This is a genomic window from Lutibacter sp. (assembly GCF_041562875.1).
Taxonomy (GTDB): domain Bacteria; phylum Bacteroidota; class Bacteroidia; order Flavobacteriales; family Flavobacteriaceae; genus Lutibacter.
The window spans coordinates 1-57671 of sequence record NZ_JBFFOE010000007.1; the positions used below are offsets into that span (position 1 = coordinate 1).

39 protein-coding genes (1 of these 39 running past the window's edge) are annotated in these 57671 nt (G+C 30.8%); 19 read left to right on the forward strand and 20 right to left on the reverse strand.

All coding sequences use genetic code 11. The annotated features are described in order from the left end of the window. From ABY863_RS02045 to ABY863_RS02070, 6 genes are all read right to left on the reverse strand, one after another. Positions 1-6819 (reverse strand): beta strand repeat-containing protein (locus ABY863_RS02045; protein ID WP_372792594.1); only part of this gene is annotated, 6819 nt, incomplete at its 3' end. Positions 6820-6873: 54 nt separating this feature from the next. After that, the gene (locus ABY863_RS02050) at positions 6874-7386 is read right to left on the reverse strand and encodes a phage tail protein (protein ID WP_372792595.1); all 513 of its coding nucleotides are present in this window, start codon (positions 7384-7386) and stop codon (positions 6874-6876) included. Positions 7387-7403: 17 nt separating this feature from the next. Then, on the reverse strand, positions 7404-7916 hold the full coding sequence (locus ABY863_RS02055; RefSeq protein ID WP_372792596.1) for a phage tail protein: 513 nt from the start codon (positions 7914-7916) through the stop codon (positions 7404-7406). A 29-nt stretch (positions 7917-7945) separates the two neighbouring features. Then, positions 7946-8500 (reverse strand): hypothetical protein, encoded by a 555-nt coding sequence (locus ABY863_RS02060; RefSeq protein ID WP_372792597.1) that lies wholly within the window; start codon positions 8498-8500, stop codon positions 7946-7948. A gap of 206 nt (positions 8501-8706) precedes the next feature. Continuing rightward, on the reverse strand, positions 8707-10011 hold the full coding sequence (locus ABY863_RS02065) for a carboxypeptidase-like regulatory domain-containing protein (RefSeq protein WP_372792598.1): 1305 nt from the start codon (positions 10009-10011) through the stop codon (positions 8707-8709). 114 nt (positions 10012-10125) lie between these two features. Further along, on the reverse strand, positions 10126-12282 hold the full coding sequence (locus tag ABY863_RS02070; RefSeq protein WP_372792599.1) for a M3 family metallopeptidase: 2157 nt from the start codon (positions 12280-12282) through the stop codon (positions 10126-10128). Between the two features lie 226 nt (positions 12283-12508). On the opposite strand from ABY863_RS02070, the gene ABY863_RS02075 reads away from it, so the two are divergent. Next, positions 12509-13813: a M18 family aminopeptidase gene (locus tag ABY863_RS02075; protein WP_372792600.1), complete on the forward strand. Its 1305-nt coding sequence runs from the start codon at positions 12509-12511 to the stop codon at positions 13811-13813. A gap of 94 nt (positions 13814-13907) precedes the next feature. On the opposite strand, the gene ABY863_RS02080 is transcribed toward ABY863_RS02075, so the two are convergent. The 4 genes from ABY863_RS02080 to ABY863_RS02095 all read right to left on the reverse strand — a co-directional run bounded on the left by ABY863_RS02080 (position 13908) and on the right by ABY863_RS02095 (position 20443). After that, the gene (locus ABY863_RS02080; RefSeq protein WP_372792601.1) at positions 13908-15293 is read right to left on the reverse strand and encodes an MFS transporter; all 1386 of its coding nucleotides are present in this window, start codon (positions 15291-15293) and stop codon (positions 13908-13910) included. A gap of 232 nt (positions 15294-15525) precedes the next feature. Next, positions 15526-17706 carry an acylase gene (locus ABY863_RS02085; RefSeq protein WP_372792602.1) on the reverse strand — a complete coding sequence of 727 codons (2181 nt, stop codon included), beginning with the start codon at positions 17704-17706 and terminating at the stop codon, positions 15526-15528. Positions 17707-17985: 279 nt separating this feature from the next. Continuing rightward, on the reverse strand, positions 17986-19686 hold the full coding sequence (lysS, locus tag ABY863_RS02090) for a lysine--tRNA ligase (RefSeq protein ID WP_372792603.1): 1701 nt from the start codon (positions 19684-19686) through the stop codon (positions 17986-17988). 244 nt (positions 19687-19930) lie between these two features. After that, a complete protein-coding gene (locus tag ABY863_RS02095) occupies positions 19931-20443 on the reverse strand; it encodes a DUF456 domain-containing protein (protein ID WP_372792604.1) in 513 nt (170 codons plus the stop codon). 132 nt (positions 20444-20575) lie between these two features. Here ABY863_RS02095 and ABY863_RS02100 point away from each other — a divergent pair, with 132 nt between their 5' ends. The 4 genes from ABY863_RS02100 (at position 20576) to ABY863_RS02115 (ending at position 24244) form a co-directional block, all read left to right on the forward strand. Then, entirely contained in the window at positions 20576-20947 is a 372-nt protein-coding gene (locus ABY863_RS02100) for a BlaI/MecI/CopY family transcriptional regulator (RefSeq protein ID WP_372792605.1), read from the forward strand. Next, a complete protein-coding gene (locus ABY863_RS02105; protein ID WP_372792606.1) occupies positions 20944-22461 on the forward strand; it encodes a M56 family metallopeptidase in 1518 nt (505 codons plus the stop codon). Before ABY863_RS02100 ends, ABY863_RS02105 begins: the two co-directional genes overlap by 4 nt. A 13-nt stretch (positions 22462-22474) precedes the next feature. Next, positions 22475-23731, forward strand: coding sequence for a tetratricopeptide repeat protein (locus tag ABY863_RS02110; RefSeq protein WP_372792607.1), 1257 nt, complete (start codon positions 22475-22477; stop codon positions 23729-23731). Positions 23732-23854: 123 nt separating this feature from the next. After that, complete coding sequence (locus tag ABY863_RS02115; RefSeq protein ID WP_372792608.1) at positions 23855-24244, forward strand: hypothetical protein; 390 nt, start codon at positions 23855-23857, stop codon at positions 24242-24244. Positions 24245-24352: 108 nt separating this feature from the next. On the opposite strand, the gene obgE is transcribed toward ABY863_RS02115, so the two are convergent. The 3 genes from obgE to secDF form a co-directional block, all read right to left on the reverse strand. Continuing rightward, the gene (gene obgE / locus ABY863_RS02120) at positions 24353-25345 is read right to left on the reverse strand and encodes a GTPase ObgE (RefSeq protein ID WP_372792609.1); all 993 of its coding nucleotides are present in this window, start codon (positions 25343-25345) and stop codon (positions 24353-24355) included. An 81-nt stretch (positions 25346-25426) separates the two neighbouring features. Further along, positions 25427-26542: an adenylate kinase gene (locus ABY863_RS02125; protein WP_372792610.1), complete on the reverse strand. Its 1116-nt coding sequence runs from the start codon at positions 26540-26542 to the stop codon at positions 25427-25429. Between the two features lie 134 nt (positions 26543-26676). Next, complete coding sequence (gene secDF / locus ABY863_RS02130; protein WP_372792611.1) at positions 26677-29667, reverse strand: protein translocase subunit SecDF; 2991 nt, start codon at positions 29665-29667, stop codon at positions 26677-26679. 170 nt (positions 29668-29837) lie between these two features. On the opposite strand from secDF, the gene ABY863_RS02135 reads away from it, so the two are divergent. Together ABY863_RS02135 and ABY863_RS02140 are read left to right on the forward strand one after the other, a co-directional pair. Further along, the gene (locus ABY863_RS02135; protein ID WP_372792612.1) at positions 29838-31514 is read left to right on the forward strand and encodes a formate--tetrahydrofolate ligase; all 1677 of its coding nucleotides are present in this window, start codon (positions 29838-29840) and stop codon (positions 31512-31514) included. A gap of 178 nt (positions 31515-31692) precedes the next feature. Continuing rightward, a complete protein-coding gene (locus ABY863_RS02140; protein WP_372792613.1) occupies positions 31693-31863 on the forward strand; it encodes a hypothetical protein in 171 nt (56 codons plus the stop codon). 161 nt (positions 31864-32024) lie between these two features. Here the strand turns inward: ABY863_RS02140 and ABY863_RS02145 are convergent, their stop codons facing one another. Together ABY863_RS02145 and gyrB are read right to left on the reverse strand one after the other, a co-directional pair. After that, positions 32025-32945 (reverse strand): malate dehydrogenase, encoded by a 921-nt coding sequence (locus ABY863_RS02145; protein WP_372792614.1) that lies wholly within the window; start codon positions 32943-32945, stop codon positions 32025-32027. A gap of 461 nt (positions 32946-33406) precedes the next feature. Continuing rightward, a complete protein-coding gene (gene gyrB, locus ABY863_RS02150) occupies positions 33407-35347 on the reverse strand; it encodes a DNA topoisomerase (ATP-hydrolyzing) subunit B (RefSeq protein WP_372792615.1) in 1941 nt (646 codons plus the stop codon). Between the two features lie 391 nt (positions 35348-35738). Here gyrB and guaA point away from each other — a divergent pair, with 391 nt between their 5' ends. Continuing rightward, positions 35739-37271, forward strand: a complete 1533-nt coding sequence (gene guaA, locus ABY863_RS02155) for a glutamine-hydrolyzing GMP synthase (protein WP_372792616.1) — start codon at positions 35739-35741, stop codon at positions 37269-37271. A gap of 30 nt (positions 37272-37301) precedes the next feature. After that, a complete protein-coding gene (locus tag ABY863_RS02160; protein WP_372792617.1) occupies positions 37302-39011 on the forward strand; it encodes a LysM peptidoglycan-binding domain-containing protein in 1710 nt (569 codons plus the stop codon). Between the two features lie 56 nt (positions 39012-39067). On the opposite strand, the gene ABY863_RS02165 is transcribed toward ABY863_RS02160, so the two are convergent. Next, positions 39068-39583 (reverse strand): DUF2892 domain-containing protein, encoded by a 516-nt coding sequence (locus ABY863_RS02165; RefSeq protein WP_372792618.1) that lies wholly within the window; start codon positions 39581-39583, stop codon positions 39068-39070. Between the two features lie 52 nt (positions 39584-39635). Then, positions 39636-42755 carry a cytochrome c biogenesis protein CcsA gene (ccsA, locus tag ABY863_RS02170; protein WP_372792619.1) on the reverse strand — a complete coding sequence of 1040 codons (3120 nt, stop codon included), beginning with the start codon at positions 42753-42755 and terminating at the stop codon, positions 39636-39638. A gap of 331 nt (positions 42756-43086) precedes the next feature. On the opposite strand from ccsA, the gene ABY863_RS02175 reads away from it, so the two are divergent. The 10 genes from ABY863_RS02175 (at position 43087) to ABY863_RS02220 (ending at position 52244) form a co-directional block, all read left to right on the forward strand. Beyond that, on the forward strand, positions 43087-44463 hold the full coding sequence (locus ABY863_RS02175; RefSeq protein WP_372792620.1) for a tryptophanase: 1377 nt from the start codon (positions 43087-43089) through the stop codon (positions 44461-44463). 56 nt (positions 44464-44519) lie between these two features. Further along, a complete protein-coding gene (locus ABY863_RS02180) occupies positions 44520-44969 on the forward strand; it encodes an Rrf2 family transcriptional regulator (RefSeq protein WP_372792621.1) in 450 nt (149 codons plus the stop codon). Positions 44970-45097: 128 nt separating this feature from the next. Then, a complete protein-coding gene (locus tag ABY863_RS02185; protein WP_372792622.1) occupies positions 45098-45577 on the forward strand; it encodes a cytochrome c in 480 nt (159 codons plus the stop codon). Between the two features lie 11 nt (positions 45578-45588). Next, positions 45589-46926, forward strand: a complete 1338-nt coding sequence (locus tag ABY863_RS02190) for a cbb3-type cytochrome c oxidase subunit I (RefSeq protein WP_372792623.1) — start codon at positions 45589-45591, stop codon at positions 46924-46926. Between the two features lie 113 nt (positions 46927-47039). Next, the gene (locus ABY863_RS02195; RefSeq protein ID WP_372792624.1) at positions 47040-47819 is read left to right on the forward strand and encodes a CbbQ/NirQ/NorQ/GpvN family protein; all 780 of its coding nucleotides are present in this window, start codon (positions 47040-47042) and stop codon (positions 47817-47819) included. Between the two features lie 91 nt (positions 47820-47910). Beyond that, positions 47911-49680, forward strand: a complete 1770-nt coding sequence (locus ABY863_RS02200) for a nitric oxide reductase activation protein NorD (protein ID WP_372792625.1) — start codon at positions 47911-47913, stop codon at positions 49678-49680. A gap of 10 nt (positions 49681-49690) precedes the next feature. After that, a complete protein-coding gene (locus ABY863_RS02205) occupies positions 49691-50401 on the forward strand; it encodes a DUF542 domain-containing protein (RefSeq protein WP_372792626.1) in 711 nt (236 codons plus the stop codon). Positions 50402-50432: 31 nt separating this feature from the next. Then, on the forward strand, positions 50433-51410 hold the full coding sequence (locus ABY863_RS02210; RefSeq protein WP_372792627.1) for a DUF438 domain-containing protein: 978 nt from the start codon (positions 50433-50435) through the stop codon (positions 51408-51410). A gap of 10 nt (positions 51411-51420) precedes the next feature. Continuing rightward, positions 51421-52002, forward strand: coding sequence for a cytochrome c oxidase subunit 3 (locus tag ABY863_RS02215; protein WP_372792628.1), 582 nt, complete (start codon positions 51421-51423; stop codon positions 52000-52002). A 2-nt stretch (positions 52003-52004) separates the two neighbouring features. Next, complete coding sequence (locus tag ABY863_RS02220; RefSeq protein WP_372792629.1) at positions 52005-52244, forward strand: cytochrome C oxidase subunit IV family protein; 240 nt, start codon at positions 52005-52007, stop codon at positions 52242-52244. A gap of 14 nt (positions 52245-52258) precedes the next feature. On the opposite strand, the gene ABY863_RS02225 is transcribed toward ABY863_RS02220, so the two are convergent. From ABY863_RS02225 to gatB/aspS, 3 genes are all read right to left on the reverse strand, one after another. Next, positions 52259-54175: a CocE/NonD family hydrolase gene (locus ABY863_RS02225; protein WP_372792630.1), complete on the reverse strand. Its 1917-nt coding sequence runs from the start codon at positions 54173-54175 to the stop codon at positions 52259-52261. 61 nt (positions 54176-54236) lie between these two features. After that, the gene (locus ABY863_RS02230) at positions 54237-54623 is read right to left on the reverse strand and encodes a DUF423 domain-containing protein (protein ID WP_372792631.1); all 387 of its coding nucleotides are present in this window, start codon (positions 54621-54623) and stop codon (positions 54237-54239) included. A gap of 192 nt (positions 54624-54815) precedes the next feature. Next, positions 54816-57671, reverse strand: the 3' portion of a protein-coding gene (gene gatB/aspS / locus ABY863_RS02235) for a bifunctional amidotransferase subunit GatB/aspartate--tRNA ligase AspS (RefSeq protein ID WP_372792632.1). Its footprint extends 477 nt past the window's final position; 2856 of the gene's 3333 nt are visible here — the last part of the coding sequence; its start codon lies beyond the right edge, outside the window — the gene reads right to left on this strand; the stop codon is at positions 54816-54818.

Genomic DNA, 57671 nt, shown 5'->3' on the forward strand with positions numbered 1-57671 from the left:
AACCGTAACTAATGCTGTTGAAGAATCACTATTTCCATAAATATCAGTTACTGTTAAGGTAACGGTGTTTTCTCCTGCATTGCTACAATCAAATGCTGTAATATCTAACCCATAACTTTCAATAGTACAGTTATCTGTTGATTCATTATCAATTTGCGCTGGTGTAATTGTTGCCAATCCATTTGCATCTAATTGAACTGTGATGTCTTGTGTATTTACTATTGGAGCTACATTGTCTTCAACAGTTACAATAGCCGTAGCTGAATCACTGTTTCCATTCACATCAATTACTGTTAAGGTAACTGTTAAAGGACTGTTAACATCTTCACAATCAAAATCTGAAATATCTAAGCTATAGCTTTCTATGCTGCAATTATCAGTTGATAAATTGTCTATTTGTGAAGTTGTAATACTTGCAACTCCGTTTTCATTTAACTGAACTGTGATGTTTTGAGTGTTCACTGTTGGTTTCACAGTATCTTCAACTGTTACTATAGCTGTAGCTGTATTGCTGTTGCCATTAACATCAGTAACCGTTAAAATAACTTCGTTTTCGCCTACATTACTACAAGAAAATTCAGTAATATCTAATACATACGTATCAATCTCACAATTATCTGTTGATACATTGTCAATTTGTGCTGGAGTAATTGTTGCCAATCCATCGGCATTTAATTGTACTGTGATGTCCTGAGTATTTACTATTGGTTTTATAGTATCTTCAACGGTTACTATTGCGGTTGCAGTATTGCTATTTCCATGAATATCTGTTACAGTTAAGGATACAGTGTTGTCTCCTACATTTTCACAAGTATAAGAAACGCTTTCTGATGGAATACTTGCGCCTTCAATATTTCTACCTACAGCAATTCCTCTAATACCTCCAAAGTCACCCGAATAAACTAATTCAGGCATACCTGAACCATCAGCCGGAGCCATAAGTACGTAATCCATTAATGCTCCATTGTTGAAAACTGTCCAATATAACATTCCTGTAGTTGCATCATAATCTATTCCATAAGGAATACCATTTGCGCCATCATCATATAATTCATATGGAGTTTCACTTCCATCAGCCAATGCTGTATAAATTTTACCTAAGTTTTTTTCTGTCCAAAATAATCTTCCTGCAACTTCATTAACTGTAATTCCTCTTGGGCTATCAGTTTCTAAAAGATTTACATTCTCATTAGTTCCATCAGCATTAATAACACCTATATTCCAACTACTATGATTTACATAATAGATTTTACCGTTGCTTCTATTGTAGGTTAATGCTATAATAGAAGTATTGGTAAGATTTGTAGCTGTTCCTGTACCATCTGCATTAGCTACAAAACCCCCTTGCTCATCACCTGTATAAAAAACTCTATTGTTGGTCCAATCAAATTCGAAATCATGACGTTCATAACCTGAATTTGTATTTGGAACAGCATCAATAGTGCCATTGCCATCTAAAGAAGCTACAAAAATATTTGAAGTATTACCTCCTCCAAAATAAAGGTTCCCATTGTTTAGATTTACTTCAATACCTACTGGACCTTGGGTATTTATACCATCACTTGTATCATATAATACTATTGGTGAACCTGTACCATCTCTGTTAGCAGACCAAACCTTTCCATTTCTTGTTCCTGTAAAGTAAATAGTTGATGAAGTTAAGCCATTATTATTAGCTATCTGCATTCTATCAATCTCACAATTATCTGTAGAACCGTTATCAACCATTTCAGGTGTAATTGTAACTTCACCATTTATATCTAATTGGGCTGTAATATTTTGTGAGTTTACTATTGGAGCTTCTGTATCTGTTACGGTAATAGTTGATGAACATGTTGCTATATTTCCAGCAGTATCTGTTGCTGTCCAAGTAACCGTTGTTTCTCCAACAGGGAAATTAGCTCCGTCTAAAGTTGAAGTTTCAGTCCAATCATTTTCAAGTGTAGCAATACCACAATTATCTGTAGCATTTGCAATAGTTTCAATGGAAGTGGCATATAATCTTATACCATTACCTCCAGCATTAGTGCTTGCTAAATCATCCCAGTCACTAAAATTAGAGGTGGCTCCAAAGAAATATATTCTAAAAGTTATATTTTCTGTTATCGCTGGTAAGCTTGTAAGATTGAATATTAATTCCTCAGTTTGTGGATAAACAATTGATGAATTTACAGAAATCAAAGAAATATCAGAAGTAAAACCATCAAGGCTTGATCTAATACTTGCCAATGAAGAAGCGGTACCATAATAAGATCTTCTTGAATATTGCATTCTATCTAATGATAGACTGCTTGTTGAAGGTGTTACATCAAACTCAAGATAACTGTCTAATTGTGCAATAGGGCTAGAAGTTATTTGACCTACAGGTAAAACGTCTGTATTGCAACAAGTTAGTAAAGGTCCTGATAAATCACTAGCAACAAATCCTGATTGTATATAAGAAGGAGTAAGGGGAGAACCCTCATGATAACCCGTAGGATCGTATTGTAAAATTAAATCTGAAATTAAATATATAGTTGCTCCACAAACTCCAGCGTCATTAGATACTATAATATCTGCAGGGCAAGTAATTGTAGGAGGAGTAGCATCTGCTAATGTCACATCAAAAGAAGTACTGTCAGAATTCCCATTGCCATCATTTACTGTTAACGTAATTGTTTGCACAGTTCCATGTCCACTAATTACAGTTCCTAAAATTGGAGATTGAGAAACACTCACCATCCCACAATTATCAGCAGCAGTTGTTAAGCTTGTGTAATCAGGAATTGTAAAACTACACATAGCATCTAAATTTTCAGTTCTATTTGATACTGTAGTTAATGTTGGTAAAATACCATCTATCAATGTTATATCAAAAGAAGTGCTATCAGAATTTCCATTTCCATCATTAGCTGTTAAGGTTATTGTTTGAACAGTTCCATGACCATTTATTACAAATCCTGCTAATGGAGATTGTGTTACAGTTGCTGTTCCACAATTATCAGTAGCGGTTGTTAAGCTTGTATAATCTGGAATTGTAAAATTACAACTAGCATCTAAATCTTCATTTCTATCTATAACTGAAGTTAATGAAGGAATTGTTGTATCAACTAAAGTAATATCAAAAGTAGTGCTGTTTGTGTTTCCATTTCCGTCATTGGCAGTTAGTGTAATTGTTTGTATAGTTCCGTGTCCACTAATAACAGTTCCAACCATTGGAGATTGAGATACACTCACCATTCCGCAACTATCAGCAGCAGTTGTTAAGCTTGTATAATTTGGAATTGTAAAATTACAACTAGCATCTAAATCTTCATTTCTATTTGATACTATTGTTAATGAAGGTAAAGTTACGTCTACAATTGTGATATCAAATGTAGTAGTATTTGTATTTCCATGACCATCATCTGCTGTTAACGTAATTGTTTGTACAGTTCCGTGACCGCTAATTATAGTTGTTGCAATTGGAGATTGTGATATACTCGTCATTCCACAATTATCAGCAGCTGTAGTCAACCCTGTATAATCTGGAATTGTAAAATCACAATTTGCATCTAAAATTTCAGTTCTATTTGTTACAGCAGTTAATGTAGGTAAAATTCCATCTATCAATGTTATATCAAAAGAAGTGCTATCAGAATTTCCATTTCCATCATTAGCTGTTAAGGTTATTGTTTGAACAGTTCCATGACCATTTATTACAACTCCTGCTAATGGAGATTGTGTTACAGTTGCTGTTCCACAATTATCAGCAGCGGTTGTTAAACTTGTATAATCTGGAATTGTAAAATTACAATCTGTATCTAAATCTTCATTTCGATCTATAACTGAAGTTAATGTTGGTAAAATACCATCTAATAACGTTACATCAAACGTAGTGCTATCAGAATTTCCATTGCCATCATTAGCTGTTAAAGTTATTGTTTGAACAGTTCCATGACCATTTATTACAACTCCTGCTAATGGAGATTGTGTTACAGTTGTAGTTCCACAATTATCAGCAGCGGTTGTTAAGCTTGTATAATCTGGAATTGTAAAATTACAATCTACATCTAAATCTTCATTTTGATTTGATACGGCCGTTAATGTTGGAGCAATGCTGTCTTCAACAGTTATTACAGCTATACAAGTATCTGAATTTCCTGTAGCATCAGTTACGGTTAACGTTACATTATTTGGTCCAATATCTGAGCAAGTGAATGTTGTTTTGTCAATGCTATAAGAAACAATACCAATATTATCTGTTGAAATATTATTTACATCAGCAGCAATAATACTTACGGTTCCCGAAGCATTAAGTTGCACTGTGATAGACTTGCAAATTGCTACTGGTGGAATCAGATCTAGAAAAACATTATAGATGCAGCCTGTTTTTGAAGCTGGATTATATTCATTACTATCATTATTTATCCAATAGTTTCTATTGTTAATTAAAGAAGCTAATTGTAAAGGTGTTCCATCAAGTGTAGTTCCAAGAGGAAGTAGTGAGCAATCAAATTGCCAGTTGTCTACTTCTGTTTCTGGCGGACCTGTAGCGTATAATCTAATTGCATTTACACCATTCGTTAATTGGTCTGGTAAAGCTGAAGTATCTCCTGAAATATTAGATCCATCCCAATCTGCATCACTAGTGCTAGGTACAACAGAGTTGTGAATTCCAGCAATAAATGTAGGTGTGGTAGCATCTCCTTGATAAGCAAAAAGCTGGTCGCCAATAGCTCCTAGAGAACCAATAAAAGTAGCATCAAGAGTAATTATATCTCCCGCTAACATATCAGTAGGAGCGAACCAAGTGTGGGTTTCATCATTAACTCCATTGCAAGCAATGGTATTAGGGTTATTAACACCACAATCTGTAAAGTTTATCATTGTGCCAGCCAGAATATTTTGTAATAAAACAAATGCAAATGAATCGGTTCCATCAGTATTTATTCCAACAAAGGCAATATCACCAGCTAATAATGTAGTAGCTACAATATTAACTACAGTAACATTAATACTACAAGTAGCTATATTTCCAGCTTCATCAGAAACAAAAAGAGTTACAGGAGTTATACCTGCTGTGATTGTTGATCCTGCTACTGGTGATTGAACTATCGTAAGGTTTCCAACTAAAGTAATATCATCGGTTGCAATAACATCACCTGTAAAATCTGGTACTGTTGCATTTCCTAAAACATCAGCTGTAATATCTGAAGGTGTAGAGCCACAGTTTGTAATTACTGGAGGTGTTGCATCTGAAGAAACCACAACACTAAAATTACATCCAGCATTGGCTGTAGGAATGTATTCGGAAGTATCACTACTAGTCCAATAATCTTTATTGTTTATAATTGCAGCAACATTTGCAGGGGTACCTGTAATGGGTGAGCCACCTAGAACAAGTGAACAATTAAATTGCCAATTGTCCATTTCAACTTCAGGAGGACCAACTGAATAAAGTCGAATTGCGTTGGTTCCATTTATTAATTGATTTGGCAAAGCAGAATTGGCATTTGAATCATTTATACCATCCCAATCTGAATCGTTTGTTCCTGCTTCAACATTTGAATGTATGGCAGCAATAAAAACAGGAGAAGCAGTTGTTCCCTGATAGGCAAATATTTGATCACCAATAGAGGCAAGTACACTTCCGGTTATAAAACTCCCTTGTAAAGTAACAATATCCCCAGCGCTCATAGATGAAGGTGCATACCAAGTTGCACTTCCCTCTCCTCCTGAACCAGCGCAAGTAATTGTATTTGGATTGGATACGCCACAATCAGTAAGTTTAATATTGGTTCCTGCTATAATATCTTTTAAAAGTACAAAGGCGAATGAGTCATTTCCATCAAGATTAAATCCAACAAAGGCAATATCACCCGCAGATAGTGTTGTTGTAGGAGGTTCATTTATAGTTACATTAATTGAGCAAGTAGCAGTATTTCCAGCCTCGTCAGTTGCGGTTAGTACTACAGAATGTATACCTACATTTGCCATAGTTCCTGCAGATGGAGATTGTGTAATTGTAATATTAGTTGGTATTGAAACATCATCTGTAGCAGAAGTTCCAGTTGTTAAATCAGGAATAGGAGCCATCCCGTTAATTCCTGCTAAAATAGCAGTAGGAGTAGGACCACAAGTTATTACTGGTGGAGTGCTGTCTCCAGCAACAGCAATTGTAAATGAACAACCTGCTTCTAAAGTCGGGTTATAAATTGTAGAGTTATTGCCATTCCAATAAGTGCGGTTATTAATAATTGCTCGTATTGCTGCAGGAGTACCTGTAATAGGTGAACCACCTGGAACTAGTAAACAACTAAACTGCCAATTGTCTTGTTCACCATTAATTACATCAATAAGTCGTATAGCATTCACACCATTGATTAGCGCATTTGGTAAAGCTGATGTAGAATTTGATGTTGCTGCTCCGTCCCAATTGGCATCATCGCCTGGTGCATCATTAAATTGTAATCCTGCAATAAATATAGGTGATGCAATAGAACCTTGAATAGCAAAAAGCTGATCGCCTATAGATGAATATGCAGCAGGAAAAAGAGGAGTCATATTTAAGGTTACAACTTCTCCTGCAGTTCTAGGAATACCTGATGTCCAAGTAAATTCACCATCACCAGAAGTAGTGAAAAAGCCACCCGAATCATTCCATCCTCTGTCAGTAAAAATAATTGTTGTTAATGCATCAATGTCTTTTAGTAGCACAAAAGCAAAAGTATCTTCGTTATTTGTAGCTCCATCAGTATTACTGCCCACAAAGGCAATATCTCCTGCGGTAAGAACAGTTTGTGCAGTTCCATAAAAAAATAGAAATAGCGCAACAATCAGTAAAGTAATTTTTTTCATAATATTTTATTTTAATAGAATGGAGTATCGTAATTTTTTAAGGCAGCTTATTTTCTAGCTTCTTGATGGATATATACCGAAAAGTGCAATAATGTAATTTACACATTGAAATGGTTGTATATTATTTACTGCTTGGTTATTACCAGTATTATTTACAGCTCCAGTTGCTAAAGTATTACCCGAATCTGAAGTAGTTCCAAATGAATTTGAACCATCACCAGCTATAAATGTTCCATTTGGATTGTCTGAATTTCCTTCCTCTTTAATATTTATTGTATGATTGTGAGAAGGTAAATTATTAGTTGTTAATGTATTTGTTTCTGTGCCCCCTTGCTGCCCAAGACGATACGTTGATAGTCCATTGCCTGTACCTGGGTGTATTGGCACTCTACCTCTTAAGTCTGGTAATGCAAAAGTTGTTCTTCCATCGCCACCATAGGTAGTTCCTAAAATTGAAAATAATGCTGTGTTTTCAGCAATTGAAAGTAATTGACCGTCACATAATGCCCAGCTTCGTGGTGCAAAGTTTCCGCCAAACATTATAATTTGTCCTATAAATGGATCCATAATTTAGTTTTTTAATGTTAGTTTCTAGAAGGGAATATACCTGTTAGTGCAATGATAAAATTTACACATTCAAAGGGTTGAATATTATTTACTGCTTGGCTACCACCACTTGGATTTACTGCACTAGCGGCTAAAGTATTAGAAGCATCTGAAGTAGTTCCAAATGAATTTGAACCATCACCAGCTATAAATGTTCCATTTGGATTGTCTGAATTTCCTTCCTCTTTAATATTTATTGTATGGCTGTGAGAAGGTAAATTATTAGTTGTTAATGTATTTGTTTGTGTGCCCCCTTTTTGCCCAAGACGATAGGTTGAAAGTCCATTACCTGTACCTGGGTGTATTGGCACTCTACCTCTTAAATCAGGTAAAGCAAAAGTTGTTCTTCCATCACCACCGTAGGTAGTTCCTAAAATTGAAAATAAAGCTTGATTTGAACTAATTGGAAGTAATTGACCGTCGCAAAATGCCCAGCCTCTTGGTGCAAAGTTTCCACCAAACATTATAATTTCTGCAAGAAATGGATCCATAATAATATTTTTTTTAATTAATAATTAGTTTAAATAGAGATGTTAAATGTTATTGTTGAAGAATTTTTAGAACCTTCTTTTATTGGAAATAAGTTTTCGCCCAATTGGTTGTTTTCTTCCCAATGTTTTCCTGTGAAATGAGCATCAAAATCATTAAGTAATAATTCTGTAAAATAAGTAGTTTCGTTTGTTGAAACTTTAAAATATACTCTAGACGCTTTTCCCTCTTCTTTGTTTGGGAAATCTGTTATAAAATGATATTCACCAGTTTCATTTGTTTTCATTTTTCCTTGATGCCTGTATTTTGAAGAGCCAGGAGATAAATGCCAGACTTCTACAGTTGTATTAGGCATAGAAAACAGTCCCGTTTTATCATAAATTTTTCCTTGAACTGTGATGTGTTTTCCGCTAAAAGAAGAAGTTCTTAAATCTGTTTTTTCTTCAGCATAAGCATTGTAACCCATAAAAGGACTCTCATGTAAAGAAAAAGCATTTAGAATTGAATTTGAAGATAACATAGCAATACCTGTGGTTGCAAATGCGGTTTTTCGCAAAAACAGCCTTCGGGAAGGGTGAATTTTCATTATAATGGTTTGTTGGTTAATGATGTAAATATAAATAAAATATGATATTTATCATTTTTTATTTTAGTAAGGTTGCTAATTTGTAAATAAACGGTATGTTTTTAATAATGAATAGTGTAATTTAATTTTTTTAATTTAAAATTTAAGTTAAAAAAATCCGTTTTAATTAAAAAACGGATTTAAATGATTTGATACTAATTAAATTGTTAGTTATTGTTGAGGTTTTGCAATTGCTTTTTAATTTTATGAATAGCACTTTCAATAGGTTTTTCAGGCTCAATAACATTGTATTCTCCCCAAAATTCTGGGTCAGAAAATCCAGAAGCTTCATCACTTATAATAACGGAAGATCTTAGTCTATCTTTTGATTTAATTAATTGATTCTCTCCATTTTTCTCCCAATCAGTAACAGCCATTTCAATGGTTGTATAGTAAATGGTATTAAATAATTTTTTATCCCAATTAATTTTAAAACCTAGTTGGATTCTACTATACCCATAATACCATTTTCCGTTCTTTTCACGATAATCAACTTGATAAGTGGCTTCAATAGGGAGTACTTTAGCGCCTCTAGGTTTTTTTACAATAAAATATTTACTTGCCTTTTCTTGATCTTCAAGGTTTAAACTAAATTTTGCATTTGTTAAAGCTAAAGATTGTGCATCAATATATAATTTTCCATAAAAAAAAGGATCTTTCTCTTGTGCTTTTTGCTTAAAATTCACCACATAAATAGGTCTATTATCAATTTTTGTTGACTTGTCTAGCGTAAAATCATAAATTTCAAACATATCTTCAGTAAAAAGTAATGTTGGATTTTTCATCAGATCTATTAGTAATGAGTTAAAAGGCCCACCTCTAAGTTTAAATGCAACAGTATCTAATTTAGAATAATCTGTATTTTTGCGTGACTTGTAAAGTTGTAAAATATCATTTTTAGAATTTGTGTAAGATTGTTTATTAATTTCAACCACGGCTTCTGAAAGTGAAACATAACTTCTTCTTTTTTTAATGGTTTCTCTGTAAAAAGCAGTCATTGTAATAAGCTCATCAGAATAATTTTCACCTTTCCTTTTAAAAACTTCTGAAATAAGAGATTTTGCATCTTTCACTGAAATATTAACTTCAGTAAGTTCCTCAATGTAAGTTTCTAGTTTTATTGGGTTTTTAGTATTTAAATCAGATTGATTAAGTACTTTACTGGTAAATCCTAAAAATGAAATAGTAACTTTTTTATCAATATATTTTTTAGGAATTTTTATTAAAAATTCACCTTGCGTATTTGTAATGGTACTAATATTGGTTCCGTTAACCGTTATTGAAGCAAAAATCAACTCTTTTTTAGTTTTACTATCTATAACTTTACCTTTGTACTTATGAAAGCCAGTAGTATCAATTGGAATAGGATTATTTGCAGCGTAGCTGAAAGAATGAAAACCAACAATAAAAAAGAAAGTGATAATGAATGCTGTGAAATTTTTTTTATTTTGAAATGTTCTATTTTTTACCATAGCGCAGAAGATTAATTGTGATAAAAATAAATTGACGATACAAGTTAACAAATTTTCATCAAAAAAGGAACTACAATGAAGTAATTCCTTTTTTATTATTTAACGTTTAATGTTTTAACTTTTTGGAACTGGAAAACCACGATCGCGCATTAAGGCGTCAATTTTAGCATCTCGCCCTCTAAATAATTTATAAGCTTCAGCTGGATCCATAGCATTTCTAGGTGCAAATAGATATTTTACCATTTTTGCTGACAAATCTTTGTCATAAAAACCATCGGGTGTTTTTGCAAAAGCTTCTGCGGCATCAGCAGTTAAAACATCTGCCCACATATAGCCATAATATGCAGTTGCATAGCCTTCACCAGAAAAAACATGACCAAAATGAGGTGTGCGATGACGCATAACTAGTTCTTTTGGCATATTTAGAGCCGTTAAAGTTTCTCTTTCAAAAGCATCAACATCCATATTCGTAGGGTCAGCTATGTGAAATTTCATATCCATAATAGCAGATGCTAAATATTCAGTAGTTGAAAAACCTTGGTTAAAAGTGGAAGTTTTTTTAATTTTAGCAATCAATGCTGCCGGCATTGGTTCGCCCGTTTTATGATGTACTAAAAATTGATTAATTACTTTATCTGTTGATAACCAATGCTCTAATACTTGCGATTGAAACTCGGTGTAATCTCTAACTCCATTATTAAGTGTTGGGTATTTTACGTTTGCAGAAAAGAAATGCAGTGCGTGTCCAAATTCGTGTAAAAAAGTGGTTGCATCATCCCAAGAAACTAATAAAGGTTCTCCTGCAGCAGGTTTTACAAAGTTTGAATTATTTGAAGCTAAAACTGTTTTTTCACCATCAAAATTAGAATAGCTTCTGTACATTGTAGCCCAGGCTCCAGATCGTTTCCCTTTTCTTGCAAAAGGGTCTAAATACCACAAACCAATATGTTTCCCAGTATCAATATTAGTTACTTCCCAAACTTTTATATCTTCCTGAAAAACAGGAACTGTACCTTCAGCAACAGGTGTAAATTTGTAATTAAATACTTCTTTAGCAACAAAGAATAAAGCTTCTGTTAGTTTGTCTAATTGTAAATATTGTTTTACTTCGTCAGAATCTAAGTCATATTTTTGTTTTCTAACCTTTTCAGCGTAATAGCTATAATCCCAAGGTTCTATAGTAATATTCTCACTATTTGCTACAGCTTGCATATCTGCAACTTCTTCATTAACCCTTGCAGTAGACGCTTCCCAAACTTGGTTTAGTAATTTCATTACATTTTCTGGGTTTTTTGCCATTCTGTTTTGCAATCTCCAGTCTGCAAAATTATCATACCCTAAAAGTCCTACTCGCTCTTTTCTTAGCTTTAAAATTTTAGCTACATTTTCATTATTATCAAATTCATCGGCATTATCACAACGAGAATAATAGTTTTCCCAAACTTTTTTTCTTAATTCTCTTTCATTTGAATACGTCAAGAATGGAGACATATATGAACGTGTATTTGGAATTGCATATTTACCTTCTTGCCCTTTTTCAGAAGCAATTTTAGCCATAGATTTAATCAGTGATTCTGATAAACCACCTAATTGGTTTTCACTTAAAAAAACGACATAGTTTTCTTCATCTGCCAAAATATTATTAGAGAAATTAGTGTAAAGTGTAGAAAGTTCTTTGTTAATTTCAGCATAACGAATCTTTTTTACAGCATCTAGTTCAGCTCCATCCATAGCGAAACCTTCATAAATAAGTTTTACAACACGTTGCTGATCATCTTCAAGGGGTGTTGTTAAAGAATTGTCATACACTGTTTTAATACGATCAAATAATTTTTTATTTTGAGAAATTTTAGAACTGAACTCAGATAATTTAGGAGCCATTTCGTTTTGAATTTCCCTAAATTCAGGAGATGATAAATTGCTGCTTATAAGTCCATAATATTTTTGAACTCTGTCAAGTGTTTCTCCAGCTTTTTCCATGGCTACAATAGTATTTTCAAAAGTTGGCGCATCAGAATTTGCTGTTATTGCGTCTATTTCTTCAAGATTTTCTTGCATTCCAACTTCAAGAGCATTTTTAACATCATTAATGTTCATTTTATCAAATGCAGGCACTCCTCCATAAGGCCCGGTCCATTCTTGTAATAATATATTGTTAGTTTGCATAGTTTGATCTTTTTCTTTATTTTGATTACAGCTTGTGAAAGCAATAATAAGGCTAAAAATCATGATAGATTTAGGCGTATTTAGTTTAAAGTATTGGTTCATCATTAGATAAATTTTATAAAACGAGTTTAAAATTATTAGTTATTTTTTGATTTGCTCAAAATTAACCATTTACATTTGAATAGAACCTTAATAAATACAGGTTAAGCCTTAATTATTGTTAATGATTTGTTAATTTTTTAAATTATTTTAAACTGCTAACAAGATGAATCAATACTTAATAAAATGATATATTTGTTTTTATTATTTTAGTTAATTTAAAGAAATTTATATGAGTTTAAATCAAAAGAAAGCACAAGATTTAATTGATTTTATTTATGATAGCCCAAGTCCGTTTCATGTAATTCATAATGTTAAAAAAAGGCTCACAGAAAATAATTTTTCAGAGTTACATTTAACAGAAAAATGGACAATTAATAAGGGAGGAAAATATTTTGTTTGTCAAAATAACACTTCGTTATTTGCATTTATTGTAGGTAATGCTGAAATTGAAGAAAAAGGGTTTAAAATTATCGCAGCCCATTCTGATTCTCCAACTTTTAAGATAAAGCCATCACCAGAAATTTCAGTAGAAAAAAGCTATTTAAAATTTAATACAGAAACTTATGGCGGACCCATTTTAAGCACTTGGTTTGACAGACCATTGTCTGTTGCAGGAAGGGTAAGTGTTAAGGGAAATGATATGCTAAATCCAAAAACTTATTTAGTGAATATTCCGAAGCCAATTCTTATTATCCCAAATTTACCAATTCATTTTAACAGAACTGTAAATGATGGGGTTGCAATAAATAAACAAGTTGATATGCTACCAGTTGCAGCAATCATTAATGAAGAAATTAATAGTGAATTGTTATTGGCTACCAAAATTTCAGAGGAAATTAATGTTCCAGTAGAAGATATTTTAGAAGTAGATTTAAATTTGTATGATTTTACCAAAGGAAGTATTGTTGGATTAAATAATGAGTTTATTTCATCGGGTAAATTAGATGATTTGGCAATGGTTCACGCTGGTTTAGAGGCAATTATTGAAGCTCCTATTTGCAATTCAACTAATGTTTTAGCAATATATGATAATGAAGAAGTAGGAAGCCGTTCTAAACAAGGAGCTGGTTCGCCAATTCTTAAAGATATTTTATACAGAATAACCATGCTACTGGGTAAAAATGAAGAAGGTTCTCAGCGTGCTATTTATAATTCTTTTATGGTAAGTGCAGACATGGCACATGCGTTGCACCCTAATCATCCTGATAAACATGACCCAGTTTTAAGGCCAAAAATTAATGGGGGTCCGGTTATAAAAATTGAAGCAAATCAGAAATATACAACCGATAGTAATTCATGTGCAGTATTTGAAATGATTTGTAATGAAGCAGGAATTCCTTACCAAAAATTTGTAAACCGTTCAGATATGGTTGGTGGAAGTACTTTAGGAAATATTTCTACAAGTCAATTAGCAATTAGATCAGTTGATGTTGGAAATCCAATGTGGGCAATGCATTCAATTAGAGAAACAAGTGGAGTAGATGATCATACCTACATGATTAAAGCATTTAATAGTTTTTATAAATTGAATTAGGTTGATATTATAATATTAAAGTAAAAAATAAAAAAAGGATTTACAATTAAGTAAATCCTTTTTTTAATAATGTACTGTTTTTAACAATTTAGAATTAGCCTTTAGCTGCCTTTGCATCTAATCTTTGAATTACTTTTCCATAAATAATTAAAGAAAAAGCAGAAAATAAAGCGATTGCAGCAAAATAATACCAAATGTAATGTGCATTTACTGCGGCAGCCTCCCACGCTTCATGAGTTTCAAATAATTTAGGTTCTGGGCAATATTTTGATAGTAAATAACCCGATAAACCAAAACCTAAAATTGAAGAAATGAAAGAATGTAAATGACTAAACCCAAGATACAAGCCTTCTTCACCTTTAGGAGCTTGTAAAGAGAAAAATTGTAAGAACCTTGGTGAAATAAAAGATTCAGCCAAACCTTGCAATACAATTCCAGCAATCATCATAAGAGCAATAGGGTGCATACTTATAAAACCTAGGTCAATTTCACCTCCACTAAACCAATTTCCTGAAGCCATTGCAATAGCAGAAAATGGCATAATAAACATACCAACTGTCATAGAAAATAAGGGTGTTTTACTCGCCATTATTCTTGTTATAAAAGTAACTGTAAGTACTACTGTAAGCGGGTTAACATTGGCATACCAAGAAGGTGATGCTGCTTCACCTGCCATTCTAAGAACATATTTTGGCATGGTGGCATAAAGTTGGTGCTGTACCATCCAAAATCCTGTAATTATTAAAATTAGGGATATTAACCTACCATTTGTTAATACTTTAATTAAAGCATGCCAAATTTCACTAAAAGTTTTTCCTTCACCTTGATGTTTTACACTTTTGTAAAAGAAAACAATCATTATTAAAGCTATTAATGTCATGGCAGCTGAAAAATAATTTAAATAAATTAATCCCATATCTCCCATAGCAACTCGCAATGGTTTTACAATTGTTTTCCCTGAAAAAGCTCCAATATTTACCATCATATAAAAAATGGAGAAACCTTGAGCTCTATTCAATTCTGTGGTTTCTTTTGCAACAGTACCAGTAATCACTGATTTTATAAAAGAACCACCAATCATGATAACCAGCATTATTGGAGCAATTGCCCATCTTGCATTGGATTCTAATATTCCTGTAAATTTAATATCACCAGAATAATCAACTAAACCAATAGACTCAAGTGCTGTTGGTAATATTCCTAAACCAAAATAGCCTATAGTTAATAATGAGAAAGCAATTAATAATGAAGATTTAAATCCAATTTTGTCGGCTAAAGCTCCTGTAAATGTTGGTAGTAAATACAAACCTCCGGAAAATACACCAGATATTAATGCAGCTTCTATATCAGAAAAACCTAAAATTCGGGATAGATAAAGCGTTATAACAATAAACACACCATAATAAGCACCTCTTTCTAATAATTCAACAATATTGGCTGTCCAGAATGCACGTGAAAATCCTTTTAATTTTTGAAACATATTTATTTTAATTTTATTTAAACTGTTGCCGAAGATAAGTAATTATGAATAAATAGTATTCAGTATTTTCAGTTTAGAATGATTTTAAAAGAGGAAAATGTAGTACTAAATTATCTGAAAGGAATTACTTCAATGAAATTCCTTTCAGATAATTTAAATGACACTAATTATTCATAGAAAATTAAAAGAACTTTTCTATTAGATGCGGAATAACAAAATAACTATTTAAAATTTACTTTTCTTCTCCTGGGTGATAGATTGCTTCAGCTCTTTTTTCCACATCTTTTCTATAATATACTACATCTTTAAATTTAACATCAGCATAGCGTTGAGACTGGTCTGCGAAATGTGGAGATGTTGGGTCACCACTTTGTCCACCTGCAAGTATTGTTTTAGCCTTCACAGTATCGCCAAATTCAACAACTGCTACAAAACTATTTCCTGAAGTTCCATAAATACGTTTTGTATGGTATGATTTTGCACCAAAGGAAGCCAAAGCACCCCATTTGCTTGAAGCCATATCAATAGGGATACTTGGTAAACTATCATTAAATGGTTGATGAATAGCTCCATTTATGCGTTGATACCGATTAATTTCTCCCCAAGGAATATTCCAAGTTCCAAAGTCTGCAGTTAATTTGTCAATCGACTGTTTAAAAATATCTAGACGTTCTTTTAGAGGTGATGTTGTTCCAAAATATTGAACAAGCTCTAAATTATTTAATCCTTCAGGTTTTACGCCGTTTTTTAAATATTGTAACATATAAAAATGAGCCATAGACATGGCTACAGATTCTTTATTTGTTGCAAAATCCCATTTTCTTAACACCTTAATTGCTTCTTTTAACGATTTGTCTGATTGGGGAGTTTTATCATACGCTTCAATTAAACCTGGTATTACTGCTTCAAAAGCTGGTAAATAAAGATCATAAGCAAGTTCTATTAATTTATCGATTGTTAAATCTTTTGATTTTTCTAGTAAACGTACCGCATGAATACCACGAAAGTTTTCTTCATTTCTAGACATATATCTTGGATAATCTTCCATCTTTGGACTATTAACTCCTGCACTTGTAAAAGGTGTAGAATTACAATTTTGAATCCAGCCATTTTCAGGATTTGTTAAAGTTATCATTTCATCTACAGTATGAAGTCTTTGCCAATCCGTTGCAGGATTACTTCCATCTACAGGTTTGCTAAAATCAAATGTTTCATCTCTTTTTGGGATGAAATCTCCATGATAATAAGCTATAGTTCCATCAGCATCAGCATAAACAGTATTGTTTGAAGAATTTGTTCTCATACTCATCATTTCTCTAAACTCTTTATGATTTTTTAGCTTCGTTCTGGTAAAAGATTGTATCAATGCATTTATGGGATCCCACATCATTGCTGTAGCTACCCATTTACCATTAATTGATTGTGTAATGGGACCGTGATGGGTTTTGTAAGCTGTAAATTTCTTATCTCTTAATTCTCCTTCATTTAAATATTTGAGTGAAACTTCAAAAGATTTAACAGGTCTTTGCTCATTCCCATAAGTATAACTATAACCTTTATCTGTTTTGGAAATGGTTTCAACATAATCATCCATAAAATCTATATCTGTTGAAGTATGCATCCATCCAGTTTTTTCATTAAAACCTTGGTAGACGAAAAATTGCCCCCAAGTTACGGCACCATAAGCATTTAATCCTTCTTCACTAACTACGTGAACTTCTCCTCTGAAAAAGAAGGAAGTATGCGGATTTATAAGTAGCATTGCATTGCCAGATTTTGTTAATTTTCCTGAAATAGCAAATCCATTAGAACCTCTTGGTTCACTATCACTTAAACGTATTAAGCCATCATGAACAACACTTAATTTTTGTGCTGAAGAATCTTCATAAAAATCTTTAATTTTTGTTGTTGATATGTTTTCAATATCTCCTCCAATTGAACCTTCACTAAAATACATGGGCATCCAAGGTTCAAAATGAGTTAATAGTTTTGGTTTCACTTCAGGATGTGTAAATAGGTAATAATTAACTCCATCAGCAAATGCATTACACAGTTTTTTTAACCATTCAGGGCTTTTTTCATAATTAGCAATTGCTTCTTCTTGTGTCATATATAACTGAGCTCTTAGATCGCTATACAATGCTTTTTCACCTTCTACTTCAGCTAATCTTCCTATAGCCCAAATATAGTTTTGTTCAACTCTATTGAAATCATCTTCACATTGGGCATAAAGTAACCCGAAAACTGCATCGGCATCCGTTTTACCATAAATATGAGGTACACCAAAATCATCTCGTATAATTTCAATAGTTGAGGCAGTTGATTCCCAGCGATGTTGATCTTTTTGTAATTGTGTTTGAGGGTTAGAGCAGGAGGTAATAAATAACAGTAAAGCAACATAAAATAGTTTCATAAATAGCTTTAATTTTAATTTTTATTGAAATAAGTAGATTATTTAATTTGTTAAATTTAACAAATTAAATAATCATTTTATGTTTAGATTTAAAATAAAAGAAGCAGTCTGAAAAGTAATATTTTATGTCATATTGAGCTTGTCGAAATATTTTAACGAATTGTTAATTAAAGTAAACTTCGACAGGCTCAGTTTGACAAAACGAATTTTATTCACTTTTCAGACAGCCTTTTAAAATATTATAGACCCTTCAACAAGCTCAGGGTTACAATCCTTCATTTAAACAACCTCAACAAACAAACCATCATCAGTATTATTTACTTTGGCTAAGTTATGTTTTGTTAGGCCTTTTAAGGTTTTATCCCATTTTTTATTGCTTAAACCACTTTGTGATTTTAAGTTTTCTAATAAAATTGGAGAGCTTTTTTCTATTAAACGTAACAATTCTTTTTCATCATCGTTTAACTCAACAGATGGTGCTTTTTTCTCAGGTTTCATTTGAGGAAAGAATAAAACATCTTGTATGGATGCGTTGTTTGTCATAAACATCACCAAACGGTCAATTCCAATTCCAATACCCGAAGTAGGAGGCATGCCATATTCTAAAGCACGAATAAAATCTTGATCTATAAACATAGCTTCATCATCTCCTTTTGCAGATAATTTCATTTGTTCTTCGAAGCGTTCACGTTGATCAATTGGGTCATTTAGTTCTGAATAGGCATTTGCTAATTCTTTTCCATTTACCATTAATTCAAAACGCTCTGTTAAAGCTGGATTATCTCGGTGTTCTTTAGTTAAAGGACTCATTTCTTTTGGATAATCGGTGATAAATGTTGGTTGAATGTATAAGTGTTCACATTTTTCACCAAATAATTCATCAATCATTTTACCAATCCCCATAGTTTCGTCAGCTTCAATACCAACTTTGGTACATACTTCTCTTAATTCAACATCATTCATTCCGGCAACATCAAAACCTGTATGAATTTTTATGGCTTCTAAAATAGGTACTCTAGGATAAGGTGCTTTAAAGCTAACTTGATTTTTACCGATTTGAACTGTAGATGTTCCATTTGTATCTATTGCAATTTTTTCTAACAATTCTTCGGTCATATCCATCATCCAGTTGTAGTCTTTGTATGCTACATACAATTCCATAACCGTAAATTCTGGATTATGAGTTCTGTCCATTCCTTCATTTCTGAAGTCTTTTGCAAATTCATAAACAGCATCAAAACCACCAACAATTAATCGCTTTAAATACAATTCATTGGCAATACGCAAATACAATGGCATATCTAAAGCATTGTGATGTGTCATAAAAGGGCGAGCGGCTGCTCCACCTGGAATTGGTTGTAATATAGGTGTTTCAACTTCTAAATAACCGCGATCATTAAAAAAATTACGCATAGAATTGGTTATTTTGGTACGTTTTATAAATGTTTCTTTAACGTGATCATTCACAATTAAATCTACATATCTTCTTCTGTATCTTTGTTCGTTATCCGCAAAAGCATCGTGAACTTTTCCATCAGCATCTGTTTTTACAACAGGTAATGGACGTAAACTTTTAGCAAGTACTGTTAATTCTTTAACATTTACTGAAATTTCTCCAACTTGTGTTTTAAAAACGATACCACTAATACCTATGATATCCCCCATGTCTAATAATTTTTTAAAAACTGTATTGTACATAGTTGGATCTTCTTCTGAAGAAATCTCGTCACGATTTATATAAATTTGCATTCTTCCACTTGCATCCTTTAGCTCAGCAAAAGAAGCTTTTCCCATAATTCTACGGCCCATCATTCTTCCTGCTAAAACAACTTCTTTTCCTTCAAAAGCATCAAAATCTGATGTTATTTTTTGAATTGTTGCTGTAGTTTTAAATTCTTCTGCGGGATAAGGATTAATACCTAATTCGCGTAGTTTTTGTAAAGAGTCTCTTCTAATTATTTCAAGCGGTGATAATTGCATTATACGATTTTTAAAAATTAATTTGGAATAACAGTTTGCAAAGATACAATCAATTCAGAAAAATAGGTGATTTCAAAAGAAAAAGTGTTTAGAATTTGAAATCAAATAAAAATTTATATATTTGCTTACCACATTTAAATGTGGTTTAGTTGTGTTGTTTGACGTTAATAGCGTCAGGTTTTTTTAAAACCAATGGAAAGCTTCCCGAATTCGGGACGCTTTTTTTATTTTAAGGCATCTTGTTTTAGGATGAAAAACTAAAAAACATGTCTTTATATTCCCAAAATTTAGCAACATACAATCCTGTAAAAATTACAGCAGCAATAAATTTTAAGAAGGCTGAAGTTAAGAAACCAAGTAAAGAACCAAATGCAGCTTTTAATGCTTTTCCTGAATTTTTACTATCGTGAATCATTTCTCCAATAAAAGCACCAATAAAAGGTCCAATAATAATTCCAAAAGGAATAGGGGAGAGTAAACCTATAACTAAACCAACCATAGTTCCAATAACACCATAACGAGTTCCTCCAAATTTTTTAGTTCCCATTGCAGGAATAAAATAATCTATTACCCAAATTAGAATTGCAATTGCTAATGTTAAGCCTAAGAAAGTCCAATTCATAGGAACGGCATTTGTAAGATGAAGCAGCAATAAACCAATCCAACTTGTAAATGGGCCAGGTAATACAGGTAAAAATGAACCAATAATGCCTAATAAGGCAAATAAAAATCCGATGATGAGTAAAAAAATATCCATATGCTAATTTAGGTTTTCAATTTACAATTTGAAAGAAAAATAAATACAAATAAGAATATTCAACTAAAAAATTAGTTTAAACTAAATATTTAGTTATATTTGTATAGTTGAACTAAAAACTTAGTTAATAAAATGGATAAACAACTAACAAAAGCAGAAGAGCAGTTTATGCAAGTTTTGTGGGAATTAGAAGAAGCTTCTGTACAAGAAATTATAAATCAATTACCTGAGCCTAAGCCAGCTTATAATACAGTTTCTACAATTATTAGAATATTGGAAACGAAAGATTTTGTAGCACATAAAGCGAAGGGAAGAGGGTATATTTATTTTCCTTTGGTGAAGAAAGCCGATTATAGTAACCAAACTTTAAACAAATTAGTAGATGGTTATTTTGGAGGTTCTTTTAAAAGTATGGTGTCGTTTTTTGTAAATAAAAATGATGTTGATATCAACGAATTAGAAACAATTTTAGAAGCTATTAACGATAAAAAGACTGAAAAATGATAAATTATATACTACAAGTACTACTTTTTCAAGCATTATTTTTGGCTGTGTACGATTTCTTTTTACAAAAGGAAACATTTTTTAAGTGGAATAGACGCTATTTATTAGTTACGCCGTTATTATCATTTATAATCCCATTGCTAAAGTTTGAAAGTATTCAAAAAGCAGTCTCTCAAAAATATATGGTTCAATTACCAACGGTATTTTTAAATCCGCAGGTGGTTATTGAACAAACTACTCAAAGTAGTTCTACAATCAATTATATCTCCATACTATTTTATGTTGGACTTATAATTTTCTCCATACTATTTTTCATTAAACTGACTAAAATTATTCAATTAATTATTTCTAATAAAGTAATTAAAAAGCAACATTATTCTTTAGTAGTGTTAGAAAAGAAACAATCTGCATTTTCATTTTTCAATTATATATTTATAAATAAAAGTTTTCTAAAAAATGCAGATTTACAAATAATTAAACACGAATTAATACACTGTAAACAATACCATACTTTGGATTTGATGTTTTTTGAAGTATTAAAAATAGTAATGTGGTTTAATCCAATGGTATATGTATATCAAAAAAGAATCACCTTATTACATGAGTATATTTCTGATGCTGAGGTTGTTAAAGAAACAGATAAAAAAACGTATTTCAATATGTTGCTTTCTGAAACATTTAATGTGGAAAATATTTCATTCATCAATCAATTTTTTAAACATTCATTAATTAAAAAAAGAATAGTTATGATCACAAAAGAAAAATCAAAAAAAATGAAACAGTTAAAGTATTTATTAGTGTTGCCTTTGTTGGTGAGTATGTTAGTTTATGTGTCTTGTACAAATGATGTTCAAACTGATATTGATGAGATGAACAGGATTATTGGAAATGAAGTTATTCAACCAAATGGAACATATTTTGAAGGTGAAAATGGAATTAAAATATTTACAGGAAGCTCGTTAGCAGGTGAAGAAGTTCCTTTTGAGGAAATGAATGATAGAGAAAAAGAAATTTTCAATAATTTTAAAAACAAGGAAAATTCAAAGATAGTATACAGTTTAGTTATTGATGAGAATGGAGATAGAGTACACTTTTTAAAAATACCAATGCCTCCTATGAATAATAAAGCTAGTGATAGAACTGTTATTGAAGACGATGGGTCTATTCCTTTTGCAATAATAGATGAAGTGCCAATTTATCCAGGTTGTGAAGGGACAAAAGAAGAGATTAAAATATGCCTTCAAGAAAAAATTACACAACATGTTAATAAAAATTTTAACTCAAATTTAGCAACAGAATTGAAACTTGAATCTGGAATAAAAAGAATTTTTGTGATGTTTAAAATTGACAAAGAAGGTAATATAGCTGAAGTAAAGGCAAGAGCTCCACATCAAAATCTGGCTGATGAAGCCATTAGGGTTGTGAATTTATTACCAAAAATGATACCTGGTAAACAAAAAGGGGAGAACGTAGGTGTTAAATATAGTTTGCCAATTGCATTTAAAGTTGAATAATTAATAAATTTCTATGAAAAAGATTTTTGTTACACTATTATTGATAATAGTTACATTAAAAACCGAAGCGCAATCTTCGGTTTTTAATGTAATTGATAGCTTATTATTAAAAGGGAATTACCAGAAAGCGCTTATTTTATTAAATGAACAGCAACCTAAAACTATTGAAGTTTTCGATAAAATGGCTACCATTTATCAAACAATTGGTAATTTTAATAAAGCAATTACATATTATGAAAAGGCTATAAAACTTGAAGATAATGAAGAAATAAAAGTAAAGTTAGGTATTGCTTGCAATGCTGCAGGCTTGTCTTCAAAAGCTATTTTAATTTACGAAGAAATTATTGAAAAGGATACTTCAAATTTATTAGTTGCTAATAGTTTAGGTAAATTGTATTTGGCGAAAAATAACCACGAAAATGCAGAGCAATTATTCCGTTTTTTAAAGAGAAAAGATACTTTAAATCCAAATTATCCATATCAGTTAGCAGTGGCATTTTCAAAACAAAATAAACTCTTTGAAATGGGACAAAGCTATTTGGATGCATATAATTTAGATACACTTCATATTAAAAGCATTTATGAATTAGCTAATTTTTTTGATGAATTAAGGATGAGAGATTCAACCATGTTATTTATTGATAAAGGGTTGAAGATTGATAGTACTAATATTAATTTTATACAACTAAAAGCAAATGAATTGTATTCTACGAAAGACTTTAAACAGGCAATTAAATATTTAACAAAATTAGATAGTTTAAATTTTATTTCTGTCAACACTTATGAAATGTTTGGGATGTGCTATTACAATTTAAAAAATTTTAATAGGGCAGAAACTAATTTTAAAAATGCTTTAAAGCTAGAAAGAGATAACCCTAAAATACTTTATAGATTAGGAACATTATATTATGAACTGAAAGATTACAAATTAGCGAAGCTATATTTAATGCAATCGGTTATGTATGGAAAAGGGGATTTAGATAGACAATATTTTTTGTCAGGTGTAATTGAAAAAGAAGAGAATAATTTAAAAGTAGCACTCAATTTTTTTAATGATTCGTTTAAAAACAACTTCAATAATTATAAGGCTTTATATGAACTTGCAACAACATCTGATAGCTATTTTAAAGATAAAAAAATAGCTTTAAAACATTACCAAAAATATCTTGAGCGTTTTGAAAGTAAAGATCTGGCAATGACAGTTTATGCTATAAACAGAGTAAAAGAAATTAAAAAACAATTTTTTATTGAAGGTGAAATTGTTGACTAGCAGAAAATGTTGTATTTTCACTTGTGGAAATTAAAACGTATGTTAAAACAATTATTCACTTTATTTTTTTGTTTGTTGTTCCTAGTTTCGTGTTCTTATTTTGAAAATAAATGGAATCGTGAAATGATACAGGAAGTTGATACTGTTGTAGATTTTAATACAGTAGATGCATTTCCATTATTTCCTAATTGTAAAGACATCCCTTCACGTGAAAAACAACAAATTTGTTTTCAACTAGAAATTTCTCAGCATATTTACGCTTCCTTGAAACAATTTAAATTTAATGCTAAAGAAGTTATTAATGATACTGTTTTGGTAAAATTAAAAGTGGATGCTTTAGGAAAAACTAGTTTATCAACTATTCAAATTTCTAATAAAACGAAAGAGTTACTACCCGAATTTGATAGTATTTTAAAAGTAAGTTTACAAAATTTACCACTATTACAACCTGCAATAAAAAGAGATATGCCTGTTACAACTGAGTTTACTTTACCTATTGTTTTGATGAATTAAGTTGTTAATGTCATCCCAACAAAAGCAGGAATGACATTGAACATATAAATTTTGAAGTGTAAGATTTAAAATAAATGTTAGATAGGACTTATTTATATTAAAGAAAGATTACTCATTTAACATTTTCCATAAAGTATCTTTTAACTCAACTAATCCTTGTTGTGCAACTGATGAAATGAAAAGTGTTTCAATTCCTTTAGGTAACTCTTTTTTGATTTCTTCTTTCAATTCATCATCTAATAAGTCAGATTTTGAAATGGCTAATAATCTACTTTTATCTAATAATTCAGGATTGTGTTGTTTCAATTCGTTTAGTAAAATTTCATATTCTTTTTGAATACTATTTGAATCTGCAGCAATTAAAAATAAAAGTATTGAATTTCTTTCAATATGACGTAAAAATCGTATACCTAAGCCTTTTCCTTCAGCTGCACCTTCAATAATACCTGGAATATCAGCCATTACAAAAGTTTGATAATCACGATATTGAACAATTCCTAAATTAGGTTTTAAAGTTGTAAAAGCATAGTCTGCAATTTTTGGTTTTGCAGCTGTCAACACTGAAAGAAGTGTTGATTTTCCAGCATTTGGAAACCCAACCAAACCAACGTCAGCTAATAATTTTAATTCTAATTGAAACCAAGATTCTTTACCTTCAATACCAGGTTGAGCATAACGTGGTGTTTGGTTTGTAGATGATCTAAAATTCCAGTTACCAAGTCCACCCATTCCACCGTCTAGTAAAATTTGTTCTGGATTCTCAGTTGTAATTTCAAAAAGCACTTCATTAGATTCAATATCTCTTACAATAGTACCTAAAGGAACATTTATATAAACATCAGAGCCGTCTTTTCCTGTACTACGTGATTTACCTCCATGGCCACCATGTTCAGCTCTAAAGTGTTTGTTAAACTTCAAGTGAAAAAGTGTCCACAAATTAGGGTCGGCTCGCATAATTATGTGCCCACCGCGTCCACCATCACCACCATCTGGACCTCCTTTGGTAATAAATTTTTCTCTGTGTAAATGTACAGATCCACCACCACCTTTTCCAGAGCTAGCATATACTTTTGTGTAATCAACAAAATTTCCTTCAGTCATCTTATATTTGTTTGTTCAATCGTTTAATTGTTGAGTTTTTTTAATGAAATTTCAGACTCAATAAATTAAAGATTCGTATGCTTATAATTTTTCAAAAACATCACTTATGCGCTTGGTAATTTCATTAATTTCTCCAACACCATTCACACCGAAATATTTATTTTGAATTTCGTAATAATCTTTTAAAATTGCTGTTTTTGTATAATATTCGTTAAAGCGATTTAGAATTTTGTTTTCATCTTGATCATCACTTCTTCCACTTGTTTTTCCGCGTTCTAACAATCGAGCAATTAGCGTTCTTGTTGGTACTTCTATTGTGATCATACCTCCAATGGTTTCTCCTCTTTCTTCTAAAAATGCATCAAGAGCTATAGCTTGAGCTTTGGTACGTGGGAACCCATCAAAAATAATTCCGTTTGAAGGAGGAAGTTTTTTTACGACTTGTTTTAACATTTTAATGGTAACATCATCTGGCACTAAATTCCCTTTGTCAATATAAGATTTAGCAAGCATTCCAAGTTTAGTCTCTCTTTTTATATGTGATCTAAAAACGTCTCCTGTAGAAATATGAACAAGTCCATAAGTTTCTTTAAGTATATCAGCTTGCGTTCCTTTTCCTACTCCTGGAGGGCCAAATAATAAAATATTTTTAACCTTTGGACTTTCTGTAAGTTGATATATATTTGCAAGATTTCGTCCTAAACCATCATAATCTAAACCGTATCCAACAATAAACTCATCAGGGATAGATAAACCAATATAATCTATAGGTAACTCTTTTTTAAACACATCTGGTTTAAAAAATAACGTTGCTATTTTAAGTTGTTTTAATTTTTTATCTCTAAAAATGTCATAAATTTCTTGAAGTGTATTCCCTGTATCAATTATATCTTCTAATATTACAACAGTTCTTCCCTCAAGATCTTCATTCATGCCAATAAGCTGTTTTATTTTACCAGTAGAATTTGTCCCTTGGTAAGATGCTAATTTCACAAAAGAAACCTCACAGTTATATTTATATTTACGAACAAAATCTGCAACAAACATAAAAGAGCCATTCAATATACCTATAAATATAGGCGTTTCGTTTTTACAATCTTTGGCAACTTGTTTTACAATTTTTGTAATTGCCTCGGAAATTTGATCTTTAGAAATGTACTTTTTAAAATGTTTGTCGTGTAGTTTTATAATGGCCATTTTTTTTGGTTTATTGCAAATTTAATAATCAAAATAGAATAACCGTTTTTATTTTGATTTTATTTGCTAATTTGAAATACAAAAACCGTTTTGACAATTCAAAACGGTTTTTGTAGTATTTAATTTATTGAAATTTATTTTTTCTTTTTCTCAAGTTTTTTGACAGTATCATATAATATTGGTGAAGCAATAAACCAAGATGAATAAGTACCAACTCCAATACCAACAATTAAAGCAAACATAAATCCTTTAATAGAATCACCACCAAATAAAAATATTGCAAATAACACCAACAATGTAGTTAACGAAGTGTTAATAGTTCTACCCATGGTACTATTTAAACCAGTATTTATAACTTTATAAAATGACCAGCTGCTATGGGTTTTAGTAAACTCACGAATTCTATCAAAAACAATCACAGTATCATTTATGGAATATCCTAATACAGTTAATATGGCGGCAATGAAAGATTGTCCAATCTCCATATCAAAAGGCAATATTTTGTAAAATAATGAGAATACACCAAATACAATTAAAACATCATGAAATAAAGCAACAATTGCACCTAAGCTATATTGCCATTTTTTAAATCGCAATAAAATATATAAGAAGATAACAATTAAAGAACCTAAAATAGCCCAACCTGCTGCTGTTTTGATATCATCAGCAATGGTAGGTTCAACTTTAATAGAACTCATAATACCAACTTTTTTGTCACCTTCAAAACCAGGTTTAAATTCTTCTAAAGTAAGACCCTCAGGGTTATATTGTTTTAAACCATTGAAAAGTAAGTTTTGAACTTCGTCATCAATATGATTACTCTCTTCTTCAATTTTATATTTTGTAGTTATTTTTAATTGGCTTTCCTCTCCGTATGTTTTTACTTCTGGAGCATCACCAAATACATCTTTTAATTTAAGAGATACATCTGTAGCGCTAATAGATTTATCAAATTTCACAACATAAGATCTACCACCAACAAAATCTACACCGTAGTTCAATTTATTTGTAAATAATGAAACAATACTAATTATTATAAATGTAGCAGAAATAACATAAGCGATTTTTCTTATTTTTAAGAAATCTACATTGATTTTAGTAAACCATTTTTTTGTAATATTTGTATTAAAGGTGAATATTTTTCCTTTATTAGCATACCAATCAATTAACAAGCGAGTTATAAAAATGGCTGTAAATAGTGAAGTTATGATACCTACAATAAAAGTATAAGCAAATCCTTTTACAGGTCCTGTTCCAAACACATATAAAATTACACCTGTTAATAATGAAGTAACATTCGCATCTAAAATAGCTGAGAAAGCTCCATCGTAACTAAAACCATATTTTATAGAGGCTTTTAAACCTTTACCTAAGTTTAATTCTTCTTTTATTCTTTCATAAATAATTACGTTTGCATCAACAGCTATACCAATGGTTAAAATGATACCAGCAATTCCTGGTAAAGTTAAAACCGCTCCAAAGGCTGTTAATATTCCAAAAATAAATAAAAGGTTTACTATTAAAGCGAAGTCGGCTATTATACCTGCTTTTCCGTAGTAAAAAATCATCCAGATAAAAACAATTAGCAGTGCAAGGAAAAAAGAAGACATACTACTGTCAATGGCTTGTTGTCCTAAAGACGGACCAACAACTTCAGATTGAATGATATGTGCTGCAGCTGGTAATTTACCTGCTTTTAATACGTTTGCTATATCTTGCGCTTCTTCAACTGTCATACTTCCACCAGAGATAGATGTTCTACCTGTAGTAATTGCTGTATTCACAGAAGGTGCAGTATACACATAATCATCTAAAACTACGGCTACAAATTTACCTACATTTTCAGTAGTCATTTTCCCCCATTGTCTAGAACCTACAGCATTCATAGTCATACTAACTTCAGGTTTTCCTGTTTGACCATATTCTTGACTTGCATCATCAATAACATCACCTTCAATAGGAGCAACATCTTCACGATTAGATTTTATACCATATAAATATATTAACTCAATGTTTTCACCTGTTGCAGTTACTGTTGAAGTAAAAGGTTTCGCATCCCATAAAAATTTAGCATATTTCATTTCGTTAGATAATACAGCTCTAACATCTTTTCTTGCTAAATATGAGTTTACAGTAGCGGTATCTGCTACTTTAGCAGTTCCTATAACAGAAGAAACTTGATTTTCAGCTTGAGGTACACTAGGTGTTAATACAGAAAATAAGTTATTAACTTTTTGAGTAGCAATTGAATCTGATACTTCTCCTAATAAGTCTTCTAATTCATCTTTTACAGTGGTAGTATCTACTTTTGTTTCAGTTTTCAGGAAATTTTCAACTACAGAATTTGCAGCAAAAAAGAAATTTGCCGTTTCTTGGTTTGAATATACTTCCCAAAATTGTAATTCAGCAGTGCTTTGTAATAATTTTTTAACACGATCAATATCTTTTGCTCCAGGTAGTTCTATTAAAATACGTCCTGAATTTCCAATACGTTGAATGTTTGGTTGTGTAACTCCAAACTTATCTATACGGCTACGTAATACTTCAAAAGCAGTGCTTATTGATCCTGATATTTCAGCTTCAATAATTGGTTCAACTTCTTTGTCGGTAAGTTTAAAGTTAATTTTTTCACGGAGGGATTTGTTTCCGAAAATACTTGGATCACTTAATTTAACGGTTCCAGCACTTGCTTTTTCAAATTCATCAAAAAACAATGTTAAAAAAGTTTTATCACTATTTTTTTGAGCCTCAGTTGCTTTTGTAAGAGCTTCATTAAATACTGGATTTTTAGATTCATTAGATAATCCAATTAAAATATCTTTTACAGAAACTTGTAAAATAGCATTAATACCTCCTTTAAGGTCTAATCCTAAGTTTAGTTCTTTGTCTCTAATATCATTGTAGCTAAATTGCGCAAAACCTAAATTTATAACTGGTTTGTTGGCAACAGAGTCTAAATACACTCTTTCTAGTTTTGCTATTTCTTTACCATCTTGAGATCTAGCTTCAGCATATTCTTTTGCGCTAGCTTCAACGCCATTGGTAAACCAAGTGAAAGATAATTGATAGATACTTACTAATCCGAATAGAATAGCGAATAACTTTATAAGCCCTTTGTTCTGCATCTTAATTTTTTTTATAGATATTCATTTGTAATAAACGTGCAAATATATAATTTCAATTAGGAACAGACAATACTTTTTTTGCTTTTTATACACCTAAATGATTACAGCTTAAATTATTTAAATTTAGGAGTATTGATTTCTTATATTTGTTCTTTAAAATTTAAGAATAAATGAAACACTTATCTGATATATCAATTGCTCAAGGAAAAGAACTTAAACACATTAAGGAAATAGCTGCTAAATTAGGAATACAAGAAGACGATTTAGAAATGTATGGTAAATACAAAGCTAAGTTACCATTAAGTTTAATAGATGAAGATAAAATTAAGCAAAACAATTTAGTTTTAGTTACTGCAATAACGCCAACACCTGCGGGAGAAGGTAAAACTACTGTTACTATTGGTTTAACGGAAGGCTTAAATAAAATTGGAAAACAAGCAATGGCAGTGTTAAGGGAGCCTTCTTTAGGTCCTGTTTTTGGTATGAAAGGTGGTGCGGCTGGTGGTGGATATTCTCAAGTTGTTCCTATGGAAGATATTAACTTGCATTTCACAGGTGATTTTAACGCTGTAGAAAAAGCAAATAATTTGTTAGCTGCTTTAATTGATAATAACTTGCAAAGTACTTGTTGTAATTTAAATTTAGACTCAAGAACTATTTTGTGGAAACGCGTTATAGATATGAATGACAGAGCATTACGTAAAATAACTATTGGGTTAGGTGGTACTGCAAATGGTATTCCTAGAGAGGATGGATTTGACATTACACCAGCTTCTGAGGTGATGGCTATTTTATGTATGGCTGAAAATTTTAAAGATTTAAAAGAACGTTTAGGAGCTATTTTTATTGGATTTACATTTGGTAGAAAACCAATTTTTGCGCGTGATTTAAAGGCTCAAAATGCGATGGCAATTTTATTAAAAGATGCTATAAAACCAAATTTGGTACAAACATTAGAAGAGAATCCAGCAATTCTTCATGGTGGCCCATTTGCTAATATAGCACAAGGAACAAATACGATTATTGCTACTAAAATGGGATTGTCATTATCTAATTATGTGATTACTGAAGCCGGTTTTGGGGCAGATTTAGGAGCTGAAAAATTTTTAAATATTAAATGTGTAGCAGCAGGGTTAAACCCTAAGGCTGTTGTATTAGTAGCTACAATTAAAGCATTGCGTCATCATGGTGGTGCTAAAAACGAAGAATTATTTACGCCAAATCTAGAATTTGTAAAAGCCGGTTTTTGTAATTTAGAAAAGCATATTGAAAATATTAGAAAATTTCATATAGAACCTGTTGTGGCAATTAATTCTTTTACAAATGATTCTAATGAAGAGGTTGGTTTTATTATTGAAGAATGTAAAAAATTAGGTGTACAAGCTGTTGTGTCTGAAGGTTGGGAAAAAGGAGGTGAAGGAACTAAAGATTTGGCAAAGGCGGTTGTAAATGTTGTTGAAGCTACAAAGACTCAATTTAAACCACTTTATGATTGGAAATCTCCAATTCAAGAAAAAATTGAGATCATTGCTAAAGAAATTTATGGAGCGGATAGGGTAGATTTTGATAAAAAAGCGAAACTAAACTTAAAAAGAATTGACAGACTTGGATTTAATGATTTTGCTATTTGTATGGCAAAAACCCAAAAATCATTTTCAGATAATGAATTTATTGTTGGAAGACCAAAAGGTTTTGTTGTCACGGTTCGTGAAATTGAAATTGCTGCTGGAGCACGGTTTATTATCCCAATATTAGGTCAAATGATGCGTATGCCAGGTTTACCAGGCGTTCCTGCTTCTGAAGGAATGACTATTGATGATAATGGTGTAATTTCAGGGCTGTCGTAATTATTTTCAGAAGTAAAATATAATTTAAAGATGTATAATCAAAGAGGTTTCCCATTTTTTGGAAACCTCTTTGATATTTATCAAGTTGCCAGAATAAGTTTTGATCAATTAAATTAAAAATGATTCAGGTGTTAATTAAAAGCCTAAATTTGATTCTATAAACTTAAAAATAAAATTTATGAAACCGTCTGCACCAAAAAAGAATTTATGGCTTATTGCATTGATTATTGGTATTTTAGGGATAATCGGTCATTTTGTTCAAATTGAATTTATATCACAATATAGTTTGTGGTTGCTTATAGGCGGATTTGGTTTATTGGCGATTGGAACCACTTTAAAAGGTATTTAGATATATGGATTAAGTCGAAGCTTAAGGTTAATTGAAAATTAACAATCGAAATTTATAAAAAATTCAATTTACCAAAAATTCTAAAATCCGAAAAGGCATCAACTAAAAAACTCCTCAAAATTAAATTTTGAGGAGTTTTTTTATCTAATAATAAAATTATATTACAATAATTCATTTACTGCTCTAACACCTGCAGCACTTTCTGTAAATTTCGCTTTTTCAGACGCAGATAATTCAATTTCAACAATTTTCTCAATACCATTTTTGCCAATAATACATGGTACTCCAATTGAAATATCACTTAATCCGTATTCACCTTCTAATAAAGCTGAACAAGGGAACATTTTTTTAGTGTCACAAGCAATTGCTTGCACCATTGATGAAACGGCTGCACCTGGAGCGTACCAAGCACTTGTTCCTAATAATTTTGTTAAAGTAGCTCCACCAACTTTAGTATCTTCAGCAACTTGAGCTAAACGTTCTTCTGATAAAAGTTCAGTTACAGGAACGCTATTTCTTGCGGCTAAACGAGTTAAAGGTAACATACCAGTATCGCTGTGACCTGCAATTACCATTCCATCAATATCAGATTGTGGACAACCTAAGGCTTCAGCTAAACGGAATTTAAAACGAGCACTATCTAAAGCTCCACCCATACCAATAATTCTATTTTTAGGTAAACCAGAAGATTTATGGGCTAAATAAGCCATGGTATCCATTGGGTTACTTACAACAATTACAATAACGTTTGGCGAATGTTCAACTAAACTTGCAACTACCGTTTTTACAATTCCTGCATTAATACCAATTAATTCTTCACGTGTCATTCCCGGTTTTCTTGGAATACCACTAGTAATTACAGCAACATCACTTCCCGCAGTTTTTGAATAATCGTTTGTTACACCTGTAATTTGAGTGTCAAAACCCATTAGTGATGCTGTTTGCATAAGGTCCATTGCCTTTCCTTCTGCAAATCCTTCTTTAATATCAATTAATACTACTTCTGATGCAAAATCTTTAATAGCTATGTACTCAGCGCAACTTGCACCTACAGCACCAGCTCCTACTACTGTTACTTTCATATTTTTTTTTATTTATATATTAATATTTTATGTGGCATAAAAGTACTAATTTTTATATTAATAGAAAGTAACAATCCTTTTAAAGTACGAAAACGTTTAGTAGTCTTTTAATGTTCTTTTTTTGTTTATCTATAGCTAAAAGCAATTGCTGCTGAAGTTCTATTCAATAGCTTAACGCAACAAATCTAAATTTATAGATTTGTAATATAATACTTTAAAATGAAGAGTAGACTTATCTATAAAGAAAGGATACAAATTAAGATACTATCTAAGAGTAAATACCTGATAATCAAATGTGTTAAATTAAAATGTTTTTGTGGTATTGGTATTTATTGTAATATCAAAACTTAGTTTTTTATGATTGAGGTTTTGGTAATTTAAATATATAAAGAAAAATTTAGCAAAAAAAAGACTGCTCTTTCAAGCAGTCTTTTTTTTGCTAAATATAAATTTTTTATTATTTACACATCAATTTTCGCATATTTAGCATTTTTCTCAATAAATGCTCTACGTGGAGGAACTTCATCACCCATTAACATAGAGAAAACTCTATCAGTTTCTGTTAAATTATCAATAAAAACTTGTCTAAGGGTTCTAAATTCAGGGTTCATTGTTGTATCCCAAAGTTGAACAGCATTCATCTCTCCAAGACCTTTGTATCGTTGAATTGATGCACCGCCACCCATATTTAATGCAATTAAATCGCGTTGGTCATCATTCCAAGCATATTCTTTTTTCTGACCTTTTTTCACCAAGTATAAAGGAGGTGTTGCAATAAAAATATGATTGTTTTCAATTAATTCTTTCATATACCTAAAAAAGAAGGTAAGAATTAATGTAGCAATGTGGCTACCATCAACATCGGCATCACACATAATAACAATTTTATTGTAACGAAGTTTTGATAAGTTTAATGCTCTTGGGTCTTCTTCAGTTCCAATAGTAACACCAAGTGCAGTATACATGTTTTTGATTTCCTCGTTTTCAAAAACTTTGTGTTGCATTGCTTTTTCAACATTTAAAATTTTACCTCTTAATGGTAAAATAGCTTGAAAAGCTCTATTTCTTCCTTGTTTTGCAGTACCACCTGCTGAATCTCCCTCAACTAAGAAAATTTCACATTTTTCAGGATCAGTTTCAGAACAGTCACTTAATTTCCCTGGCAAGCCACCCATGGACATAACGGTTTTACGTTGCACCATTTCACGGGCTTTACGAGCTGCATGACGTGCAGTTGCAGCTAAAATTACTTTCTGAACAATAATTCTAGCATCATTTGGATTTTCTTCCAAATAATCAGTTAGCATTTCTGAAACAGCTTGGCTAACTGCGGCAGTAACTTCACGGTTACCTAATTTTGTTTTTGTTTGCCCTTCAAATTGTGGTTCTGCAACTTTAACAGAAATAATGGCTGTTAAGCCTTCGCGAAAATCATCTCCAGCAATATCAAATTTCAGGTTTTTAAGCATTCCTGAATCATCAGCATATTTTTTTAAAGTAGCTGTTAACCCACGTCTAAAACCGGCCAGGTGTGTACCACCTTCATGTGTATTAATATTGTTTACATAAGAATGTAAGTTTTCAGTGTAAGAAGTATTGTAAACCATAGCAACTTCAACAGGAACACCGTTTTTTTCACCTTCCATTGAAATAATTTTGGCTGTTAGCTGCTCACGAGTAGCATCTAAATACCTTACAAACTCAGGTAAACCTTCATCACTATAAAATTTTTCTGTAACAAAGTTACCTTCTTCATCAGGAACTCTTTTATCAGTTAAAGTGATAGTAAGTGTTTTATTCAAAAATGAAAGTTCACGCAATCTAGTGGCTAAAGTTTCATAATTAAATTCAATGGTTTGTGTAAAGATCGATGCGTCAGGTGTAAATGTTACTAAAGTCCCTTTATCATCACTTTCACCAACTGTTTTTGCAGGGTATAATGCTTTTCCTAGTTCATATTCTTGTTCCCAAATCTTACCATCTAAATATACAGTTGCTTTTAAATGTGAAGAAAGCGCATTAACAACTGAAACCCCAACACCGTGTAAACCACCTGAAACTTTATAAGAATCTTTATCAAATTTACCACCAGCACCAATTTTAGTCATTACAACTTCTAATGCTGAAACGCCTTCTTTTTTGTGTATTCCAACAGGAATACCACGCCCGTTATCTTTTACTGATAAGGAACCGTCTTCATTAATGATTACTTCAATAGTATCACAATGGCCTGCCATTGCTTCATCAATAGAGTTATCTACTACTTCATAAACTAAATGATGTAAACCTCTTACGCCAACATCTCCAATATACATGGAAGGACGCTTACGCACATGTTCCATTCCTTCTAAAGCCTGAATACTATCGGCTGAATAATCGTTTTTTTTAATCTCGTCACTCATATTTATAATATCTTTTTTGTGTAAATTCTATAACAAACAAATATAATTATTGAGGCATTTATTTCAATGATTTTTAAGTAGGTTAGCATATCAAGTTATTAACAATTGTGAATTATTAGAAAAGCTCTTAAAACTGATTAAAATGAGTTTATTGTTGATTTGATGCTTTTGTAAAGATGTTTATATATACGAAATTTAGAAAGAGCCTTATTTGGCTTTATTTTAAAGCAAAAAAAAGCATTGATTAGGGTTTTAAAGGGGTTTTTTTGTGTAAAAAAGCAGATTGTAAAATGATACTTCAATAAATTCACTTCTTTTTTCTTAAAAATATTTTGTTGAGAAAAATCTTAATAAAGTGACTATCATATTTATAATAATATTATTTTTGCGGATGCAACACAAGGTACTTATTTTAGATTTCGGTTCGCAATACACTCAGTTAATTGCGCGTAGAGTTAGAGAACTCAATATTTTTTGTGAGATTTTTCCTTACAATAGTAAAAATTTTATCATTGAAAACTACAAAGCAATCATTCTTTCTGGAAGTCCATTTTCTGTGAGAGCTGAAGATGCACCACACCCTGATTTATCAGCTATAAAAGGGAAATTACCTTTATTAGGTGTTTGTTTTGGTGCTCAGTTTTTAGCACATAATTTTGGAGGTAAAGTAGCTTCTTCAAATACGCGTGAATATGGTAGAGCAAATCTTTCTTTTGTAAAAGGAAATGAATTATTTTTTGAAGGAGTTGATGAAGGAAGTCAGGTTTGGATGAGCCACAGCGATACCATTGTTGATTTACCAGAAAATTGTGAATTAATAGGAAGTACGCACGATGTAGCCAATGCTGCTTTTAAAATTAAGGATGAAGCTACCTACGGAATTCAGTTTCACCCTGAAGTTTATCATTCAAAAGATGGGTTGAAAATTTTAGAAAACTTTTTGGTAAAAATAAGTGGAGTAGCACAAACGTGGACTCCAGATTCTTTTGTTGAATCAACTGTTGAGCGATTACAAAAACAGATAGGTAATGATAAAGTTGTTTTAGGACTTTCAGGAGGTGTAGATTCAACAGTAGCAGCAGTTTTATTGAGCAAAGCTATTGGCGATAATTTGTATTGCATATTTGTAAATAATGGTTTGTTACGTAAAAATGAATTTGAAAATGTATTGATACAATACAAAGGAATGGGCTTAAATGTAAAGGGAGTTGATGCTTCGGCACGTTTTTTGAAAGAGCTTGAAGGAGAATCTGATCCTGAAGGAAAACGTAAAATTATTGGTCGGGTTTTTATTGAAGTTTTTGATGATGAAGCGCATTTAATTAAAGATGTAAGTTGGTTGGCACAAGGAACAATTTATCCTGATGTTATTGAATCTGTTTCTGTATCTGGTGGACCTTCAGCAACTATAAAATCGCATCACAATGTAGGGGGATTACCAGATTTTATGAAGCTTAAAATAGTAGAACCTTTAAAAATGCTATTTAAAGATGAGGTTCGCAGAGTAGGAGCTTCCTTAGGAATTGATGCAGAATTATTAGGAAGACATCCATTTCCTGGGCCTGGATTAGGAATAAGAATTTTAGGCGATATTACTGCTGAAAAAGTAAGAATTTTACAAGAAGTAGATGCTATTTTTATAAACGGATTAAAAGAAGCGGGTTTGTATGATAAGGTTTGGCAGGCAGGTGCAATGCTGTTGCCTGTAAATTCAGTTGGAGTTATGGGAGATGAAAGAACTTATGAGAAAGCTGTTGTTTTAAGAGCTGTAGAATCTACTGATGGGATGACTGCTGATTGGGTAAATTTACCATATGAGTTTTTACAAAAAACATCTAATCAAATAATAAATGGTGTAAAAGGCGTTAATAGAGTAGTGTACGACATAAGTTCAAAACCACCAGCAACAATAGAATGGGAATAAAATTCTAATTTAAAAACAAAATTTCATTTCATGAAAAAAATACAATTCTTACTACTATTTCTTTTTTTTAGTACCACAATACTATTTGCCCAACAAAAAAAATATATTTCATACACTGTTAAAGAAGGTGAAACATTAAAGAGTATTGCGAAAGAATACAATTTATCTAAAAGGGATTTAAAAAAGCTAAATCCAGGGGTTGATACAAAACCTGAACCAAGCACCATTATAATTGTACCTAATAAAAATTTTGGACAACCAGTTGTTGAAATAATTGAGGTTGATGACGATCTATATACAGTTCAGCCAAAAGAAACACTATATGGAATATCGAAGAAATTTGGAATTACCATTGATGAATTAAAAGCTGCAAATACAAAGTTAGAAAATGGTGTTAAAATTGGAATGAAATTAGTAATTCCAAGGCAAAATATTTCTACAGAGGTTAAAGATTCAATTAATTACGTGCTGCATACGGTTATTAAAGACGATACGGTATATAATTTAACAAAAAGATATGAAGTTACATCTGAAAAATTATTAAAGTTAAACCCAAAATTAAGTGAAGGTTTAAAATTAGGGATGCTATTAAAAATTAAGCCAATTGAAGTTCTTAGAGAGGAAGTAGAAGAAGAGATCAATGTTTTTAAAGAGGAGCTAAATTTTAATAAAGAGTTAAAAGTTGTTTTAATGCTTCCGTATCAGTTAAATAAATTAACCGATTCTATTAGGGATATAAGTTTTGGAAAAAGTAATTCACTTTTAAATATTGCAACAGATTTTCATTTAGGCGCTGAAATGGCAATTGATTCTTTAAGAAGGAAAGGTTTAAAAATTAGAGTGGAGTATTTTGATACTGAGAGATCAGAATATAAATTGCAACTTATTGTGAATAAAAATAATTTTAATGCAACGGATGTTGTTATTGGACCCTTGTACTTTGAAAGTGCACATTGGGTTTCAAAACGTATTAAAGCGCCAGTTATTGCACCTGTATTTTCAAATAAACAAGCTGAACTTTCTGCTGATAATTTGATTCAATCTTCACCAAACATGGATGTTTATGAAGAGAGATTGCTTGACTATATGGACGAAATTTATGAAGGAGAAAATATTATAGTTATAAATGATGAAAATCCTGAAAATCAAACTAAGCTTTGGAGAATTGTAAATAAATTAAAAACATTTGATTCAATTCAGAATATTGTTGTTGTAAAACCAGAGAAAGGTTTTATTAATATTGGAAAATTTAAGACAAAATTAAATTTAGCAGTAAAAAATTGGGTGTTAATTATTAGTGATGACAATATAACTACTGCTGCAGCAATTAACAACTTAAAAACCTATGTTGAAGATATTGATATTAGTCTATTTGCCTTAAATAAAGGAAGTGATTTTGATAATATAGACAATAGTTTTTTAGGTAAATTAAATTTTGTTTTCCCAACTTCAGAATTTATAGATATTAATGATTTTAAAGTTCAACAGTTTTATAAAAAGTATAAATCTAAAAACTTTGCATTACCTTCAAAATATGCAATAAGAGGATTTGATGTTACTTTTGATGCTTTAATTAGAGCTGCAAGTGCTGAAAACCTTGAAGAAGGGTTAAAATTAGGAAAATCAAATAGAATAGCATCTATGTTTGATTATAATAAAAAAATGGTTGGAAGTTTTGAAAATAGGGGCGTTTTTTTAATTCAATACACAAAAGATTTAAATACAATTGTTCTTGAATAAAAAACATAAAAAAAAGCAACTATATAGTTGCTTTTTTTTATGTTTGAATTTATCAATTACATTTTCTTCATTTGGTCTTTTAGCATTTTAATTTGTTCAGCTAATACTTTTTGAGTGTCAAGTTTTTTAGCTTCATTAATTAACATGGTAGCTTCGCGTTTACGTCTTTTAGACATTGCAATACCTGCTAATTGAAGTTTCGCCATTGCAATATCATGTTTCATACTTAAACCTAAGTTTAATGCTTTTTTAAAGTATTTTTCAGCCTGTGTAAGATTTGTTTGAGAAACCATAATTCCTTGTAAAAAATTATAGTAACCTTCTTGCTTTCTTACCAATGCACTACTCGGGTTTTTAATATAAGCTAACCATTTACTGGCTCCGGCAAAATTTTGTTTTCTTAATTGCCAAAATGCCAATAATATAAATTCATTTTTAAAGTAAAATAGCACAAAAATACCAGCAAGTAATAATAATGAAATACCATTCATGATATTCCCGTCAATAAATTGAAAGATTGCCCAAATTGAAATTCCTGCTGCTATTACTAATTTTATAAACTTATTAAACATTGATTTGTTATTTTTTATGGATTGCAAAGTTACATTTTTGCAACGATTTTAATTATTTTTTATAATGTTTTTTAAATTGAATGTATGCAAATATTGAAAGTACAGAAACAATAACTATTACGTAGTAAACAAAAGTAGGTGTAATTACTTTATCTCCACTGGCATAAGAATGCAATCCAGATAAGTAAAAGTTAACTCCAAAATAAGTAAATATAATAGATGCAAAAGCTCCTACAGAAAATAAATTAAAGGTAAACTTACTTCTTAAGCCTGGTACTAATCGTAAATGAAGCACAAAAGCATAAATCATAATACTAATTAAAGCCCAAGTTTCTTTTGGATCCCAACCCCAGTAACGTCCCCAACTTTCGTTTGCCCATTGACCTCCTAAAAAGTTACCAATGGTTAACATAACTAAACCAACTGTTAAAGACATTTCATTAATAATTGTTAATTCTTTAATCATTAACCCAATTTTAGATTTATTTTTTGAAGTAGTTAAAACCATTAATAACAATGAAATTAAACCTAAAATCATACCTAAAGCAAATGGCCCGTAACTAGCAACAATTATTGAAACGTGAATCATTAACCAATATGAGTTTAATACAGGTTGAAGGTTTGCAATTTCAGGGTCCATCCAATTCCAATGTGCAACCATTAAAATAAATGCAGTTAAAAATGCAGTTGCAGCAATGGTCATTGAAGATCTTCTTCCGAAGATGAGACCAAATAGCATAGTTGCCCATCCTACATAAATCATAGATTCATACGCATTACTCCAAGGTGCGTTTCCACTCACAATCCAACGTGCAATTAGACCTCCAGTATGCATTAAAAACAGCACAATAATGATGGCAATACTTCCTTTAATTAAGTAATTTATAACTTTGTTTGAATTGAAAATTTGAAAAATTACAAATAAGAACATTAAGGTTCCTATATACATATAATAGCTATATATTGTTCTAAAAACATCATATTTATTATAGGCAATTTCTAAATCTATTTTATGATTTGACGGATAAACGTCACTTCCATATTTTTTTTGAAAATTTATAATTCCTTCAAGTATTTCATTAGCGGTTGTATAATCTTTTGTAGTAGCTGAAGTTGATAATGTTTGTAGATATATAGGTAATATTTGTCTAACAAATACAGAATCTTGTCCCTTGAAATTAGCCTGATTAACATTACTATGATCTACCCAAGTATGGTTAGCGTCATTTGGTATAGGAAATATTTTAAGAATTGAACCTGTAATAGCTGAGTAAAATAAATTAACTCTTCTGTCAACATTTATAACATCTTTTTCAAACTTACTTTTAATATTACTTTTTTGCGCTGTTTGCTGAATTTCAGAAATTTTATAGTTTCCTTTATCATCAAAAAAGCTAGCTAAATTAGCATATTTATCTTCGTGTGGAATGCCAATGATATCTCTTAATTTAGTATTCCCTTTTTCAATATAAATAATAGGAATTTGAAACCAAATTCTTGGATTTTGTTGAATTGATAAAAATACTTGTGTAGCATTCATATCTTCATAAGAATCATGTTTACTAACTTTTCTTAGTAATTGTGATGCATATGTATGAACAGGTTTCATTCTTCCTCCTGCATCTTGAATTATTAACTTACTAAATTTTTCAGTATGTGAAATATCAATGTGATTTGCCGTTAAAGCTGAATCTATTTGAATTTTAGTCATCACATGATTGTGATTTTGGGAAAAAGCAACTGATCCAATAAGTAATAAAGCTATTGTGGTTAGTTTTGATTTATAAGTTCTCATTTTTTGTAAGCTTTTTCTAAGAAAATCAAATCGTGTGTTTTTCATAAATAAGATTAAAAACAAACCTGCATATAATAAAAAGTACCCAATGTAAGTAATAGTTGAGCCCCAATAATCATGATTTACAGATAAATGAGTTTCTTCATATTCATCTGTAATATTGTAACTTGATTGGAAAAACTTATAACCTTTGTAATTTAAAATATTATTCATAAATATTCTAAAGGGAAATGTTTCTTCTGGTGAAATTACGGTTACTTCACTTGCAAAGGACATTGCACTTTGTGAACCAGGATAGTTGTCTAATTGAAAATCATTCAATTTAATGCTAAATGGCAATTCCCTTTGTACTGCTCCGTAATTCATTCTAAAGTTTAAATTACCAACAGAAAATTGAGTAGGTGGCTGAATTGTAAATTTAGCACCTTTTAAATTAATATGTTTAGTTTCTTCACCAACAGTTACATCAAATTCTAATTGAGCCATTGCGTTTTGGTCTTTATTTCCAGCAACTGTTTTGTAATCTCCTTTAATTACATATTGTGGAACTACAAATTGTAAACCAGCAATATTATGAACTGCTAAGATTGAAAAATCTTGTAAAGAATCTTTTGCAATTGTACCATTAAATTGATCAGCCATTCTAAAGAATGAACCTTCTACAATCGACTGGATTTTTAAATTTCCATCAACAGTTTTAATATCAATAGTATTTTTATTAGATGAATCAAATCCAACACCAACTCCGTGTACATTTTCAGTAGTTCCTCTTTTTATATAATGATCATGTCTTCCACCACCACCTGATTCAACTAATTTTAGATATTCAGATCCATTTTCATTTGCTTGAAAAACATCTTGAGCATTAGGAATGTAATTTGTTAATTTCACAAGAACATCAGTTCCTTTAAAATCGGTTTTGTAGCTGTATTTATTGTTTCCAATTGCAGAAAGCAAAATTTTATGATTTGAAGGTGATTTTTGGTCAGTTCCATCATTTACAACAATAGAAATATAATTTGCTTCAGAATAAAAAGTATTACTTATCGCACCTTCTTTAATTGGCATAATACCCTCAAAACTAATGTAACGCGTAATACCAGCCCCAATTAATATTAATAAAAAGGCTAAATGAAAAATAAGTACTACTAGTTTTTCTTTTTTATATAGTTTATATTTAAAAATATTTCCGAAAAAATTCAGTACAAAAAACACCATGATTCCTTCAAACCACCAAGAACTATAAACCAATGCTTTAGCTGTTTCTGTTCCATAATCATTTTCTATAAAAGTTGCAACTCCCATTGATAATGCAAAAACTAAAAATAATACGGCCGTTAATCGAGTAGAGTAAATAAGTGATAGAAGTTTGTTCATTTCTAAAATTTTAGTGTAAAAAATTATTTTGCAAAGCTAATGATAAATGTCATAAAATGAGTTTTTAATCCCAATTTTAAGTGAATTTTGTTACGTTCAATGATTTTTGTCATTAAATTCAGACTGAAATGTTAAATGAATCTAAATTATTTTTTTGTAATTTTGTCTTTAGAATTTATAGCATGAAAACTCTAAGTTATTATAAAATACACTTTAACTCTTTTTTAAATGTGAAGCGCCCTGAATGCTTCATTAAGTAATTATTTCTACTTTCTAGTGATTTTCAATCACACTTATCAAAATTTATTATTAAAATTCAAAACATATTATTATGGAATTACCATATGCAGAACCGTATAAAATAAAAATGGTTGAATCAATTAAGCGTTCAACAAAAGAGCAACGATTAAAATGGATAAAAGAAGCAGATTATAATTTATTCAATTTATCATCAGACAAAGTATTTATAGATTTGCTAACAGACTCAGGTACTGGGGCAATGAGTGATAAACAATGGGGTGAAATGATGATTGGAGATGAAAGTTATGCAGGTTCTTCATCATTTTTAAAACTGAAAGAGACGGTAAAAAAAATAACAGGGTTTGAGTATTTTTTACCTACACATCAAGGGCGTGCAGCCGAAAATGTTTTGTTTTCGGCTTTAGTAAAAGAAGGTGATGTTGTACCAGGAAACTCTCATTTTGACACTACAAAAGGTCATATTGAATTTAGAAAAGCTACCGCTGTAGATTGTACTATTGATGAAGCTTTTGACACATCAATAATACACCCATTTAAAGGAAATGTAGATTTAAGTAAATTAGAAAAAGTATTTAAAAGTAACCCTAAAGAAAAAATACCGTTTGTAATTTTAACAATCACATGTAATAGTGCTGGTGGTCAGCCTGTTTCTGTTCAAAATGTAAAGGAAGTTTCTGAATTATGTAAACAATATGGGATTCCATTGTATTTTGATTCTGCACGTTTTGCTGAGAATGCTTATTTTATTAAGAAGCGTGAAGCTGGGTATGAGAATAAAACCATAAAGGAAATTGTAAAAGAAGTTTTTTCTTATGGTGACGGAATGACAATTAGCGCTAAAAAAGATGGCTTGGTAAATATGGGTGGTTTTATTGCGTTAAATAATAAAGAAGTTTTTAAACAAGCTACTGTTTTTAATATAATGTATGAAGGTTTTATTACCTATGGAGGAATGAATGGTCGTGATATGGGTGCTTTAGCAGTTGGTTTAGATGAGGCTACAGAATTTAATTATTTAGAAAGTAGAGTAGAGCAAATTGCACATTTAGGGACAAAATTAGTTGAATATGGAGTACCTGTTCTACAACCATTTGGTGGGCACGCCATATTTTTAGATGCAAATAAATTTGTTCCAAAAATTCCAAGAGAAGAGTACAGAGCTCAGGCTTTGGCAATAGAACTATATATTGTTGGAGGAATTAGAGGTGTTGAAATTGGAACAGTTTTAGCTGATAGAGATCCGTTCACACGTAAAAATAGATTTCCAGATTTAGAAATGGTTAGGCTTGCAGTTCCAAGAAGAACCTACACAAATAATCATATGGATTATGTTGCAGTATGTTTAAAAAACATTTTTGATACAAGAGAAGAGGCAAAATCTGGGTATGAAATTACTGATGAAGCACCAATTATGAGACATTTTACTGTTAAATTTAAAAAAATATAATATCCTTTACTCCTTTTTTGTTAGTTTTACCAACAGAATTGTAAAAACGACCTATAATGTTATCACGTGCTAGTAAATATGCCATTTTATCTACATTGTTCTTAGCTGAACATTCAAGTAAAGATAAAAAAATAAGTGTGAAAGTAATTGCTGAAAGTATTGACGTTCCAAGTCCATTTTTGGCTAAATTATTTCAACAACTAGTACGTGGTAAAATTATATCTTCAACAAAAGGTCCTAATGGTGGGTTTTTTTTAACTGAAAAAAACAGTAAAAAGAATGTGTTGGATATTATTGAAAACATTGATGGTTTAAATAAGTTTAATGATTGTTTTTTAGGTTTAAATGAATGCGATTCTAAAAACCCTTGCCCAGTTCATTTTATTGTTGAGCCTTTTAAAAATAGTTTATTAGGTAAATTTAGAGATAAAACTATTCAAGAATTTTCTCAGGAAATTTCTGAAATGGGTAGAGTGCTAACTCTTAAAGGACTTGATCTTTCTTAAATAAAATAATAGATTGACAAATATCATTTTTTTATTGGGTAGCTTTACTATATATTTGCATCATTAAAAGATAAAAAGATCTTTTAATGATGTAATAATCGTCTAACTAATTAAACTCGTTAAAAAACATGTTATCTAAAAAACAAGCAAGAGCTTTCTTTCTAGGTGGTACATTAGTAACTTTCCTAATTTTTATAGGGCTTACAGTGTACTCCTTATCTGCAGCTACAGATCAAACAAATCACGAAAATCTTACAGCAGATGTTGTAAGAGGAAAAGAAATTTGGGAATCTAACAATTGTATGGGTTGCCATACATTATTGGGAGAAGGAGGCTACTATGCCCCAGAATTAACAAAAGTAGTAGACCGTTTAAATCAAAGATATGATGGAAATGGTGAACAAGTTATTAAGAGTATTTTAATGTCTAAAGGTCCTTGGCAACCAAATGGAAGAAAAATGGTGGCTTATGGAATGACAGAAGCAGAGGCTACTGATGTAGTGGCTTTCTTTAACTGGATTGGACAAATTGACTTAAATGGATTTGGAGAAGTAGTTGGTGTAGATAGAAAAATATCTCCTTTGTCAAAAGATAAAATTAACAACTAAAAAAAAGTATTATGAAATATAAATCACAAAAAGTAGCATATTGGTTTTTTGCCCTTTCAATGCTATTATTAGTTTTACAAATGACCTATGGTTTTATAATGGGATTTGCCCGTATAGGATTTGATAATTTACATGAATTTATACCTTTTAATACTGCACGAGCAGTACACACAAACTTATTGGTAGTTTGGTTACTGTCTGGGTTTATGGGAGCAGCTTATTATATAATTCCTGAAGAAGCACAACGTGAATTGGTAAATGTAAAATTAGCTTATGTACAATTAATTAGTTTAGCAATTGTTGGAGTTGTAGCGGTTGTTGGATTTCACTTTAATATTTGGGAAGGAAGAAAATTTTTAGAAATTCCAAGACCCTTAGATTATTTAGTAGTAATTAACGTATTGCTATTTTTAGGATTAATTTTAACCACGTTGTTTAAATCTAAAAGAAGAACTACAACATCTTTAGTGCTTTCAATGGGGTTGTTATTTGCAGCATTATTGTACTTGCCAGGAATGTTACCATTTGATAGTCAGGTAACTGATTCTTTTTTCCGTTGGTGGGTTGTTCATTTATGGGTAGAAGGTGTTTGGGAATTAATTATGGGTGGTATTTTATCGTTCTTATTAATTAAACTTACAGGTGTCGATAGAGAAGTTATTGAAAAATGGTTATACGTAATTGTAGGTTTAACATTCTTGTCAGGAGTTTTAGGTATGGGTCACCATTACTATTATATTGGAGTCAATAAAATTTGGTTAGTTGTAGGTGGAATATTTTCAGCATTAGAGCCTTTAGCATTTTTAGCAATGGCATTATTTGCAGTAAATATGTATAGAAAAGGTGAGAAAAAACATCCTAATAAATTAGCATTATATTGGACTTTAGGTTCTGCAATTTTATCTTTTGTAGGTGCTGGATTACTTGGGTTTGCACATACATTACCTCAAACAAATCTATATACTCACGGTACTTTAGTTACTGCAATGCATGCACATTTAGCCTTTTGGGGTGCCTATGCAATGATTGTTTTAGCAATTATAAGTTATGCATTGCCTAATTTAACAGGAAGAAAATTGTATGAAAGTTCACGTGGTAGAGCTGCTTTTTGGTTATCTAACATTGGAATGATTGGTATGACAGTTGCTTTTGGTGTTGCAGGTGTTGCTCAAGTTTATTTAGAAAGAAAATTTAAAATGGACTTTATGGTAGTACAAAAAGAAATAAGTATTCATTTTGTAGTCTTAATATTATGTGCAACCATGTTTACAACAGGCATTGTACTTTATATCATTGATTTTTACAAGCACGGTAAACCAACTGATGAAGCATTAGAAATTAATAATTAGATACGTAGTTTTTAGATTGATTTCCAGAGTATAAGATTGTTTTTAATATTGATACAGTAGATTAGGCAATAGTATACTCTGGTTTTTTAGTTATTAAATTCATTAAATTATTTATGAAAAACCAATTACCATATTATCACCAAATAGGAAAAGAAGTTGAAGTGTTTCAACACGCTTACAAAAATAAAATTCCATTTTTATTAAAAGGCCCAACAGGAACTGGAAAATCTAGATTTATTGAGTTTATGGCTCATAAATTAGATAAAAAATTAATTACGATTAGTTGCCATGAAGAAACTTCTTCAACAGATTTAGTGGGACGTTATATTATTAAAGGAGCTGAGACTATTTGGTCAGATGGCCCATTAACAAAGGCTATTAAACAAGGTGCAATTATTTATTTGGATGAAATTGCAGAAGCCAGACCCGATGTAATTGTTGCCATACATTCTCTTACAGATCATAGGCGTGAGTTATTTATTGATAAGTTAGGAGAAACTGTAAAAGCTCATGAAGATTTTATGTTAGTAGCATCTTTTAATCCAGGTTATCAAAAAGGATTTAAGGAATTAAAACCTTCTACTCGTCAACGTTTTATTGCGACTTCATTTGCATATCCTGAAGCTAAAATTGAAGCAGATATTTTAGTAAATGAAACAGGAATTGAAGAAGGAATCGCTAAAAAATTAGTAAACATAGCAACAAAAATTAGAAACCTAACAGAACTTGGCCTTTCAGAAACTGTTTCAACAAGATTATTGGTAGACGCCGCAAAATTAATTCATAGTGGGTTACCAAAAAGATTATCTGTTGAAGTTGCAATTGTTGAACCTTTAACAGATGACTTAGAAGTTGTGGAAGCTTTAAAAGATTTATGTAACCTAATGATTTAAAAAAAAGTATTCAGTTAACAGTTCCAGTTGGAAGGCAATTCTGCTTTAAAAAAGACTGAAAAATGAGACTGAAAATTGAAAACTAAAAACCATGTTTGAACCAGATGAATATATATTTACTAAGCTAGCTTACTTCTTTAAAAATAGAAGTAAAAGAAAGCAAGAAGATAGTGCTCATGAGGTTTTATTGATGGGTTTAAAACCTCGTTTAACCATTTTAGCCCGTGCAATTACAGGACAGGCAATTGAAATTTATGATGCAGAAAGAGAAGGTGGTTTTAAAAATAATAATTTTTTTTTACCAACTAAGTTTCAAGAGTTTTCTTCAGTAGATGAAAATGTAGCTTTTTATTTATTTAGGGTTTTATATTTATCCGTTCAAAAAAACTTAAACTTAAATTGGAATGATAATCAAGAACATGAGTTAGAGGAATCTCAACAAAAAGCTAAAGAAACTTCAAACAAAATATTAGAATCGTTATTTGAACAGTTTCCAATTGCTGAAAAATATTACACAGATTTTAAAAACTTTTACGCTTCAAAAGTAAAAGAAGAAGCAATGGCAGATTTTTCATTTATCTATGGAAAATGGATGCGAAATAATCCTGAAGAAGATTCAGAAAAAATAGTAAATAATTTTTCAGATAAAGTTAAAAAAGCGGAAGAAGAAAAACCTAAAACTATTTTAAAATCAAAAGCTGTTGAAGAAATTATTTCTGTTCAGGTTGATTTAAAACAACAGGAAGATGCTGTTTTGCAACATCAATTTGAAAAAGTTGAAACTGCTGAAGAATTTAGTGGGAATTTTAAAGATTTTGATGGAGAAGATGAATTAGATGATCACTCAAACGCTTTGGATGATGTTAATATGAAATATACCGTGCGAGTTGATGATACTGCACATTCAGTTTATCAGGCTGATTTTATTGAAAATACTACGGTTTCTGAAAGTGCTGAAATTGACAGTAAAGGCTATCACATAAAATATGATGAATGGGATTATACAAAGCGCACATATAAAGAAGATTTTTGTAAAGTATACCCTAAAACATTATTAAAAAATGATGTTGGATATTATACTAAAACCTTAAATAAAAATAGAGCTACTTTAGAAGGTTTACGTAAAATGTTAACCACAGTTAGCAATAAATACCAACAGCAAAGAAGGCAAACACAAGGTGAAGAATTTGACATTGATGCAATAACAGATTTGTTTGTTGATGTACATTCTGGACATACTCCTTCAGAAAAAATATACATTTCCAAACGTAAAAAAGAAAAAGACTTATCTATTTTATTATTATTAGATATCAGTTTGTCAAGCGATGGTTATGCTGCTGGAAATAGAGTTATTGATGTTGAAAAAGAGGTTTCTATTTTATTTGGCGAAATTTTAAATGAATTTAATATTGATTTTTCTATAGATTGTTTTTATTCAAAAACCAGAAATCATTCTTCCTACACAACAATAAAAGATTTTGATGAAGATTGGAACAAAGCCAAATTTAAAGTTGGCGCTGTTGAACCAAGCGGTTACACTAGAATTGGAGCGGCTTTGAGACATTCTGGGGCTATTTTAGACAAGCGAAACACGAAAAATAAATGGGTAATTCTATTATCAGATGGAAAACCAAATGATTATGATAAATATGAAGGAAAATACGGAATAAATGATGTGAAACAGGCACTTCGAGAACTAAACGAACGTAATATTAATTCGTATGCTTTGGCTATTGAAGCACAAGCAAAATATTATTTACCACAAATGTTTGGTCAAAATCATTATCAAATATTAACAACACCAGTTGAATTATTAAAATCCATGGTTCAATTGTATGAAAAAATTAAACATCAATCATAAATCTATAATTATGAATATTACAAAAGAAAATACGGTAGCAGAAATTGTATCAAAAAAATTAGGGTCAGACCATGTATTCAGTAAATATAAAATTGATTTCTGTTGTGGAGGTGGAATGACTTTAGAAGCCGCTTGTAAAGAAAATGAAGTTGAATTTGAAACCTTAAAACAAGAAATAGAAGCCATAAACACAAAAATTGGCGGAGAGCATAGTTTAAATGATTTAGATATTAGCTCACTAATAGAACATGCAATAGAAGAATATCATAATTATTTTGCAGAAACTATTCCTCAAATTATGCCATTTGCCACTAAAGTTGCAGGAGTTCATGCTGCACATAATCCTGAAGTTGTTGAAATAAATGTTTTAACAAAAGGAATTGAAATTGTAGTAGCTGAAATGATTCAAGATTTGCAGTCTAATTTATATCCTGTTATTGAAGAAATTTTAAACATAGACAATATTTCAGCTGAAATTTCTTTAAATCAAATTGAAAAAGTAAAAAAAGTGCTTAAAAATTATGAAATATCTCAAAAACTAATTGGAGATACACTTAAAGAAATAACAGTATTATCATCACACTTTTTAGCTCCTGATAATGCTTGTAATTCTTTTAAATTTTTATACGAGAAATTACATGAGTTGGCGCACCAACTTCATAAATATATGCATTTTGAAAAAAATGTGTTTATTCCTAAAGTTTTAAAATTAATTGAATAATAAATAGCGTATTTAAATAAAAACATAAATAATGAATTCATTTTTAACTACTGTTGAGAAATTGCCTAATGGGCATCCAGTGCAAGTTTATTATAAAGAAAGTGCCTTAATACAAGATATATTATTAGAATTGTATGATGTAAATCCGGTTGAAGATTTTCAGAAGTATTTCAACATATTTAATCAGTTAACTACTATTGAAAAGCGATTTTCAAGAAAAGAAAATCAGTTATTTCCATATTTAGAAAAATACGGTTGGGAAGGTCCAAGTCAGGGAATGTGGTCATTTCATGATAATTTAAGGGATCAAATACGTTTATTAAATACGTATAATTCAGAAAAAAATACAGTAAAAATAGTTGACAATATTCCTTATTTAATTGAAGGGATTAAACGTTTGTTGGGGATTGAAGATATGCGTTTATTTCCAAATGCCATGGATTTATTGTCAGAAGATGATTGGAAAGAATTTTATCAAGGTGATGAAGAAATTGGGTGGATGTTATTAGAAAAACCAGTTCCATATCCAATTGTTGTAGAAGTTGCATATGTGCATCCTAGCGATGATTTTTCAAAAAGAGATTTATCTTTTTCATTAGAAAATACATTTCATTATGATGAAGGTTATATGACACCTGAACAAGTTAATTTATTACTTCGTTTTTTACCAGTTGATATTACGTATGTTGATGAGAATGATAAAGTAGTATTTTATAATAGAGGAGATAATCGGGTTTTTCCACGAAGTAAAGGAATTATTGGTCGTGAAGTACGTTTTTGTCATCCTCCAAAAAGTGTGGATATGGTGTTGCGTATTGTTGAAGAATTTAAAGCAGGCACAAAAGATGTTGCTGAGTTTTGGTTCAATTTTAAAGGTAGAATTATTCACATTCGGTATTTTGCAATTAGAAATGACAATAAAGAGTATAAAGGTGTAATTGAAATGTCACAGGACATTACAGATATTCAAAAACTAGAAGGTCAAAAACGTTTATTAGATTGGGATTAAAAATAAGAAAATGCAAACGCAACAAATAAACACAAAAAATATATTTTATCCGCCAGGAGGTATTTTACTTTGGATTATCATATTTTTAGAATTATTCACTTTTGGAATTGCATTAATTGCAATGGTTGTTTATAGTAAGGAAGAGTCAACTATTTTTCATGAATCTAGATTACTTTTAAATACCACTTTTGGGACAATTAACACTATTTTTTTAATAACAAGTGGGTTTTTTATGGCAATTTCTGTTCATTATTTGAAACAAAAAAACACAAAAAATTCATTACTTTTTCTAACACTTACTATGCTTGGTGGGGTTTTGTTTTTAGGGTTAAAAAGCTTTGAATATTTAGATAAAATTGAAGCAGGTTTAACAATAGGTTACAACACGTTTTTCACCTTTTATTGGATGCTTACTTTATTTCATGTAATACATGTATTAGTAGGCTTAGTAATTTTAGTTTCAGTTTATGTTGGGTTAAAAAAGGAAAAATCAACAACTACTATTGAAGACGTTGAAGCAAGTGCAGCTTTTTGGCATATGTGTGATTTAATTTGGTTGTTGTTATTTCCAATAATTTATTTACTTTTTTAATTATGAATAGTAGAATAATTTTTGTTTGGGTACTATTAGTATTGTTAACTATTACAGTTGGTGTAATTTCAAGTTTTTCTTTAAGTTATGCCGCTATTGCAATTTTAGGTTTATCAGCACTGAAATTTATTGGAGTATCATTTTACTTTATGGAACTTAAAAAAGCACATATATTTTGGAAAGCAGCCATATTAATTTACGTGTTTTTGTTTTCAATTATAACCTTAATTTATCTAAACTAAGTTTTTGAATTGTTTTATTTTAATACTGAAAACTCAATTTTTGAAGAAGTGAAAACCGTATGTGTTTGCGTTTTAAAATCCTCTTCAGTTGCTTTAAAAATATTATCAACAAACGTTTGTGGGTTTAAATCTATTAAAGGAAACCAAGTGCTTTGAACTTGTATTTGCAATTTATGTCCTTTTTTAAACGTATGATTTACGTCTTGTAATTTTATATTTACAGCTGTTTTTTTATTTGGAATAAAAGGTTCAGGATAGGTAAAACTATTTCTGAATTTTCCACGCATAACTTCACTTCTAACCATTAAATGGTAATTACTCATTTTTAAATGGTCTTGCATTTTTTTATTATTTTCTTCAGCATCTGCTGGATGAACATCAATTACTTTTACAATCCAATCAGCATCTGTACCTGTAGTTGCAACTTGAAGTTTAGCTAAAATATCGCCAACTAAGGTTAAATCTTCTTCTAAAATACCAGTTTCATAAACCAATACATCACTTCTTCTGGCTGCAAAACGCTGATCGTCTGTCATGTATTTTCTAGGGGTAAAAACAGATTTTATATCTTCAGAATATGGAACTGGTTTTTTAATATTACTTATAAATTGAATGCCAGTTTCTTTTTTTTCGGCAGAAGATAATTTTTGATTTTCGGATAAAAAGAGCGTTTCTTTTTCTGCATTTTTTGGAGGCCAAGCATCAAAACTTTCCCATTGTTTTTTACCAGTATCATAAACATATGCTTCAGGTAAACCAGAATTTTTATCACCACTGCCTTTCAAAAAATGGTTAAAAAATGTAGTTTCAATTTGTTCTTGATATTTTAACGAAATTGAATCTCCAAAATAATAATTTCCTACACTGTTTTCAGGTTTTGTACTCGCCCATTGTCCGTGACTCCAAGGACCAAAAACAAAAGTGTTATAATTTTCTTTATTGTATTTTTCAATTGTTTTATAGGTTTCTAATGCTCCATACAAATCTTCAGCATCAAATTCGCCACCAACAACCATAGTTGCCACATGCGATTTAATATTTTTTAAATGTTGAAGAATACCTTTTCGTTGCCAAACTTCATCGTAATTAGGGTGTTCTTTTAATTCTTCCCAAAAGAAATCTTCAGTTTTATCATCTATTTGTAAAGAAGGATTATCTAATTTTTCATTTTGAAAATAGGAATTCAAATTACTTAGAGGACCTGCATCTAAAAAGAATTGATATTGGTCTTGAGTTTTAATATCTGGCATTTTGTACCAAGATGTATCAGTAGGTTTGTCTTTTGGAGTTCCAAACAACGGTGTAATTTTAAAATAACTTAATAAATAAGCACCGTTATGGTGAAAATCATCAAAAAAGAAATCTGCAATACTGGCTTGCGGTGAAGCTGCTTTTAATGCAGGATGCGCATCAATTGTAGAGCAAGTTGCATAAAATCCAGGATATGAAATTCCCCAAGTACCTACATTTCCATTGTTATTTTCTACATTTTTTACCAACCAATCAATAGTATCATAAGTATCTGAGCTTTCATCAATATCTTTAGCTGTTTTTTTGTTAGGAATGTACGCTCGCATATTATCATAAGTTCCTTCACTCATCCATCGTCCACGTACATCTTGATAAACAATAATATTCCCCTCTTCCATTAAATGTTTATTTGGACCAATATCATTTCTGTAGGTATCAGCACCATAAGGTTGGCAACTGTAGGGTGTTCGTTGTAAAAGAATTGGATATTTTTTGCTGGTATCTTTAGGGGTATAAATTGTAGTAAATAATTGAACACTATCACGCATAGTGATGGTAGTTTCAGTTTTATTATAATTTTCCTGAGCGTAGTTTGTTTCTTGTTGTTGACTAGTGTTCTTGCAGCTTGCTATAAAAATAGAAAGTAACAATAATAATGTTTTTAATATGCAGTTTTTCATTGAAAGATTGATTGGTCTAAGCGTAAATCTACAAAAAATAATAATTAAAAATTGTTAAGACTTAAAATGTCATATTTAAGATGTTATAAAATAATAAACCCCAGCCAATAATTAATAATAAGCCACCAATTGGTGTAATTGGACCTAAAAATTTTAATTTTTTGTTTTTAGCCGATGAAATTACCAAGCCATAAATGCTGAAAGAAAACAAGATAATTCCCGCCATAAAACTATATACCATATATTTTTCTGAAGCAGTTTCTAAATTGAAATTAAAACCAATAATTAATAATACAATGGCATGATATAGTTGGTATTTAACACCAGTTTCAAAACTTTTTAATTGTTCTTCATTTAATATTTTTTTTAATGCGTGGGCCCCAAAAGCTCCAAAAAGAACAGATAAACCACCTAAGAAACTTGCGAATAATAATGTGAATTGTGTCATTGAATAAAAATTATTTTCGCTAAAGTAGCTAAAAATTATTGAATGCTTTATGAACAGATTATGCAATCTTTTTTGTTTACTTATTAAAAACGCTTGAACACTGTTTAAGTGAAAAAAGAAAGTGGATTTATACAGAAAGATGTATAAATCCACTTTGTAAAATGGTATTCATAAATGTAAAATTTAGAATTTTTATTTTCTAATAACTTTTACATTTTGTTCTTCTACTTTTTTATCAGATAATAAAGAGGGAGCTCCAAAAAGTAAGTCTTCACTGGTTCCAGTTTTAGGGAAAGCCATTACTTCACGAATAGAAGATTTTTTCTCTAAAATCATCATTAAACGGTCAACTCCCCAAGCGATACCTCCGTGTGGTGGTGCTCCATAATGGAATGCATTATACATTGTACCCACACTTTTTAGCATTTCTTCTTTGTTGTAACCCATATTTCTATAAGTAGCTTCTAATATTTCAGGTTTATGTGAACGTACAGATCCTCCACCAATTTCGTAACCATTTAAAATTAAATCGTATTGCTGTGCTATTATAGTTCCAATTTCATCATCTTTTCCACTCATGTGCTTTTCAATATCATAAATTGCAGGCATAGAAAATGGATTGTGAGTAAATGTCCATCTACCTTCATCTGTTCTTTCAAACATTGGAAAATCAACCACCCAAGCTGGACGTAATTCCTTTGGATTAATTAAGTGTAATATTTTACCCAATTCTTGACGAACGGCATCTAAAGCTTTGTTGGCCGTTGCATAATCTGCAGCTGAGAAAAATACAATATCACCAATTTCAGCATTGGTAGCTTTTATAATTCCTTCAGCAATTTCTTCACCTAAAAATTTAATAATTGGCGATTGTAACTCATTTTCATTCACAATAATGTATGCTAAACCTCCTAAACCATTTTGTTGTGCTATGGAAGTTAAGTTCTCTATTTGCCCTTTAGATAAGCGTTTGTCTCCTTGCTCTTTGGCTGATACTTTTATACATTTTACAATTCCGCCATCTTCAATTGGTTTGCTAAATACTTGAAAAGTTGTTTCTTTTACAATGGATGTAATATCTTGCAATTGTAATCCAAAACGTAAATCTGGTCGGTCGCAACCATATTTATCCATAGCGTCTTTGTAAGTAATTACTTCAAACGGACGCAAAATCCACTTGTTGCCATATATCTTTTTAACAACACCATTAAACATTTTGGTATTTAAATCTATAATTTGTTGCATACTTACATATGCCATTTCCATATCTAGTTGTGTAAATTCAGGCTGGCGATCTCCACGAGAATCCTCATCTCTAAAACAACGGGCAAATTGAAAATATTTTTCATAACCACTTACCATTAACATTTGTTTAAACTGTTGTGGTGCTTGTGGTAATGTATAGAAAAAACCTGCTTGTTTACGCGTTGGAACAATAAATTCTCTGGCGCCTTCATCGGTTCCCGCACTTAAAATGGGAGTTTCAATTTCTAAGAAATCCTCTTCATCTAAAATATCTCGTAAAAGTTTAATTACTTTATGGCGGTTAACTATAACTCTACGAACATCATCATTTCTATGATCTAAAAATTTATATTGAAAACGTACAGTTTCACTTGTTTTAGTCGCTCTTTTTATTTCAAAAGGTAAAGTTTTAGATAAGTTTAAAAGTTCTAATTCTGAAGTTTCCAACTCTATTTCACCAGTTCTTAATGATGAATTATAGTCATCAGCATTTCTTTGAACCACAATTCCTGTAGCTGAAATAACCGATTCAGGTTTTAATTTTACTAACTCATCTAAATTAGGAAATGACTCTCTACTTAAACGAACTTGAAATATTTCATTACTGGAATCGCGTAAATCAATAAAAATTAATTCACCGTGATCACGCACACTAGAAACCCATCCAGCCAAAGTAATTTTTTCTGAAATACTAGTTTTTGATAATTGAGAAATTACATGCGTTCTATAGTCTTGTTTTATAATTAGTGGAATTTCAGGAAGTACTTCTTCTTGTTCTTTAGTTGAAGATAACGAATTTTCAACTTTCGTCTTTTGATCTTCAGTTTTTGATTGTTGATTTTCCGCAGCACCAATTGAATTTAAAATACCTTCACGTACTATTTTTCCGGAAGCACCTTTTCCAATAATTGCAATTACTTTACCAACAAGAATACCTGCTTTACCTTGGTTTCCTGCTTTAATTTCTATTGCAATCGCTTCATTTTCGGAAATTATTTTATCAATTGCCTCTTTTATTTGAACTTCAGAAATGGTGTTTTCTTCAAAATATTTATTGTAATCAAAGGATCTGTCTTTTAAATAAGCTGTAATCGCATTTTGAACCAACACAACGGTTATTTTTTCAGCTTTGAATAATTGAAAAATTTCAATTAAATGATTGATATTCTGAATTTTAGAATATTCGTCAGCACTTAAATTATTCACTAAAGTTTTAGCAACAAAAGAAGGGTCTTGAAGTACTTTATTTATGGCTACAAAAGTTTCTGAACGTGCAGAGTCTGCAGTAAAAAATTTAGCATCTTGTGGTAAAACACCACCTTCAATTAAAATACTTTCTACAGCATATGGCAATACGCTTGAGTCAACTTTTATAGTTTCAATTTCATTTTTAATAGTTACAAAAGGTAAATCTGGTTCAGAAATAAAACGATAATCTGCTTCAAATTCTTTTTTACGCATTGTTTTGGTTTGCTTTAAATCAGCATCCCACAATACGGTAGTTTGGTCAGGTCTAAACTCTTTATGTTCTGTATAATAATTAAATTGTTTTTCAATTTCTTCTTTTAAAGCATCCACCATAAACTTAAACGAATTCAAGTTTTTTATTTCGGTACGTGGATTTAAATCATAGCTTCTTTTTTTACGTAAAGAAACTGAAACATCTGATTTAAATTCTCCTTTTTCAAGGTTTGCTTCAGAAATACCTAAATTTTGAACAATACGTTGAATGTATTGTGCATACGTTGAAGCATCTTCAATATGGCGTATACAAGGTTCGGTTACAATTTCAATTAAAGGCAC

Excerpts from the sequence above, each read along its gene's own strand:
- gyrB (WP_372792615.1), bottom strand. The coding sequence starts at position 35,347 with ATGAGTGACGAGATTAAAAAAAACGATTATTCAGCCGATAGTATTCAG.
- ABY863_RS02195 (WP_372792624.1), top strand. The coding sequence starts at position 47,040 with ATGAAAAACCAATTACCATATTATCACCAAATAGGAAAAGAAGTTGAA.
- ABY863_RS02160 (WP_372792617.1), top strand. The coding sequence starts at position 37,302 with ATGAAAAAAATACAATTCTTACTACTATTTCTTTTTTTTAGTACCACA.
- ABY863_RS02135 (WP_372792612.1), top strand. The coding sequence starts at position 29,838 with ATGAAACACTTATCTGATATATCAATTGCTCAAGGAAAAGAACTTAAA.
- ABY863_RS02180 (WP_372792621.1), top strand. The coding sequence starts at position 44,520 with ATGTTATCACGTGCTAGTAAATATGCCATTTTATCTACATTGTTCTTA.
- ABY863_RS02105 (WP_372792606.1), top strand. The coding sequence starts at position 20,944 with ATGATAAATTATATACTACAAGTACTACTTTTTCAAGCATTATTTTTG.
- ABY863_RS02200 (WP_372792625.1), top strand. The coding sequence starts at position 47,911 with ATGTTTGAACCAGATGAATATATATTTACTAAGCTAGCTTACTTCTTT.
- ABY863_RS02140 (WP_372792613.1), top strand. The coding sequence starts at position 31,693 with ATGAAACCGTCTGCACCAAAAAAGAATTTATGGCTTATTGCATTGATT.
- ccsA (WP_372792619.1), bottom strand. The coding sequence starts at position 42,755 with ATGAACAAACTTCTATCACTTATTTACTCTACTCGATTAACGGCCGTA.
- ABY863_RS02085 (WP_372792602.1), bottom strand. The coding sequence starts at position 17,706 with ATGAAACTATTTTATGTTGCTTTACTGTTATTTATTACCTCCTGCTCT.
- guaA (WP_372792616.1), top strand. The coding sequence starts at position 35,739 with ATGCAACACAAGGTACTTATTTTAGATTTCGGTTCGCAATACACTCAG.
- ABY863_RS02065 (WP_372792598.1), bottom strand. The coding sequence starts at position 10,011 with ATGGTAAAAAATAGAACATTTCAAAATAAAAAAAATTTCACAGCATTC.
- obgE (WP_372792609.1), bottom strand. The coding sequence starts at position 25,345 with ATGACTGAAGGAAATTTTGTTGATTACACAAAAGTATATGCTAGCTCT.
- ABY863_RS02205 (WP_372792626.1), top strand. The coding sequence starts at position 49,691 with ATGAATATTACAAAAGAAAATACGGTAGCAGAAATTGTATCAAAAAAA.
- lysS (WP_372792603.1), bottom strand. The coding sequence starts at position 19,686 with ATGCAATTATCACCGCTTGAAATAATTAGAAGAGACTCTTTACAAAAA.
- ABY863_RS02110 (WP_372792607.1), top strand. The coding sequence starts at position 22,475 with ATGAAAAAGATTTTTGTTACACTATTATTGATAATAGTTACATTAAAA.
- ABY863_RS02075 (WP_372792600.1), top strand. The coding sequence starts at position 12,509 with ATGAGTTTAAATCAAAAGAAAGCACAAGATTTAATTGATTTTATTTAT.
- ABY863_RS02225 (WP_372792630.1), bottom strand. The coding sequence starts at position 54,175 with ATGAAAAACTGCATATTAAAAACATTATTATTGTTACTTTCTATTTTT.
- ABY863_RS02145 (WP_372792614.1), bottom strand. The coding sequence starts at position 32,945 with ATGAAAGTAACAGTAGTAGGAGCTGGTGCTGTAGGTGCAAGTTGCGCT.
- ABY863_RS02100 (WP_372792605.1), top strand. The coding sequence starts at position 20,576 with ATGGATAAACAACTAACAAAAGCAGAAGAGCAGTTTATGCAAGTTTTG.
- ABY863_RS02185 (WP_372792622.1), top strand. The coding sequence starts at position 45,098 with ATGTTATCTAAAAAACAAGCAAGAGCTTTCTTTCTAGGTGGTACATTA.
- ABY863_RS02190 (WP_372792623.1), top strand. The coding sequence starts at position 45,589 with ATGAAATATAAATCACAAAAAGTAGCATATTGGTTTTTTGCCCTTTCA.
- ABY863_RS02080 (WP_372792601.1), bottom strand. The coding sequence starts at position 15,293 with ATGTTTCAAAAATTAAAAGGATTTTCACGTGCATTCTGGACAGCCAAT.
- ABY863_RS02175 (WP_372792620.1), top strand. The coding sequence starts at position 43,087 with ATGGAATTACCATATGCAGAACCGTATAAAATAAAAATGGTTGAATCA.
- ABY863_RS02050 (WP_372792595.1), bottom strand. The coding sequence starts at position 7,386 with ATGGATCCATTTATAGGACAAATTATAATGTTTGGCGGAAACTTTGCA.
- ABY863_RS02060 (WP_372792597.1), bottom strand. The coding sequence starts at position 8,500 with ATGAAAATTCACCCTTCCCGAAGGCTGTTTTTGCGAAAAACCGCATTT.
- ABY863_RS02095 (WP_372792604.1), bottom strand. The coding sequence starts at position 20,443 with ATGGATATTTTTTTACTCATCATCGGATTTTTATTTGCCTTATTAGGC.
- ABY863_RS02070 (WP_372792599.1), bottom strand. The coding sequence starts at position 12,282 with ATGATGAACCAATACTTTAAACTAAATACGCCTAAATCTATCATGATT.
- ABY863_RS02230 (WP_372792631.1), bottom strand. The coding sequence starts at position 54,623 with ATGACACAATTCACATTATTATTCGCAAGTTTCTTAGGTGGTTTATCT.
- ABY863_RS02210 (WP_372792627.1), top strand. The coding sequence starts at position 50,433 with ATGAATTCATTTTTAACTACTGTTGAGAAATTGCCTAATGGGCATCCA.
- ABY863_RS02215 (WP_372792628.1), top strand. The coding sequence starts at position 51,421 with ATGCAAACGCAACAAATAAACACAAAAAATATATTTTATCCGCCAGGA.
- ABY863_RS02220 (WP_372792629.1), top strand. The coding sequence starts at position 52,005 with ATGAATAGTAGAATAATTTTTGTTTGGGTACTATTAGTATTGTTAACT.
- ABY863_RS02165 (WP_372792618.1), bottom strand. The coding sequence starts at position 39,583 with ATGTTTAATAAGTTTATAAAATTAGTAATAGCAGCAGGAATTTCAATT.
- ABY863_RS02055 (WP_372792596.1), bottom strand. The coding sequence starts at position 7,916 with ATGGATCCATTTCTTGCAGAAATTATAATGTTTGGTGGAAACTTTGCA.
- ABY863_RS02125 (WP_372792610.1), bottom strand. The coding sequence starts at position 26,542 with ATGGCCATTATAAAACTACACGACAAACATTTTAAAAAGTACATTTCT.
- secDF (WP_372792611.1), bottom strand. The coding sequence starts at position 29,667 with ATGCAGAACAAAGGGCTTATAAAGTTATTCGCTATTCTATTCGGATTA.
- ABY863_RS02115 (WP_372792608.1), top strand. The coding sequence starts at position 23,855 with ATGATACAGGAAGTTGATACTGTTGTAGATTTTAATACAGTAGATGCA.